The organism is Telmatobacter bradus (genome assembly GCF_048629425.1).
Taxonomy (GTDB): domain Bacteria; phylum Acidobacteriota; class Terriglobia; order Terriglobales; family Acidobacteriaceae; genus Telmatobacter; species Telmatobacter bradus.
On sequence record NZ_CP184532.1, the window covers coordinates 687,997 to 745,005 of the forward strand.

Sequence of the window (57,009 nt, forward strand, 5' to 3'; positions counted from 1 at the left end):
GGAACCGTTTCCATTCAACCGATACTGAATGGATTAGCTGGGGGTACGAGTTACACCCTCAGCAGTTCGAATCAATATGCTTTGCGCCTGCGCGTACATTGTCCGGAGTTTTATCGTGCGGAACAGATTTATCGGTCTTCCGGGGATGATGGAGCGATCAGTGTAGGCGGCACGTGGACGTTGAGCCCAGCCAGCGTGACGCTGGAGGTTCAGGAGTATGTGAATAGCGTCGGTGCGACTCCAGTTACGCTTTACGATGGGGCTTTTACAAACTTTCCGGGAGTTTGTTATGCAGTTGCGGCAAGCAGTATCAATCTGATTGGTAGCATGAGTTCGATTGAGCTGAAAAACATCGGATCGGCGTGGGTGGTAAGCACACCGTCCAGTGGCGGTGCCTATACAAGGCGGCTTGGGACGACTGCGGAAAGCGCCGAGTGCCATGTGGAGCGGACGGGCGAGTTAGTGTTTTATAGCGGCTATGCACCGGCGAGTGGCGAACATGTGGCGGTGAGTTATCGCACAATTGGCCGCGCCGTCGGACGGGCAGTGAATACGTCAAGCCAGACGGCGCTGGCAGCGGCTGGATACCCGTCCGAGTCTGCATGGATTGGAACGGTTACAACTCCTGCAGCACGCACTTCAGCAGACTGCAGAAATGCGGCACTGGTGATCGAGCAGGCAGCGGCCAGCGTGAGCGCACTGTGGAGTGGAAGATTTAAGGGCACGAATTTCTGTTTTGCTTCCGATGTCTGGCCTGGAGATGCGCTCGAATTAGTGGCGAGTTCGTTGAGCCTTGATGTGCAGGTGGTGGTGCGCAGCGTAAAGATTACCTATCAGTCGAGCATGCCGGATCTGATCGAGTATACCGTTGCATTTGCCAATGACTGGGCAGATGACTTGGCAGTGAAGACCAGCACGACGGTGCCAGACGATACGTGGCTGCCCGCGGTTGTTTCGCCAACGCTCCTGTCGAACCTGAATGCGCTGACGGTAACAATGCTGAGCAGCACGACAGTGACGATCAATACGGGAGTTACTCCCGTGACGGGCGGCGGATTTGAGATACGGCGGCGGGATTTCGTCTTCAGGGCAGGAGAGGATACAGACCTGGTGACGCGGACAAGCGCACAAAATATTACATTCGCTCGTGAATCCGCGAACGACCGTTTTTACATTCGCATGTACGATGCTTCTACGCCGCCGAATTACTCTGAATTTTCGACGGCATTATTGATCAACCTGCCGTTTTCGTCGTGAGGAATGTGCAGCGGGATGGGGATGGAGTCAGACTCATGCGAATGATGAATGAGTTCGAGGCGCAGGTTCTGAGCGACTTGAGTGTGTTGAAGAATCAAATGAATGGTCTGTTGGGAGATGGCAATGGCGGCCGCATTGCCGAACTGGAACGGCGTCTGGAAAGGCATGAACAAAACTGGCAGCGCGCCAAAGGGGTTTTGGCCGCAGCCAGTGTTGTTTTTGCCGTCATGGAGGTTGCATTCGAGGCTTGGCGCAGGCACTGAAAAATTCCAGATAGAAGTTTTTAAAAAGAGGAAAACAGAGCCTCGTATAATTAGAGTCATGAGCAATCAGCCGTTAGTTGGCGTCGTAATGGGCAGCAAGAGCGACTATGAAGTGCTCTCGGCTGCGGTAGATATTTTGAAGGCCCTTGAGATTCCGCATGAGGCCAAGGTCGTCAGTGCGCATCGCACGCCAGACTTGCTGTATCGCTATGCGGAAACGGCGCGGGAGCGTGGTTTGAGGGCGATTATTGCCGGTGCGGGCGGTGCGGCGCATTTGCCGGGCATGCTGGCAGCCAAGACGCTGGTTCCGGTGCTGGGTGTTCCGGTTCCGGCCACGCTTTTGAATGGCATGGATTCGTTGTTGTCGATTGTGCAGATGCCCAAGGGGGTTCCGGTGGGAACTTTGGCGATTGGCAAGCCTGGTGCTGCGAACGCCGCGTTGTTTGCTGCCGAAATTCTGGCTGGCACAGACGCCGCACTCTACGAACGGCTGGCCGCATGGCGCTTGGCCCGTACGCAGGAAGTGCTTGATCAGGAGCTGCCAGCGTGACGAACGATTCCTTTTCAAAAACTGAAAGCATTCAGCCCGGTGGCTTGATCGCCATTCTGGGCGGCGGCCAGTTAGGTCGCATGACGGCCATGGCGGCGCGCTCAATGGGTTATCGTGTGCGGGTGATGGATCCCGAGGCGAAGTGCCCGGCGAGCTTTGTGGTGGATGAAACCATGGTGGGGCGTTGGGACGAAACCGACGTTGCACGTCGCCTGGCGGAAGGTGCCGACGCGGTTACGCTGGAGATTGAACAGATTAGCGTGGATGCGCTGCGCAATGTGGCGCGACTGGCTCCGCTGCGTCCGGGCGTTGAGCCGATCCGCATTATCCAGGACAAAACTCTGCAGAAGGGGTGGCTTGCCGAGAACGGTTTTCCGGTGGGGCCTTTCCGCGTGGTGAAAGGCGAAGAAGAGTTGCAGGCCGCCGTGCCTGTGCTTGAGAATCGCGTCTTCCTGAAGATTGGCCGCGGTGGTTACGATGGCCGCGGACAGGCTCGCATTGGAATCGATGCTCCCGCCAGCGCGGAGAATATTACCGCAGCGTGGCAGTCGATTGGTGCCGCGCCCGCAGTGGCCGAACAGGCGCTCGATTTGGCCTGCGAGATCAGCGTGATGGCGGCGCGGAATCCTGCCGGCGAAGTGCGTTCCTATCCGGCGGCGCGCAATCATCATGAGAATCAGATTCTGGCCTGGAGTGTTTTGCCTGCGGGCGTTCCCGACGAACTGGAAACGCGAGCACAGGCTCTGGCAGCGGCGATTGTCGATAAGCTCGGGATCGAGGGCTTGCTCTGCTGCGAAATGTTTGTCACTAAGCAGGGCGAGTTATTCGTCAATGAGCTTGCGCCACGGCCCCACAACAGCTATCACCAGAGCGAGCGCGGCTGCGTAACCAGCCAGTTTGAGCAACTGGTGCGCACCACCTGCAATTTGCCTTTGGGTGATACGTCGCTGATTTCTCCTTGCGCCATCGTCAATCTGTTGGGCGAAGTGTGGATCGAGGCGAACGGCAAGCCGAACTTTGCAGCAGCCATGGCTGTGCCGGGTGTGCAGGTGCATCTTTACGAGAAGCTTTCAGCGCGCGTGGGCCGCAAGATGGGCCATCTTTCGGCGACGGGAGCAACGGCGGAAGAGGCGCTTGAGCGCGTGCTTGAGGCCAAGCGCAGACTGTAAAGGTCTATGCCTTGCAGGCTTCAAAACGACCCCGGAAATCACCTTTATAGCATTTCTCCAATTGCTGTAGAGCGAAAGCTGGATGCCGAGGGGCTTTTTCCTTAAGAAAAAGCCACCTTGCACGCAATTCGACACTGCACGTGTATTGGAGAAATGCTCTAAAAATATAGATAGAAACAACGAGGGCGACTCACTGTAGTGAGTCGCCCTCGTTGTTTCTTGGTTGTAACTTCCAGGTAAGGAGTTAGTCCTGCGACTTATCCCACGACTTGGGGCGGCGATTGGCCTGCAGAACCTTCTTGCGCAGGCGCAGTGACTTGGGAGTCACTTCCACGAGTTCGTCGTTGGCGATGAACTCGATGCCCTGCTCGAGGTTGAGCGTTTTGCAAGGGACCAGACGGACGGCATCGTCAGCGGACGAAGCGCGCATGTTGGTCAGCTTCTTTTCGCGTACTACGTTTACGTCCAGATCGTTGTCGCGCGAGTGCTCGCCGACGATCATGCCTTCGTAGACTTCAACGCCCGCGCCGATGAACAGAACACCGCGCTCCTGCAGTCCGTTGAGCGAGTAGGTGGTCGTTGTTCCCTGACGGTCGCTGATGAGTGCGCCGGTGGGGCGCTGCGGAATCTCGCCCTGGTAGGGGATGTAGCCATCAAAAAGGGCGTTCATCACGATGGTGCCGCGTGTTTCGGTCAGCATTTCGCTACGCAGGCCAATGATGCCACGGCTGGGTACGCGGAACTCCATGCGTACGCGGCCTGAACCATGATTGTGCATCTTGGTCATTTCGCCCTTGCGCGGGCCAAGCTTTTCGATCACCACGCCGGTATATGCTTCCGGCACGTCGATCGTGAGGTGCTCAACCGGCTCCAGACGTACGCCATCTACAACCTTGGTGACGATCTCGGGGCGGCCAACCATCAGCTCAAAGCCTTCGCGACGCATCATTTCGATCAGGATAGCCAGCTGCAGTTCGCCACGGCCCAGAACCTTGAAGGTGTCGGGCGATCCGGTTTCTTCCACGCGAATCGAGACGTTGGTCAGCAGTTCCTTGTCCAGGCGCTCACGCAGGTTGCGGCTGGTGACGTACTGGCCTTCGCGTCCGGCAAACGGCGAGTTGTTCACGCTGAACTGGATGGCGATGGTCGGCTCGTCGATGACGATCAGCGGCAGCGGAGCGGGGTTTTCAAGGCTGGTGATGGTTTCACCAATGGTGATGCCTTCCACGCCAGCTACGGCGATGATGTCGCCCATTTCGGTCACTTCACTGTCGACACGCTTCAGACCTTCAAAGGTGAACAGCTTGGTGATCTTGGTTTTCTGTAGCGAACCGTCGCGCTTGCTGATGTTGACTTCGTCGCCAGCGCGCAGGGTGCCCTGGAAGACGCGGCAGACGGCGATGCGGCCGAAGTACTCGGAGTAGTCGAGGTTGGTGACCAGAACCTGCAGCGGAGCGGCTTCGTCGCCGGTGGCTGCGGGGATGGTCTTCAGGATTGCCTCGAAGAGCGGCTTCAGATCCTCACCCGGAACGGCTGGGTCAAGCGTGGCAAGGCCGTTCTTGGCTACGGCGTAGATCACGGGGAAGTCGAGCTGTTCTTCGGTCGCGTCCAGATCGATGAACAGGTCATAGATCTCGTTGAGCACTTCCTGCGGGCGGGCATCGGGGCGATCAATCTTGTTGATGACCACGATGGGCGGCAGCTTGGCTTCGAGTGCCTTGGCCAGCACGTAGCGGGTCTGGGGCAGCGGGCCTTCGGCAGCGTCCACCAGCAGCATGACGCCGTCCACCATCTTGAGGGCGCGTTCCACTTCGCCGCCGAAGTCAGCGTGACCGGGCGTGTCGCAGATGTTGATCTTGGTGCCGCCGTAGTGGACGGCGGTGTTTTTGGCCAGAATCGTGATGCCGCGCTCGCGCTCCAGCTCGTTGGAATCCATCACGCGGTCGGCCACCTGCTCGTTGGCACGGAAGGTTCCGGCCTGCTTCAGCAGGGCGTCGACAAGAGTGGTCTTGCCATGGTCAACATGGGCGATGATGGCGATGTTTCGAATCGTCTGGCTCACAGGTATTCGGGTCCTTTTCTCTGGTTCGGCTGTCAGCTTCGTTGCAGCCATGAGTGAGCGTGCGCCGCGCAGAGCAATCCGCTCCGGTTTTTGGCAGCCGGCCGGTGCGTGCTGGCGGTTTCGCTCAGATTCAATCCATGCCGTCGGGCGATTGGGAAGCTGCGTAGACGGCGGAAGCCACTCGATGCGGCAACTTTATTTTATCAGCAGGCTGGCGTTGAGCGTCTCACTGGAGTGCGCGATTCCTGCCCATTTCCGTGACGAATTTCCTGAATTTTCAATCTTTGGTGATCTTGATCCCGCCAATGTGCGGTTAACCGTGCCGTGCTTTGGGGCGGAAACCTTCTGTTCACACGGTTTACTTATCTGGCCTTATGCCACTCTGGCGTAGCATCGTGCTATGCGTAACTGTTTCACAAAGTTTTTTGCCGCAGCGCTAGTTGGCGTGGCAATGCTTCCTCTTGCTGCTGCCCAAAGCAGCGCTTCTTCCCATGTGGAAGAGCTGCTGCAGAGCCTGAACCGGGGGCAGTCGATCAGCCGGGTGGCCATTTCTCCCGATGGAAAACGTCTGGCCTGGATGCAGGGCGGGCACAACGGCTCTGAGATTCACGTGGCCGGAGTGGGCGATCTGGCCAAAAGTCAGCGCATTACGGCCGCTGCTGGCGCCGAAAGCCACTGCCATGAGGGCCAGATCCTCTGGTCACCCGATTCCAGTGCACTGGCCTTTGCCTCGGATTGTGGCGACTCTGGCGGACAGATGGAACTATATCTGACGCATTTGGATCTGACGCATCTGGATGGCACTGCGCCTCGTCGCCTGACCCATTTGCATGGCGAACTGGACCAGCCGGCCTTTTCGCCGGACGGCCGCTCGATTGCCTTCCTTTATGTGGAGGGAGCAACCCGTCGGGCGGGAGCGCTGGCGGCCATGAATGCCCCTTCGGGCGTGATTGGCGAGGACGGAATTGAGGTACAGCGGCTGGCCGTAGTGCCCGCCACGGCGCAGAATAACGCTGCGCCCACCCTGCTTTCGCCCGCCACACTGCATCTATACGAATTCAGTTGGGCTCCCGACTCCAAATCCGTTGCCTACATTGCCGCCAACCCTCCAGGCGAAAACAACTGGTGGGTGGCCAAGCTCTATACGCAGCCGATCGGCATGCCGCAGGTAGGCGGCGAACCCCTTGCGATTCTTGATCCTACGACCGTGAGTGGCCCGCTGCACGGCATGCAGATGGCTCTGCCTCGCTGGTCGCCCAATGGCAAGTGGATTGCCTTTATCGGTGGCTTGATGAGCGATCAGGGCGCTACCGGTGGAGACGTTTGGGCGGTTCCAGCCACTGGCGGCCGGCCTCTCAATCTGACGCCGGGCCGGGCCGCTACGCCGGAGTGGATCACCTGGGCGAGCCCGGACCATCTATGGGTTACCGAGTTGGCAGCCGGAAAAAGCCGTCTGGCCAGCCTCAAACTCAGCCCCGGTGCCGAGGGCAATTCGTTGCGGGTCATGGAAGACCGTGCGCCTTTCGTCCTGCCCGGTTCCGTAGGTGCCGATGACGCAGTGTTGAGCCTTTCGCCCACCGCTGACCATACGCGTTTCGTCTTTCGTGCCTCCAGCTACGAGCACGCCTCGGAAATCTATATGGTTGAGCCTGCAGCCGCAGCTCAGGGCAACGTACGCCTGAGCCAGCTCTCCCACCTGAATGACGGTATTCAGCCGGCCTGGGGCAGCTCTGAGTCGCTGGAGTGGACCAACGAGGGCTTTCATGTGCAGGGCTGGCTGATTCTGCCCAAGGATTACGATCCGGCCAAAAAATATCCCATGATTGTGGAAGTGCACGGCGGTCCGGCCTGGGCGGAGAGCTCGCACTGGGGAGGAAGCGGCGGGCTGAGCCCGGCTGCCTTCTCTGCGCTGGGCTATTTTGTTCTGTTGCCCAATCCGCGGGGCTCCTTTGGGCAGGGCGAAGCCTTTTTGCAGGCCAATCGCAAGGACTTTGGCCATGGCGATCTGCGGGATATTCTGGCGGGCGTGGATGCGGTGCTGGCCAAATACCCCGTCGACGCCAAACGCGTGGGTCTCACCGGCTGGAGCTACGGCGGCTTCATGAGCATGTTCGCCGTCACCCAGACCGACCGCTTCCGCGCCTCGGTGGCTGGAGCCGGTATTTCTGACTGGCAGAGCTACTACGGAGAAAACTCCATCGACCAGTGGATGTTGCCCTATTTTGGCGCTTCGGTCTACGACGATCCGGAGATTTACGCGAAAAGTTCGGCCATCAGCTACATCAAGCAGGCCCGGACGCCCACATTAATTATTGTGGGCGATCGCGATGGCGAGTGCCCTGCGCCGCAGTCCTTCGAACTATGGCATGCGTTGCGCGCGCAGGGCGTTCCCACGCAGCTTGTGGTCTATCCTAATGAAGGGCATGGGTTTACAGATCCTGTCCATCGCCGGGACGTGCTTGTGCGGGCCATTGATTGGTTCGCTCGTCAAATGCCTCCCACTCCGTAGTCTGTTTTTGCTCTCCATCGACGACGGCGGGCGTCTATCACTGCATGGACCCCGCCTTCTGTCGGCTGCTGTCAGACAGAGGCTCGTCCTGTTACACTTTTCCCTTGGAGCCTCTGCGGAAAGCCGTCTCGTACTGTAGCAAAAGAGCGAGACGCTCTGCCTGGTGTGTTCCAGCGGTATAGTTCCCTTCCACAAGTCTGCGAATGGCTGTGGGATGGGGTGTCCTAACCCGATTCTTTCAAGAGCTTTGCAAAGACCGTTCTGCGGATCGAAACAGCGGGGCGGGGAGGATTCATGCGGCGGTTTTTGACGCTTGTTTGTTTGTTGTGCCTGGCCCTTCCTGCCGGCATCACTCTCACCGGCTGCACACGCAACCCGGGTGCTAACACCTGCAATGGACTTGGTTACGGTGCCGGGATTGACGATGTGTACTCCATCACGCTGCAACCGCAGACGGCTGGAATTTCGCTGTCGTTCGGGCAGACCCAGCAGGTTTCTACGCCTACCGCGTACACCTGCAAGGGCGCCAGTGCCAGCGTAAGCTCGTATACCTACGGCACGACCAACAACAGCCTGGTGGATATTTCGCCGGCCGGCTACATCTGCGCCGGTACCTGGAATCGCAATTCCGGCGGCGGCATTGCCGACTATACGATCTGCAGCAAGCCGACCAGCACGCCTTCGACCAATGGCCTGCCCTACGGCATTGCCTACATCACGGCGTCGGCCAATTCGGTCACTTCCAATGCTGTAGAGGTCTATGTCCATCAGCAGGTGACCTCGGTGACACTGGATACGAATATCCAGGACAAATGCTATTCGCAGAATACGACGGCGTCGCTGGATGCTGAGGCCTGCTATACGGATAGCAGCGGCAATAAGTATGAGTTCTGTGCGCCTTCAGGAACGACCAGCTACGCTTGTACCGTGGCATCTGGTGCGACTATTCCCACCTGCGCTTCGTCGCTGGGCACCTTCACCTATTCGGTGAGCGATTCCGCGGTGGCCTCCATCAACTCCACCTCCAACGTGATTACCGCGCTGTTGCCTGGTACCACAGTGATCACGGCCTCGGTTGCAGGTTCGGCCTCGTCGGCAGGTGATTTTTCCACCTGCCCACCCAAATCGATCGCGCTCACCACCGCTAGTGGAAAAACGACCGCTTCCATTACCCAGGGCGCGACGCAGTCGCTGACTACCACGATCACCGATACCACTGGTGCCACTATCACCGGCCTCAGCCTCGACTATCAGTCGACCAATCCGGCGGACATCAGCGTCAGCAGCGGAAGTGTCAGCACCACCTATCCTGGCGCGGCCTCCGTCTATGCCGTCTGCCAGCCCTCTACCTGTAATCCGACTCCGGACACCGAAATCGGTTTGTACGGTACGGGTCTGTCGTTGGCCTCGAATGCGGTCAACATTACGGTACCCGGCACGGCCAGCGAGTATGTCTGGTTTGGTGCTCCCGGTCAGTCGCAGGACTTTGTCTCCATCGATATGACCACGGGCAATGCCGGTTCCACGGTGCGCCTGCCCTATGTGCCCAATTCGATGTTGATGGATCAGGATGGTTCGAGCCTTTACTTCGGCTCCTACTATGAGCTGATGATCTACAGCACATCCACCAACGGCATCACCAAGCAGGACGCCAACGTTCCCGGTGTGGTGTTGTCAGTTTCGCCCAGCAGCAGCTATGCGCTGATCAACGATCAGACCAAGGGGTATCTCTACCTCTATAACGTCTCTGCTGCCAGTTACCAATCCCAGAGTGGCTACGCAGTGGCCTCTGCCTGGACGCCGGACTCCAAAACCATGTACGCGGTGGACTATGCCACGGCAGGCACCAACCACGGCGACAAGCTTTACGTTTACAACGTGGCAACAGGCTGGAGCACCTACGACCTGACCGACATTGGCGGTGCCAAGAACCTAGCCATCACCGTGCCTGGCCTAGGCGCATTCCTGGCTGGTACCAGCGGTACTTCGGCCCACTCCTGGTGCCCCAGCGGAACTGTCGCCTCCACGATGCAGCTCTATCCCGAGGCCTACATCAACAACACGGTCGAGAACGATGTGCTGGCTGCCACCAACGACGGCAATCACATCCTCGGCGCTTACTACAGCTCCTCCGATATTGTGCTGAGCGACTTCGGCTTCACGCTGCCTGTGCAGACGGCCAGCAGCATTAGCGTTCCCACCGCCTGCACTTACAGCAGCACTACGCTTACGGGCAATAGCTGGAGCAGCGCGGTCACTACGCCTGCGCAGACGACGCTGTCGTCTTCCGGCCTTGGCGTGACGCCTACGGCTGTGAATCAGGTGGTTGCTTCGCCGAACTCCGCCATTGCCTTTGCCACCTACTCGGCCAGCTCGTCGAGCACCGGCGCAACCTTGCCCTACTACATTCCGTCCTCCACCAAGGGATCGCTGGGTACGCTTGGCTATGTGACGCTGACCGGCAGCAGCTCGATTTCGGCTCCGATTGCCGGTGCCTTCAGCCCCGACAACAACTACTTCTTCGTCTCCACGGCGGGCGACAATCTGGTGCACTACATCACGATTCCGTCCACCATCAGCAGCACCAGCCTGCCCACCGACAGCAAGCAGCTTACCCCTGCTCTGCCAGCTTGCAGCACTTCCAGCGATGGATGCTCATACACGGGCACTTCCACCGTGGTACCGGCGTCGGTGATTGTGGTCAAGCCGCGCGCTACCGAATAATCTGCAACACCGCTTCAAATTCACCGGAGGCCGACCTTGTGTCGGCCTCTTTTCTTTGCTCCAGAAGCGCTTTCCCGGTCAGGAGTGGCGTCTGAATCTGGAATCCTGGCCCCCATCCGGAAATTCCTGTTCCCTTGGTGCTGTCTTCTCTCGGAGCTTCCGAGCCCGGCACGATAAAATCAAAGCATGATTAAGGGCATTTCGTTTTTACGTCCCGCCGACAGCCCTCAGAGCTATGAGCGCCTGGCAAGCTTCTTTGCCGCGCTGGGTTTTGAGAGTGGCAAGGGATGGCAGCAGGAAACCAGCCGTGGCGCTGCCTTTCTTGCTCCCCTCGGCAATCTTGAGTTTGTCGACGGGCAATTTCCCCCCACCGCCGATGTGCTGGTTGAAGTGACCGCGCTCGACGCCGTCCATCAGGCTGCCGCCGCATGGTTGCGCGCCGAGGGCGGCGATCAGGCTGCTGCACGCCTTACCGTCATTGCTGAAACCGACTGGAAGTCGCAGATTTTTACCGTTGAGCCGATCAAAGGCTTCTCCTTCTCGTTCTGGTCGTGGCTGGATCCGATCAAGGGTAAGCCTGTGGCCGTCGAAGGCGACCTTTCTGCCGAAGGCATGAAGTTTGCCATCGTTGTGGCCCGCTGGAACGCCGTGATCACAGACCGGCTTCTGGATGGCGCGCTCGACGTACTGCTGCGCTCCGGCGCAAAGCGTGAAAATATTCAGGTCGTCCGCGTCCCCGGCGCATGGGAAGTTCCCGCTGCCGCTCGCACCATCGCCAATCTGGGACAGGTGGACGCCATCATCACGCTTGGCTGCCTTTTGCGCGGCGAAACCGCTCACTATGAGGCCATCTACAACGAGGTCTCGCGGGGCATTGGCCAGTCGCAGCAGGAAACCGGTATTCCACACAGTTTTGGCGTGCTCACCTGCGAGACCCTGGAGCAGGCTCTCAACCGTGCCGGCATCAAGGCCGGAAACAAGGGCTTTGAAGCCGGCGCTGCCGCCATTGAAATGGTCAGCCTGAGCCGTAAGTTGAAGCAGGGGGATCTCGCTTGAGCGCTGGAAATCGTCGCAAATCCCGTGAACTGGCCATGCAGATGCTCTTTCAGGCAGACATGGCCCACCAGAGCCCGGAAGACGTGCGTGCTACCTTCTGGCGCGCCGCCGATCCCGTGGAAGCCGATGTGCGTGGCTTCGCCGAAGATCTCTTCCGCGTGGCCATTGACCGGCAGGAGAAGATCGACGAGCTGATCGCCGCCAACAGCCGCCACTGGAAGCTGGAGCGCATGCCCGCCGTGGACCGCAACCTGTTGCGCATGGCCGTGGGCGAAATGCTGGCCTACCGCTCCACGCCTTTCCCTATCGTCATCAATGAGGCGCTGGAGATTGCCCGCCGCTATGCCGCGCCCGAGTCGATCAACTTTCTGAACGGCATGCTGGACTCCATCGCCCGCAGCCTGATCGAAAAGTAGTCGCTGCCCCGGCGCTGCTCTAAAACTCCACAAACTGGAGCATGACTTGAAAGTGCCTGCCCCAGGCCTGCCGCATCGCTGTTGTAGCGGCAGGCGGGCAGGCGTACAACTGAATTGCAGACTCTGCCCATGTTTGTCAGCATGGGCAGAAGCTTTTTTGAATCTGATCTGTCCTTTTCTTGGCAGGAATGGACCCGGGAGCAGCGCCATGAGTACGTGGGACGAACCCCAACCCGCATCAAGCTCGCTGGACGTGCTGGCACAGGCCTTCAGCGACCAGCTTGTAGCATGCCTGGAAGAGTGTGTGCGTGGCCGTCAGGGCCTGTTTGGAGCATCGGTTCAGCTTGAGGCTGGCGATGAGGGCTGGCCAGAAGCAGCCCGCCTGCGTGAGTTGGCCATGGCGCTGCAGGGCGTCTATGCGCAAAATGAAGAACGCTGCGCCTTGGCCGAGGAGTTCCTTGACCTGTGCTCGATGCACGGCGAATACAATCCCGGTGAGCGCAGGCTGGCGCGTTCCTTCCTGGAGCGCATTGCGGGCGGCAAGGTCGGCACACCCACGCAGGAGGAGCATTCATGGTAATTCTGCACGCATTTCTGGCGCTGATTTCAGGATTTCTGGTGACGGCCGTGCTGCTGGGGCTGCTGAACGCCCTGTTGAGCAGGCCTGTGCCTGACTGGAGCAAAAGCGGCGTAAGCATTGCTCCGGGCTACGCCTTTGTGAATCTGGCTACTACGTTTCTTTCCACCGCTGCCGGTGGATGCGTCACGGCCTGGATCGGATCCGCCAGCCCGGCGCAGCATGTGATGATTCTGGGCATTGTCTTTTTGGTGCTGGCAGCTATTAGCGTGCTGCAGGAGCGCGGCAAACAGCCGGTCTGGTTTCTGCTGGCACAGGTGGTCATTCCGCCGCTGGGAGCTTTGGCTGGCGGGCTGTTGTGGCTGCGATTTACGGGAGTGCTCTAAAAAGCTCGCTGCACTCTCTGCCAAACCTCGTCCGGCATGGTGCTCTTCCAGGTTTTGCAGAGCACTTTGGCAAAGCGGGGATCAGAGGACGCTGTAACTTCCACGCGGTCAATGAACTCCGTGCCATGCTTTTCCAGCAGATCTTCCAGCAGGTCAGTCGCCAGCAGGGACTGCAAGGATGCGGGCTTGACGCTCGAACACATCAACTGAATCAGCAGCCAGTGGGTTTCCGGATTGCTCCAGGCCAGATCGGCTTCCGTGTCTGTTAGCTTTGCGAGGGCCTCTCGCTGTTCGAATGTAGTTTTGGGTTTATTGTAGGCAAGCCAAGCCACTGCAGCACGTTTTAAATCGCCATCGTTCATGACGTTTTCCTCGTGCACAAAACAATAGCACGATTTCCTCAGGATGGTCATCGTCACTTTTGCTCTGTTGCGCAAGAGGGTCGCGCTTTTTTGCCGCAGCTCATGGTCGCATCCCCGATGGAACACTTTTTGCTTCAATCCGCACAACGGCTTGCGTCCGTTATCCTCAAAGTATGGCGTTGGTTGAGGTGGAATCGGTATCAAAAACGTATCCGCGGCGTGTGGGCTTGCGCACGGCGGAGCAGGCCGTGGTGGATCGCGTCTCGCTCACAATTGCCGAGGGGGAAACGCTGGGACTGGTGGGCGAATCCGGCTCGGGAAAAACCACCGTCGCCCGCATGATTCTGGGGCTGGTCAAACCCAGCGCTGGCGCGGTGCGCGTGGACGGCATAGACCTGGCCCACGCCACGCCCGCCGCCATGAAAAAGCTGCGCCGCACCATGCAGCCCGTCTTTCAGGACCCCTATGGCGCGTTGAACTCCCGGATGAGCGTGCTGGAACTGGTGAGCGAGCCCTTCGCCATTCACGGCCAGGATCTGGGACTATCGCTCAGCCGCGCAAGCCTGCGGGAAAAATCAGCGGAGCTGCTCAAGGAGGTCGGGCTGGATGGCTCAGCGCTTGATCGTTACCCGCATGAATTTAGCGGCGGCCAGCGGCAGCGCATCAACATCGCCCGCGCGCTGGCTCTGCGGCCTCGTCTGCTGATCCTCGACGAACCTGTTTCGGCGCTTGACGTTAGCGTGGGCGCGCAGGTCGTCAATCTGCTGCGTGACCTGCAGCGCACGCTGGGACTCACCTATTTGTTCATCTCGCACTCTATGCCGTTGGTGCGTTACCTGAGCACGCGCATTGCCGTCATGGAGCATGGCCGCATGGTGGAAACCGGCGAGGCCGAAGCCCTCTGCGCCCACCCTTGCGAAGCTTACACACAGCGCCTGCTGGCCGCTACGCCAGAGATGGGGACGAGCTTCTAGAGCATCTCTCCTGATGCTGTGAAGTGGCAAAAGTCCTGCCAGATTGCCGCTCCCTGAGGGTCGCGTCAACGAAGCTGCATCGACTCGCTCTATACCTTCAGGAGAGATGCTCTAGGTTCCAGGACCTTGACCGCGTAAAGTTGTTCCTTGGTTCGTGCTTTCCCAGCTCCCAAAAGCGGGACCTGGGGCACCCAGCGTGGGCACAAATTCAAACGGTCATAGACCTAGGTGCTAGAGGTTGGAAGCTAGGGGCCGGTGAATCAATTCAGCCGCCCACTCTTCGGTGCTGTTGGGTACGCTGCACTGCCGTCGTTCAACTCCAGGCGCACATAATCCCACACCACGCCCGTCGTCACATCGCCCTCAGGCACGGTAAACGTCACGGAGTTTTCGCCTGTCTTGAGCAGGTCCGCCGCGAATGTTTGCGCATACTGATTCCAGACGCCCTGGTTGGTGTTGTAGCGAATCGCGTTCGTTGCCACCGGGTATAACGTGCCCACCTGCTGCCCATTCACGCCAATCTGCAGACCGCCGCCGCCATCTGCGCCAGCCAGGGCAACGCGCAATACGGCCGTGCCTTTGCTCTGCGCTGGTAGCGTGAATTTTACGGTCCATGTGGTGGCGCGGCCATGGCCCCATTCCTTCCACATGTCCTTGTCGCCATCGGGCAGATGAACCCAACCGAAGCGCTGGTTCAGCGGATCTTTGGCGGCAGGATTTTTCCAGGCTTCCGTGGTTGAGTGCGGAACCTCTTCGAAGAACCAGTCGCGATGGTAATCGCTTTTGCCAATGGTATAAGTCACATCATTGGGGAAGAGATCGCCATAGCGCAGAGGCCATCCCCACAGCCAATAGTTGGCGCCGTCGCCCTTGTAAAACTTGTCGCCCGCGCGATCCGGATAGCCGATCTCCCATACTTGTTTGCCATAGCGAACGGGTTTCCAATCAAGTTTTCCAAGGTTGATCGTTCTGCCTGCAACAACCGTGATGTTGGCCTGCGCGTACTCGCCCAAAACTCCATCCGCGAAGGCGTGCAGCGTATAACTTCCGGGGCGAACATTGGGGATGGTGAAGCTGCCATCTTCTTTGCCGTCGGCCCAGAACTGGTAGTAATTGCCATCGTGCGGCCAGGTGATGGTTGTTCCATTGCCAGCACGCAACTGAAAGGGATTGCCGCTTCCAGGATAGTCCGGGTGAGCCAGTCCGACGGTCAGGTGGGGAAGCTTTTTGCTCTCGGCCTGCGCATCGTCCAGAATGAACTGCCCGGAGACTGTAGCGCGACCATCTTTATGCGGGTAGTCAACGCCGCGCACCCAGTCAAAGGGCCATGCGGCCTTCATCTCTTTGGATTTTTCAACGGCATCTTCCCACAAGGTAGTCGCATTGTCATGCCATGCCACGGGAACGTCCGGCTGGCCACTTCCATAACTTGCGGTAAAGTCTTTCAGCGCGTTTTTGCTGGGTTCTTTTGCCTTGTCCAGCTTATTGAAATAGATAAAGAGCGGCCCAACCACATGCTTCCAGTCTTCTCCCTGAGGAATGTAGACGTTGTCGCCTCCGGCGTAGTGGCCGCTGGTCCAGTAATCCAGCACTGTTCCGCCCATGTGGTCGATCAGGTCCAGCTTCTCAGCGCCGCCGCCAATGTACTCAGTGGAGGGATTCATGAAGTAGACGCCGATGTGGTCCTTGGTGCTGGACCAACCCCATGCCTGCAGTTTGTACATCAGAGCGTTGTAGTTATATTTGTGTTCCACGGAATTTTTGTAGAGGCCCGAAGTTAGAATCCTCTGCTCTTTGGCGTGGATCACAACGCCCCGTTCAAGATCATCGCGTGGCACCATGAACAGGTTGCGATCCTCGTCCACCGAGAGCCAGTCAAAGACCGGACTCATGGCTTCGAGGGTGAATCGCCCTTCCCCTACGTCGGAAGTCGGATAGCTGGCAGGATGCGAGAACTCTGTATAGGTATAGAATCCGCTGACGCCGCGCTCCATCGTGTAGTGGGTTTCGATGTTGAAGGCGCTGTGCCCATCCCCTTTGCCGGGATTCACGCCACGTACCGCAATATCCGCGCGTTCGCCGCCGTTGTCCTTGGGGTTGATGGCGATGCCTACCGCGATCGTGCCGGAGGGCAACTGCTCCCAGGATTGTCCATGCGTAAGAATCTCAACCCCGTTGTAGAGGATCGATTGTGGATTGCCATTGGATTTGTGCACGGTCAGCCGGACGATGCCATTGTCCAGCGTCCAGGCGTCTCCGTTGTCAGAGACCTTGACGGGTGCGTTGGTTGTGACCTTGGCAACATGGGGCTGTTCCTCTGCGGAACTGGCTGGGGAGTCGCCCAAAAGAACGACAAGAAAGAAAACTCCGCAGCCAAGAATAAGATTTCTGATGCTTCGCATGACGCAACCTTTCCTGAGAACTCGAAGCTTTGGGCAGAGCATGCGTCGGAAGATGGCCGAATCCAGCTCGATCCACTTTGCGGTCGGCCAGAGTCGTACCCTGCAGCTCTATCCCCGAAAAGACAATGCAGGAATCATAAATCAGTGCCCAAACACGAAACAGGAGCCGAGGCTCCTGTTTCGTGTAGATCAATTGCAGGCAAGCTTATTCTTCGTCCCCTGACGCTACGCACCGTTCTTCTTCAGGTTGCGAGCCAGCACTTTTTCTACTACTTGCTCGACGTCCGAAAGAAAGAAGCCGCTGGAAGGCTGCTGCATAGCTACTTTGGTGTTGGCATGCCCCAAAGCCATGGCAATCTCGTTCCAGCGGTAGATGGGAGAGGCCGCCGACAGAACCACCGGTTTGCGGACAGTCTGCGGCAGCGTCGCATAGTAGTTCCACATCCCCCAGCCAACCAGAGTGGCGATTTCGTAGATAAACTCACTTGCGGCTGTTAGCGACATATCTCTAAGGGGAAGCGTTGACTGCACCAAGTCATTTGCCGCTAAAAAAGCCAGACATAGGGAGGAGCCAAAGGCAAAGTCTCGTGTTGAAATTTGTAGCGTGTTCATACATATGCATAGAAATGCAAGCAAACATAACTCCAGAATGCTGATGGAACGCATCAGTCCGGAGGTGATATTCGGAAGGGAAGCCCAGTTGTGAATGGATATGCTGGAGATTGCTAAAATGACGGAGACAATCGCAAACCAACGAAACAAAGTTGTGCCGTACTTCATCAAGCCAACGAATGGAAGCAGCGCCCAGCGGAAGATTTCCAGGCAGACAAAAAACAACATAGTCGCGCAGACAAGATAAATTCCCCACGAGGAAAAGAAATATCCGCAGCACCAGGAGGTGGCATGAGTCCTCATGCTGCCCTCTAGTAGGACCAAGATGACGGGCAAGCTCAGAACGCGCAAGGCCAAGTAAATGGAGAGCGCCTTGAACTCGCGATATAAATTCCGTTTCCATACCTGAAGGGCAAGTGCGGCGGCCAGGAGAAACTCCACCCCACAGAGCATCATCATGGCAAGGTTTGAAGACATAAAAGGGCATACCCTCCCAAGGGTGCTCTCAGCATAGCTCCAAACCTTTGATGGAACAACAGAAAAGCGATAAAGATGTACCGCTGGATTTACTCTGCCGATGCGAGACAGGTGGGAACGCAACGGGCAATGGGAATTGCGCCATTGGCGATCTGATGGCTGATGTGTTTAGGTGTGGCGGAGGACATGGAAGCGGCGGCAAAACCTACGATCACAATGCAGAAGGCGAAGATGCGGACAGTGAGTTTCATAAGTAGTAACCCTTTTCCAAAAGATTTGCGAAAAATCGGGAACTTCGCTGAACTGGAATATAAGATTAGTTTTTTCTTAAGTCAAGTATTTTTTTAGTGTTACATTACTTGGTAAGGTTTGAATTACTGTTGTCACGCTCTTCTCCTTGGTAACTTAAAGGTAATCATCCTTGCCCCGTGTAATCCCTCCATCCTCCTTCGTCGGCGCATGATAAAATAAAGCCAGCAAAAAGTCTTCCAAGACCCTCGTTTTTGAAGCACTTACTCCTCGTCTGACTCGACCGGTGACGATCCCCGGTAATGCCTCGTACGACGGGGGCCCCGGCACACAACAGCGAATGGAATCCTATGGCGACTGAACCTCTGAGCACGACTCCCCACGGCGACAACGATAGCTATACGAGTGACAACATCAAGGTCCTCGAAGGTCTTGAGGCGGTTCGTCTGCGTCCGGCCATGTACATTGGCTCGACCGGCGAGATGGGCCTGCATCACCTGGTCTACGAGGTGGTGGACAACTCGGTCGATGAGGCCTTGGCTGGCTATGCCACTCGTATTGACGTGATTGTTCACGTCGACAACTCGATCACCGTCATCGACGATGGCCGTGGCATTCCCGTCGACATGAAGACGCTTGCCAATGGCGAGCAGATGCCCGCGGTTCAGGTTGTGCTGACGATTCTGCATGCCGGCGGCAAGTTCGACGCTTCTACCTACAAGGTTTCCGGCGGTCTGCACGGCGTGGGCGTAAGCTGCGTCAATGCGCTATCGCAGGAGTTCAACGTTGAGATCTGTCGCGACGGCTTTACCTGGGAGATGGACTTCAGCTGTGGCGACCCAGTGAGTACGTTGCGCCAGACCGGCACCACCAAGAAGCGCGGCACGAAGGTGCACTTCCTGCCCGATAAAACCATCTTTACCGTCGTCGAGTACAACTACGACACGCTGGCCCAGCGCCTTCGTGAGATGGCCTTCCTGAACAAGGGCCTTGCCATCACACTCACCGACGAGCGCACCGCCGACCCCAAGACGGGCGAGCCGCGCCACGCCGAGTTCCGGTACGCCGGTGGCATTGCCGAGTTTGTGAAGCATCTGAACCGAGGCAAGAGCGTGCTGCACGAAAAACCCATCGTGATGGAAGCTATGCGCGACGGCGTCAAGATCGAAATTGCGCTGCAGTACAACGATAGCTACTCCGAGACGGTCTTCAGCTTTGCCAACAACATCAACACGGTGGACGGCGGCACGCATCTGTCCGGCTTCCGCACCTCGCTCACTCGCACCATCAACGCCATTGGCCAGCAGTTGGGTCTTTTCAAGGATCTGAAAGAGAACCTCTCTGGCGACGATGTGCGTGAAGGGCTGGTGGCCGTGGTCAGCGTCAAGCTGCCCCAGCCGCAGTTTGAAGGCCAGACCAAGGGCAAGCTGAATAGCGATATTGCTGGTAACGTACAGGCATTTGTGAACGAGCGCCTGGGCGCATTCCTGGAGCAGAATCCTCCGGTTGCCAAGCGCATCATCAACAAGGCCATCGATGCTTCGCGTGCTCGTGAAGCAGCCCGCAAGGCCCGCGATCTGACGCGCCGCAAGGGCGCGCTGGATTCCGGTGGTTTGCCCGGCAAGCTGGCCGACTGCTCCGAGCGCAACCCCGACCGCTGCGAAATCTACCTCGTCGAGGGTGAGAGCGCAGGCGGCACCGCCAAGCAGGGCCGTGACCGTAAGTTCCAGGCCATTCTGCCGCTGAAGGGCAAAATTCTCAACGTTGAGAAGGCCCGTTACGACAAGATGCTGGGCCACGAAGAAATCCGCGCCATGATCACCGCTTTTGGCTGTGGCATTGGCAAGGAAGATTTTGACCCGACCAAGATTCGCTACGGCAAGATCATCCTCATGACCGATGCCGACGTTGACGGTTCGCACATTCGCACCCTGTTGCTGACCTTCTTCTTCCGGCACATGACGGAGCTGATCCGCCGCGGTAACATCTACATTGCCCAGCCGCCGCTCTTCAAGATCAAGAAGGGCCGTCGCGAAGAGTACATCAAGAACGAGCTGGAGTTCGTCAAGGTGATGGTCAGCCGCGCCAGTGAAGGCATGCTCGTGCGCCATGGCGCTGAGCAGACGCCCATCGAGGGCACGGACCTGACTCGCTTCATGGGCACGCTCAATGATTACCTGGGCTTTGTCGAGAAGGTTGACAAGCACATGCGTAACGAGTCGCTGGTTGAGTTCCTGGCCCTGACAGAGCTGACACATCGCGCCGACTTTGAATCGTCCGCAGAGGGCGTTGTGCCGGAGAAGATCAAGGCTGTGCACGACAAGCTCCTCTCCATGGCAGACGCTTGCGAGTTCAAGGTCAACGATCCTGCCTTCGACGAAGAGCTGAAGCTCTGGTCGGTCAGCTTTGTGGATTCGCAGGGCGCAACCCGCAGCATCGATCGCGCTTTGGCTACCAGCCCCGAGTTCCGCCAGATGATGGCCAAGTTCTCGCTCATCAAGCAGTATCTTGAGCCGCCTTTCATCATCGACTACGCCGCCAAGACTGCAGCCGCGGTTGCCGCCAGCGAACCGGAAGAGGCTGAGGAAGGCGAAACGGCAGCCGATCTGTTCGCGCAGGCCGAGCAGAAGCAGACGCGCCGTACCAACAGCCGCGCACCGCAGGAAGCTGTCACGCAGAAGACTGCGCGCGATCTGTTCAACTACATCGTCGAGCAGGGCAAGAAGGGCTACGACGTGCAGCGCTATAAAGGACTGGGCGAAATGACCAGCACCCAGCTCTGGGAAACCACCATGGATCCTGAGCGCCGCACCTTGCTGAGCGTCAAGCTCGAAGATATGGTGGAGACCGACGAGATCTTTACCACTCTGATGGGCGAAGACGTGGAAAAGCGTCGCCGGTTCATCGAAGACAATGCGCTGGATGTGAAGAACCTGGACATCTAGGCTGTAATCGGTCAGAAGTTGCTCTAGAACTCCACGTGGGCGCGGAAGCTGCCCACCCAGGCCGGGCCGCGATCATGGTTATAGCCGGGGTTGTGAATGTTCTGCACATCTACCGAGTAGAACAGTCCGCGCCAGGCATGACGCGTGTAATAGCCTTCCACAATGTTTTCGCGGCCGTAGTTCAGGTTGCCATCGCCTAGCAGAAAACCCAGACCGCCATTCTTCAGGTAGTTCTGGTGGTCGCGCTTGATGGCGTTGGAAACCACGGCCAGGCCGATCTTGTCCTGGGGACGATGCCAGCGGGTGGTCGCATAGTCGGCGGCCACCTCCACCGTCTGATCGATCTCGGTGTAGGCATACGACTCATGCTGGCCTTCGTTCCAGCCAAAGCGCGCTGCCATGTGCAGGTTTGTGGTCAGTTCCTGCTCGGTATTCAGTCCAAAGCCATACTTGAGCGCGCCGTCGCGCTCGTGCAGGGTAATGCTCGGGCGCGTCACGCCGTAGTTGGCCGTGTCGGCTCCGCTCAAAAACGCCAGCACAGCCTCGCGATAATCGCCCATGTGGGCGCGGTTGGCGTAGAACAGTACGCGTTCCGTGCCCTTTTGCTTGGGAACAATGCCGCGGCGCAGTTCGAACTCGCCATTCTGCCCGTGGGCTCGACTGAAGGCCCAGTCGATGTCCATACCGTTGGCTGTGGTGGGCATGCCGAAGATGCCGTAGCGCAGGCTCCATTGGCGGTCATCGTATTCGGCCATGCCGCCCACGGTGTAGCCGCGCGTGTCGGCAGCGTAGTCCCATGCGCCATTATTGTCGACACTCCAGTTCATGAACTGGAGGTGGCTGTCGGAGCCCACTTCATTTACGTCGAAAAAATCGGGCAGAGTCATTTTGCCGCCGCGCAATTCAATGCGGCGCACCGGAACCGAACTGGCCAAGGAAAAAAAGTTTCGCTGCTGTGTGGTGGTTTCGCTCGTGAGGCCAATGGTCTGGTGAACCTGATACCGCGCCAGATAGGGTTTGGAGCTGAGGGTGGGGTTACGCACCACATCCAGATTGGTGAAGCCGGCCAGACCCAGAGCCTGACTCAGACCACGGCCTCCTGCGGACTCAAAATCAAGCAACAGGTCGGTGTTATAGCGCACGCTCTGGTCCAGGCGCATGCCGGAGTAGAGCGTGCCCACCAGCGAGGTCTTATACTCTGCCGGCCCCTGAAAGCTGTTGGGACCATCATAAGGCGAGTGGAAGGACAACTGTCCCTGATAGATGATGTTGGCCTGACCGCTGAGCCAGTAACGGTCGCTGCGAAAGTGCGGCAACATGGTCGTTGGCGTGTCTTTGTCGTCGCTCTGTGGCTGGGGTGCGTCCAGCTGAGCGGTCTGCGCCGTCTGAGAAGCAGGAGCGGCGACGGGCGGCTGCAGGGCAAAGGCGGGCGCGGCCAGCAGCAGGCAGCCAAGGGCGGAGAGCATCGGAATGAGTCGACAAAAGCGCATGGAAGTGTCTCGGGGGTTAGATCGGGGAGCTATACCCCCCCATGGGTATAAGGTATACCCCGGGAGGGTATAATGGCAACAGGGAGATTGTTACCATGTCCACCCACGAACGGGAAAAAGTGAAACTTCTGCAGCGTCTGCGCCGGGTGCGCGGCCAACTGGATGCGGTCGAGCGCTCGCTGGAGGCCAACGAGGAATGCGGCGGGCAACTGATGCTGCTGGCTGCGGTGCGGGGCGGCGTGAATGGTCTGATGGCCGAGGTTCTGGAAACGCACATCCGCTTTCATCTGGCGGATGGCGCCAAGGAGCAGATTGCGCCTGATCTGGCCGAGGATCTGATTGATCTGGTGCATGCGTATCTAAAGTAGCGCTGACGCCAGTCAGGTTTGTGTCCAAAAGTGAGCGCTACCGCTGACTTCAGCATAGCGCCACAGTGGATGTGCAACGATGAACGTCTGTTGAATCAGCAGAAGCGGGTGATGCGCGCAAAGGATTGCTCCGCTCCGGATGCAGAACGCCAGCGGTCTTCAAAGTCGGCCAGGGGAAGTGGATGGCTGAAGAAGTAGCCCTGGAAGGAGCTGCATCCGAGGTCGATCAGCAGGTCGCGCTGCTCGCAACTTTCCACGCCCTCGGCAATGACGTTGAGCCCCAGCGCGCGGCCCAGTGAGATGATGGAGCGGGCAATGGCCTGGCTGCCGATGTCGTCCAGCAGATCGCGCACAAACGAGCGGTCGATCTTGAGCTGATCGAAGGGCAGGCGCTTCAGGTAGGAGAGCGAGCTGTAGCCTGTTCCGAAGTCGTCCAGCGAGAAGTGTACGCCGTGCTGCTTAAGCTCGTTCATCTTGGCGATGGCGTCATCGATGTTGTCGAGCAGCATGCTTTCGGTCAGTTCCAGATCAAGGCAGGCGGGGTTGGCGTCGTTGCGGCGCAACACGTCGAGCACATGTTCCACAAAGCCGGGTTGGCGGAACTGACGGGCGCTGATGTTCACCGAAAGTGGGATCGGAAACGGCGGGTCGGCATTGTTCCAAAGATGAATCTGCTGGCAGGCAGCTTCCAGAACCCAATCGCCCAACGGCACAATCAGTCCACTTTCTTCAGCGAGTGAGATGAACTGGCCCGGTTGCAGAAGACCGCGGTAGGGATGCTGCCAGCGCAGCAGAGCCTCCACGCCCGTCAGGTGGTTGCGGTCAAGCTGGGGTTGATAGTAAAGCAGGAAATGGTTGTTGCGCAGGGCCGAGCGGATCTCGTCTTCCATGGCGGCGCGGGTTTGCACGGCAGCCTGCAGGGCGGGCGCAAAAAAACGCATGGTGTTGCGGCCAGCGGCTTTGGCTTGATACATGGCGATGTCGGCCTGTTGCAGAATCTCGTCTACGCTTTCGTTTTTTCCGCTGAAGACCGTGATGCCGATGCTCGACGAGGAGAAGTACTCGCGTTTGTCGAGCCAGTAGGACTTTTCAATCGCGTCCAGAATCTTTTGCACAATGTTTTCCGCCAGCGCGGCGGCTTTTTCGTATTGTGCGCCCAGGCCGTTGAGCAGCACTACAAACTCATCGCCGCCCAGACGGGCCACGGTATCCGATTCACGCACGCAGTTGGAAAGCCGACGTGCCACCTCGCACAGCAGCGTGTCGCCATTCTGGTGGCCAAGCGTGTCGTTCAGATTCTTGAAGTTGTCCAGATCAATGAACAGCAGGGCGCGCATGTCATGGGAACGCGTAGCGCTGGCCAGCGATTGGCGCAGGCGATCCATGAGCAGGCGGCGGTTGGGCAGCCGGGTCAAGGGATCGTAGAAGGCCAGATTCCAGATCTTGTCTTCTGCGGCCTTGGCGTCGCTGACGTCGCGGATGATGTTCAGAACGCAGGCCGTGCCCTCGATTTCGATCAGCGAAGAGCTGATCATCACCCAGATGAGTTCGCCGTTTTTCTTGCGGAAGCGGGTACGGGCATCGCGGAACGAGCCCTGTTCGCGCATTACCTGATACATCTTTTCGCGCGCGCTGGGTTCGGCCCACAGATCCAGATTGAGGCTGGTATTGCCCAGAACTTCCTGGCTTTCGTAGCCGAACATATCCAGGAAGGCGGAGTTGACGTCGATCAGGATGTTGTCTTTGAGGCGATGGATCGAGATGCAGTCCAGCGTTGCCTGGAAGACCGTGCGGTAGCGCTCTTCGCTGATGCGCAGCGCCTTTTGCGCCTCGGCCAGCCGCTGCTCGGCCAGCTTGGCCTGGGTGATGTCGCGGGTGATGGACAGAGCGCAGGGTTCGCCATCGATTTCAACAATGGAAACCGACATCAGACCCCAGAGCAGCCCGCCGTCCTTTTTGACAAACTGGGCCTGGTAGTTGTGGCATACGCCGTGCTCCAGCAGTTCGCGGCGCACATTCTGATAATCGCTTTCCTCGGCCCAGAAGCCGAGTTCCATGCTGGTCTTGCCCACCACCTCAGCGCGGGTGTAACCCATCACGTCCTTGATAGCCCTGCTTGCATCCAGAAAAACGCCGTCGCGGATGCGGCTGACGAGCACGGTATCAATGTTCATCTGGAAGGTGGTGCGGTAGCGCTGTTCGCTGGCCCGCAGACGCAATTCCGCCTGCTTGACCTCGGTAATGTCTTTGATGACGCCGCGCAGTTGCACGGGCTGGTCAGCTTCGTCGTAGTCCAGATGGCCCAGAGCATGCACCCAGCGCTCCACGCCGTCGCTTGGGCGAACGATGCGGTATTCGCGATTGAGCGGAGTGTGTTTCTCCATGATCTCCACGGCAAAATACGCTTGCATGGCTTCGTGATCCTCGGGATGCATCATGGCGAACCAGCATTCAAGGGTCCGCGGATCTTCTGGCAGAAGACCGAAGATCTCATCAAGCACCGTTGAGGTTGTGCATTGGCCGGAGAGAAGATCGACGGTGTAGCTGCCCAGACCACCGATCTTCTGCGCCTGGGCCAGTGAATCGGCGGTTTCGCGCAGCACCTGTTCGGCGCGAACCTTTTCGGTGACGTCGAAGATGTTGGTCAGCAGAACAATCTTGTCGCCATAGTCGATTGGCGAACTGTAGACCTGCACATCGCGAACTTCGCCCGAGGCCAGCCAGTGTTTGAAGTTGAAGAAAGTCCTATTCTGCAGCACGGCATTCTGGCGTTCCTGGCGAATCTTTTCCTGCGGCATATGATTCAGCAGGGCAATGTTGTTGCCCACCAGTTTTTCAATCGGGTATCCGTAGAACTCCGCCGCCGCATGGTTGGCGTTCAGAATTTCTTCCGTGAGCGGATCAACGAGCAACTGCGCGATCTTGGAGTCTTCGAAAAGATTGCGGAAACGGTTTTCACTGGCTGTGAGCGCCTGCATGGACTGCACGTGGACAGTAATGTCTTCAAAGAATCCCTCGTGATAGCGCGGCTCATTCTGCGCGTCACGCACCAGGCGACTGTTGAGCGAGACCCAGATGACGGAGCCGTCGCGACGGTGGAAGCGGCAGGCGAAGCCCATCACCGGATCGGTGGAAGAGTGAACCGCCTCCAGATAACGTGTCCGGTCCGTCTGCTCCACCCAGAGTTCTGTGCCAACTTCGCCGATAGAGGTCTTCAATTCCTCCACTGAGTCGTAGCCGAGCAGCCGCGCACACGACAGGTTGGCAGTCAGGAACTTACCTTCCATGGAGATTTGATAAATGCCTTCGAGCGCACTGTCGAACAGGGCGCGATACTTGCGTTCGGCTTCGATCAGCGTTCGTTCCAGACGTTTGCGCTCACGTGCGTCGCGCACAAAGCTTAGAAATCCCGTCACGGCTCCAGCCGAATCGCAAATGCTGGAGACAGAGACGGAAACATCAATCTCTTCGCCACTTTTGTGGCACATGACGGTGTCATAGTCGGGATAAACTTCGCCTTTTTGGCGGCTCTCCAGTTTCTTGCTGACCATTGGCCGCTGGTGATCGCTGATCAGCTCCAGAACACGCCGGCCGATGATCTCTGCAGGCGTATAGCCCAGCAGCCGCTCCGTGCCGCGATTCCAACGCGTGATATAACCCTGCGCATCGGTGGTAAAGACAGCGTCCACGGAGTTCTCCACGATGGAGGCCAGCAACGCTTTGGCTTGTTCCGCTTCCAGGCGGTCGTACATGTCGCGGGCTACTACCGAGATGGCTGTAACCTCGCCGGCCGGGTTGCGCACCGGCCAGGCATTGACGATCAGTTGTTTGCGCTGCCCGTCGTTCCGCACCACGGTGTAAAGCTGATGCTGGATGGGCTCGCTGCTGGTCACGCTTTCTATTTGTTTGGCAAGCAGGCCCCAATCCTCCTCAGACACCACCATGCGCACCGGCTTGTTGATCGCCTCTTCGCTTTTGTAGCCAAAGATATTTTCTGCGGCCTGATTCCAGCTGAAGATGACGCCGTTGCGGGTCAAAGAAAGGTAGGCGTCCGCGGAGCTTTCCACCACAGCCGCCAGATGGCGGTGCATCTCTTCGTCGACTTTCCGGCAGGTCACATCGCGTGAAAAGACAGAAACGCCACAGGCCGTGCCCTCCACCTGAATGGGATGAAAGGAGAGTTCAACCGTTGCGCCGGTGATCAGCGTCTGTTCGGTTTGAAAGGGACCTTCTTGCAGGGCGCGTTCGTAATCTTGGCGCCACGGTGCGGCCTGTTCCGGAGTGATCAGGTCCAGTAACGCCATGCCGGGCTCAGGCTCAAGGTGGTAGGTAAGAAAAATATAGCGTTTGAAGGCACTGTTGAAGGCAAGCAGCCGGAACTCCTGGTCGACCGACCAGATCAGTTCGTTGGTGCTTTCGATCAATGCCTCGAAATTGGCTTCAGCCTGAAAACGCATGTGGAACGAATCTAGCCCCCGTAACGTAATTCATACCTGGAATGGATCGGAAATGCTGGAAGGGAATCGATGGATACTGGGCCCGTATTTCCAGTTGGACTCACCATGGAGTATCCGAGCCCGGAACTGCTGAGTCGTTCATCGGTCAAATCTCAGCTATCTTTATTGCAAACCGGGCTTTCCTGCCACCCGCGGCCAGGCCGGGGAACCCAGGAAAAACCCTTTCCGTACGATGGGATGCGTCCGCTACACTGACCCAAACAGGAGGAACCTGACTGCCATGCAGACCCGGATTCTGGGCACCACAATGCCCGTGCTCGAAGTTGAACTTGAACCCAACGAAAGCGTCTTCAGCGAGAGTGGCGAGCTGTCCTGGATGACGGGCTCGATCCAGATGGCCACCCATACCCAGATGGGCGGGGGCGGGGGCATCTTTGGCGCGCTCAAGCGCATGGCCGGGGGCGGTAGCCTCTTCATGACTGAGTACCGCGCCTGGCAGACGTCCGGCGTGGTAGCCTTTGCCACCAAGGTTCCAGGCCATATTGTGCCAGTCGAACTGGACGGTGGCAACGACTATCTGGTGCATCGTCATGGCTTTTTGTGCGCCACGCCGCAGGTTGCGCTTAGCGTGGGCTTTCAGCAGTCGCTGGGGGCGGGCATCTTTGGCGGCGATGGCTTTCTGCTGCAGCGGGTGGGCGGCCACGGCACCGCCTGGTTGGAGCTGAGCGGCGAACTGGTCCGGCGCGATCTGCAGCCGGGTGAGGTGCTGCGTGTGCATCCCGGCCACGTGGGCGCATTCCACACTTCGGTCAGCTTTCAGATCACCATGGTGCCCGGCATCAAGAACGTGATCTTTGGTGGCGACGGCATCTTTCTGGCCGAACTGGTCGGCCCCGGCTCGGTCTGGCTGCAGACGCTGCCCATCAGCCGTCTGGCCCACAAGATCAGCGAATATCTGCCCCACGGAGAGTCGCGCCCAAGTGGCGGCGCAGCCCTCGGCGGCGGCCTGCTGGGTGGCATCGTGGGCTCCATTCTGAATGGAGACGAGTAAGACTGTCTTTCGTTTGTAGCTTTGTGGGGAGTGAGCCGCCGACCTCAGGCTGCTTCTCCCCCGGAAGTTATTGCCAATCCTGGTGGCCGGAAAGCCGCAGAAATCCCCTTTTCTGAAAATTGAATGCAACGGTGCAGAGGAAAGCGCTGCTGCAAGCGTGTGCCTTTGGGAATCCTGTTTCAGGTTTTGTCATAAGGGTAGAAGAGTTCAGACAGATATGTATAAGAATTGAAAAGTGTTTTTTTTCTAAGTAAAAAATCGTCCAGACTGAGTCATTTTATTGAATGTTCGGGGCGAGGAGCCGATCAGGAAAACGGAGGGGCGCCGATCCACGTTCTATTTTCTAAATCGTATGCTTGGCTCATGCTCCGGCGTGAGAGAGGACGGTTGTGTCCGTACACGTTTTCTCTGTCTCTCCTGTTTTTCCTCTGCCTCGTCGTTGTTCCCGCCGTTCATGCGCAGTACATCACGCTGCAGCATTTCTCAGAAGACCAGGGCCTCGACAATCTTGCCATCGTTAATGCCGCCAAAGACTCCCAAGGCATGCTTTGGGTGGCTACCAATGGTGGGCTTTTCCGCTACGACGGCCTGCGTTTTCACTTTGTCGGCGCTGAGTCCGGCGTGCCTGAAGGCGATGTTGCCCCCTTGTTTGTCAGCTCCAACGGAACCATCTGGGCCGGGTACCGGCAGGGGTTGTTCTATAGCAACGGCAAGGAGTTTCATAAGGTCAGAGGCATTCCTCTGCACCTTGGTTTTGGGGGGTCCACCCAACTGCACGAAGGCCAGAATGGCGAGCTGATCGTTCTAGTTTCAGGGAAACTTGTCAGCGTTACCCGGCAGCAATCCGCCGACGGTGAGGACTGGGTGGCCAGCGATTATGCCACCCTGCATTCTGGTTTTCCGCATTTGCAGAGTATTCACTCCGCGCGGAGCACGGCCGAGGGGTTGTGGCTCGGCTGCGATCAGGCTCTCTGCCGCTGGAGCGATGGAAAAATGCAGACCTGGGGCGTGGCGGAAGGCGTTCCTGCGGATGAGTACATCTCCATTCGTCAGTTGCGCAATGGCGAGGTCTGGGTCCGCAGCCAGTCGCATCTGCTGCGCCTCGAGCCCGGCGGGCGCTGGAAGGATGTGGCCTCCGAGATCGCGCTGCCTTCCTTGCAGACCCGCTTCTGTCCGCTGGCCGAAGACCCTGAAGGCCACCTGCTGGCCACCGTCGGAGACACGCTGCTGTTGCACGATGCGCGCGGCTGGACAATCTTCAACTCTGCGCACGGCATGCCGGAAAACGATCTGTCCTCGCTGTTTGTTGACCACAACGAAAGCATCTGGATCGGCACACAGGGCGGAGGCCTTCTGCGCTGGAAGGGCTACGGGCGATGGGAGAGTTTTACCCTGCATGAAGGCCTGCCCAGCAACAGCGTCTGGCAGATTGCCTCCGGAGCCAATGGTTCCCTGATTGCCGCCACCAGTGCCGGTCTTGCCCTGAAGCCGCAGGGCCAACAGGAGTGGCGGCCTATGCCGGGCATTCCCCGACGCTGTGCGATTTACGCCGTGCAGCGCACGGAAGATGGAGCGGTCTGGTACGCCTGCGAAAATGCGTTTTACCGCTACGAGGAGGGCACCGGAAAAACGCAGAATTATGCTCTTCCGGATATGGCGGCCAATATTCTGGTGCTGAACAATACCGTGTGGGTTTCCACGCTCAAAGGTTTGTTCCATGTTGACCTGCACGCCCGCGATCGCTCTCTGCACCGCGTCGATGAGCTGGGCGATCAGCGCATAGGGCAGCTTGCCGCCGGTCTGCACAACGACCTCTGGATCTCAGCCCGCAAAGGCATTTATCACATGGACCCGGCGCCTGGTGGCCTGCATCTGGTGATTCCCGCCAGCATGAAGATGAACGGTTTTCCACTCATCGTGGACAAGCAGGGAAATCTCTGGTTTGGCTCTATGGGTGAGGGTGTGAACCGTGCCCTTCTGCAGGGGGAGCAACTGCTGGGCATTGATTCCTTTGTGCGTCCGGTTGTGCATTCCCGTCAGTTCTACAGCATGATGATGGATCGTCGCGGCTGGATCTGGTGTGGTGGCGATGCCGGCATGGACGTCTACCACGATGGCGCATGGGGTTTTCTGAACTCCAACAACGGTCTCATCGTCAACGACCCCAACGAGGGATCGCTGCTGGAAGACCGCGATGGTTCCATCTGGATCGGCACCAGTGGCGGCCTATCACACCTGTTTCATCCCGCTACCGCACTGCGCATCGAGCCGGGCACCATCCGCATTTTGTCGGTGCGTCTGAACGGCAAGGATCTGCCCATCACTCCGCTTGTTACCGTGCCAGCTGGTACGGGCATGCTCGAAGTCAAAGTGGGTGCCAGTGAGCACGAAGAGATGCCGGGCGTACAACTCATGTATCGCTCTCCGGGCAGCATGGAAAACTGGACTCCGCTTGGCGAAAGCACGCTGCGCATCTCTCAGGGCACGCCCCGCAAGCTGCAACTGCAGTTTCAGCTGATGCAGCAGGATGGAACTGAGGTCTCGCCCATGGTGGAAATGACCGTGGTCGTTCTGCCGGCCTGGTGGCGGAGTTCCATTGCTTTGACGCTGTATGCGCTGGCTGGTCTGGCGATGCTGTATACGGCCTGGTACATGCGCACCCACAAAATGCGCATCATGCAGCGCCGTCTGAAGGAACTGGTGGCCATCCGCACGGCTGAACTCATGGAAAAGAACCGCGCGCTGGAAGCGGCCCGTAAGGAACTGGAATACAAGGCCTCGCATGATCCACTTACCGGCCTGCTGAACCGTGGCGCGCTACTCGAATTACTGGTGCGCGAAATGGATCGTTGTGAGCGTAAGAATTCCAGTCTGGTGGTTGTCATTCTCGATCTTGATTACTTCAAGCGCGTCAATGATACCTACGGTCATGCTGTTGGCGATGCCGTGTTGGTTGAAGTCAGCTTTCGTCTGCGCTCCGCACTGCGCCCCTATGACGCCATTGGCCGTTACGGCGGCGAAGAGTTCGTTCTGGTGCTGCCCGAACTGGACGAGAGCACGGCGCTCAATCGGCTGGATGCGTTGCGTACAGTCATCGCCGCGCAGCCCGTTCTTTCTGCCGGAAACATCGTGCAGGTTACGGCCAGTTTTGGCTATACACTCTTCAAGCCGCATGACCACGCGGCCTCGTTGCTGCAGCGCGCCGACGCCGCTCTCTATCTGGCCAAAGCCGCTGGTCGCAATCGCGTTCGCTTCATCGGGGAACTTAAAGATCCCTCCGAATTAAACGATGACCCTGTAATTTAGTACTATTGACTACTGCATAAATAATGCAATAATACTTTCAGAGGTACGGTACCCCTATGCCCAGACTGAAGGCAAGTGCCGAGCTTTTGGAAGACCGTCGCCGTCGTGCTTTAGCGCTGTTGGATGAAGGCTGCTCGCTCAACGAAGTCGGACGACAGATAGGATGTAACGCGAGTTCAGTGATGCGCTGGCGCGATGCTCGACGGCAGCGCGGAGACGATGCTTTGCAGGTCCGTTTTTCTCCTGGACGCCCCCTGAAGTTGGGTGCTACTGAGCGCAAGAAGCTTGTTCGGCTGTTGCTCAAGGGGCCGATGGCTCAGGGTTATCGCACCAATCTGTGGACCACCGCACGCATTGCCGCGTTGATCGAGAGCGAGTTCGGCGTGAGCTACCACCCGGATCACATAGGCCGGTTGATGCACGATCTCGGTTGGACTCCGCAGAAGCCGGAACGACGCGCTCTGGAGCGCAACGAAGAAGAGATCGAGCGTTGGAAACAAAAAGAGTGGCCGCGTATAAAAAAAACGCCACAAGGCTGGGCGCCCACATCGTCTTTGCCGATGAATCGGGCTTCTTGATGATTCCCAACGTGGTCAGAACCTGGGCGCCACAAGGGGAAACACCTATCCACCGCCATCGCCAAGGACAGCGCGACAAGATCTCGGTGATCTCGGGAATTTCCGTCAGCCCTGGACGACATCATCTCGGTCTCTACTATCTTCTTTTTTACGACAACATCGGGCAGGAGGAGGTCTGTCTGTATTTGCGCGAACTGACGCGCCTCCTGCGCGGCCCGATCATTCTGCTCCTCGACAACTCATCGACGCACAAGGGAAAGCCTATCGAGCAATTTCTCGAAAAGCATCCCCGGCTGCGCATCGAGCACTTTCCGTCCTATGCCCCGCAACTGAATCCAGACGAAGGCGTCTGGTCATTGGCCAAGCGGGAACTGGCCAACAGCTGCCCAAAGGATGTGGACGAACTGATGGAAGACATACTTGGCTCCATTGACGGAATTCGGAACTCGCAGGCAAAACTGCGCGGCTGCATCGCCCAATCCGAGTTGTCCATTTCTTTGCGCTGAATCATTGCATTATTTATGCAGGAATCAATAGCTTCCAGCTTCCAGCTTCCAGCACCTAGCACCTGTTACCAGCAAAAAGACCGGGGCACACTTTGCGCGTGCTGGAGGCAGTGCTTTGGCATGCCCCGGTTGCTGAAGATTGAGGCTTAATCGGCGGGTGTGCCCTCTAGAATTTCCTCTGCATCGGCCGAGGTCTTGTGCTTTTGTCCCTTGTAGTCGGCGTAGTGAATCACGCCGTCGTAGGCGTCCTTGATCAGATCCTGCAGGGGAATCACGCTGCCGTTCACGCGCTGCTCGTCCAGCAGGTCCAGGTCCACGTCGGCGACGATCATCTGCTCCTGATTGATGGTGCCTTCGGCGGCGATGCCGTCGCGGGCAAAGAAGTAATCGGAGGGCGTCAGAATTGCAGCCTGCCCGTAGTTGGCGGCCATGTTCGGCACCAGTGGCAGATTGCCCACCGTGCCGGTCACGGCCACATACACCTGATTCTCGATGGCGCGGGCCTGGGCGCAGTAGCGCACGCGGAAGAAGCCTTCGCGGCCATCGGTGCAGGAGGGTACGAAGAGAATTTCGGCGCCCGCTTCGCAGACCACCCGCGCCGCTTCGGGAAACTCCACGTCATAGCAGATCAGAATCGCGATGTTGCCAAAGTCGGTGTGGTACACATACAGCCGATTGCCGCGGCTCAGTTGATACGGCCCGCTCTCCCACGGCGTCAGGTGAACCTTCTTCTGGCGGAAGACCTGTCCGTTGGGCGTGAACAGATGCGCCGCGTTGAAGACCTTGCCCTTTTGGATGATGGGGTGCGTGCCGCCCACAATGTACATGCCGGTTTCTTCGGCCAGTCGCTGGAAGAGCTCTTCGTACTGGTGCACCATGCTGGCCAGCCGCCGCACGGCCATTGCAGGAGCTGACTCGTTGATGTAGCTGAGCAACTGCATGGTGAAGAACTCGGGAAAGAGCACAAAGTGTGCCTTGTACTCCTTGGCGCTGCGCACAAAGAACTCCACCTGGCTGACGAAGTCTTCAAAGCTGGTGATGGGCCGCATCAGATACTGAATGGCCGCAATGCGCACTCTGCGGGGCCGCCGCGAGCCGCGCATGGAGTCGGCCACTTCCTTTTCAAGCGCCGCATGGCTCACGCTGGCCTTCAGCAGCACCGACGAAGCGTACTCCGGATTCAGCCACTCCAGCACCGTCGCATAGCCGCAGGATTCCGTATCGGTCATGTAGCCCGGAACCACGTCCAGCACCGCCAGACGGTTGGCCAGCTGAAAGCTCAGGGCCGGATCGTGCCGCCTGCTAGCTACCACTTCCGCCACATATTCCTTGGCCGTCATTTCGCCAGCCACCCGGCAGTAGCCGGGAATGCGCCCGCCGGTCAGCATGCGCTTCAGCCCGCGCTCGCCCACCAGTGTTTTGCGCGCCTCATACATGGCTGAACCCACGCCCATGCGCCGCGCCTCGGGGGCCACGCCCATGTCGGCTCCGTAGAGCGTTTTGCCCTGCGGATTGTGCGTTTCAAAGGTTCCATGCGCAGTGATCGAAGACCAGTTGGCTTCTTCCGCGTAATCGTCCCAGTCGATCAGCAGCGAACTGGAGGAGCCGAGTACGCTGCCATTCATGTCGACCACCACCAACTGGCCTTCGGGAAAGATCTCCAGGTGGCGCTGCAGCTGTTCGGCCCGCCAGGGCGTCTGCCCGGGAAAGGCGCGTTTCTGCAAATCGATGACGGCGGGAATATCGTCGGCAGTCATCTGCCGGACGCCGAAGGCGGGCAAGGTGTCGTCGTAGATCTCCATCATGATGTGCTCCATGCAAGAAACAATGCCGTGCAGCGCAAGTATGATCCAGATTCGAAGAATGGGAGATGAGAGATAAGTCAAAAAGGATGGATTTGTTTATAAAAATGCATTCCAGGAATGCGGAAGTGGAAGCAAAGCTTTAATCCTGTGCCTTCAGCGCAAAGAGCAGGGCTATCATTCCGCCTGCCAGTGGCGCAATCAGCAGGAAGCAACTGGCCATGTTCAGGCCATGTACCAGCGCTTGCAGTGCCGGATTGCCGATCGCCAGTGCCTGGTATTGCCGCCAGGGATCATTCGTGAGCGGCCGCGGGTGGCTCAGATCAATGCGGGCCAGAATCACCGCCACCGCCATCAGTGCGCTGATCATGGCGCTCCATGTGCCGGTGGCAATGCCCACGTTCGGACTTTTGGAAAAGCGCTGGCCCTTGTAGCCGGCAATGCCCGCAAAGATGCTGGCCGCCGCCAGAATGCCTATCTGTGCGTAGAGTTTGTGTGCGAACTGCGGAACGTCCAGAAAAACGAATCCGATGCACAGCAGGCCTGCCGGAATCGCCAGCGCCAGCCCGGACTTCAGCGACTTCTGCACCTCCGGATTATGGCGACCGCCGATCCAGTACAGCAGGTACAGATAGGCCAGCAGGCAGATCACGGGATCGTAGCCGGTGGTTCCCTGGCCGGGCAGAAGAGGAATATCCCTCCAGGGCCACAGCTTGAGTCCAAGCAGAACCAGATCGCCAAGGGCGAGCAGCATCAGGGGAATGCGAAGAAAGTAACGGGTTCGCGAGGACATGGACCTTGGACTACCCTTTCAGCGTCGGGTGCGCTCATATTCTGCTTATAGCATTTTCGGAATTGCTGTAGACCGAAAGCAGGATGCTAAGTGCCTTTTTCCTCAAGAAAAAGGCACCTTGCAAGCCCCTTAAAAAGTCTATATGTATTCCGAAAATGCTCTAATGAAGCGGCATGGTCGCACTGTGCGTCAACAGGCAAAAGCATCTGTGTAATCGTATTTCAAAATACACGAAAAGCTGTTTTGAATGGGCGTGGCTTCATTGGCTGCGAAAAAATCCTTGCTGGGTGCTTTGTGTCAGGGCTCGACTTCAGCTGGGCCGGCACGCCAGGAAAAAGGCGTGGGCTTCAGCCCCAGAGGGATGCTTCTGCCTCTCAGGCTCCGGCCAAGATCGGTTGTGCCGACGCCGTGTTTTTTTCTTCTGTTCTGTCCACTTCGCTGCGGAGCGGAACCCGCGTCAGCTCCCACGCCGAACGGTCCTTCATCAGCCGCGAAACCAGCGCGGTGTGCATGGCGTGCCCGGCGCGCTCGGCCACCACATGGCCTTCGATACGTCGTCCGGCCAGGGCCAGATCGCCGATCAGATCCAGCACCTTGTGCTTTACGTATTCGTCGTCAAAGCGCAGAGGGCCATTTTCCGGGCCATTCGGACCCAGCACAATGGCATTTTCCGGCCCCGCGCCACGGATCAGGCCCATGTCGCGCAGTGCCTTTTCGTCCTTCTTGTAGCCGAAGGTGCGGGCCGGGGCAATCCAGGTGCTGTAGCAGGTGCTGGCCAGATCGATTTTGGCGTGTTGTTTGCCAATCGGGGCAGGGAAGTCAATGTCGTAGGTGACGTGGTAGCCCTCGCCCGGATAAACGCCGATGAACTTGTTGCCCTCGCGCACTTCCAGCGGCTTCAGGATGCGGATCACCTCGCGTCGCCGGCGCTGGGTGCGAATCCCTACGGTTTGAATGGCTTCCACGTAGGGCAGGGCGCTGCCGTCCAGAATGGGCAGCTCCAGATTGTCCAGTGCCACGATGACGTTGTCGATGCCCATGCCCACCAGAGCCGAAAGCAGGTGCTCGGTGGTTGAAATCAGCACGCCTTGCCGCATCAGACTGGTGGCGTAGCTGACCTTGGCTACGTTGCGGCCGTTGGCAGCAATCTCGAAGTTATCCAGATCCGTGCGGCGAAAGACAATGCCTGATCCGGCCGGGGCTGGCAGCAGGCGCAATTGAACCGGCGCACCGGAATGCAGTCCTACTCCGGCCAGTTCAACCGAGTCAGTGATGGTCTGTTCTAACTGTTCATTTTGGGCCATACGCATTCCTGGGTAAAGTGCTGTATCCCGGATAGATTAGACCCGAATGTCAAAACCTGTCTGTGTATTTTTTGCCACACTGTGAAAATTTGTGACCAATTCAAAACTTGCAATTTTTCCTGTCCCTGTCCTATAACCGGCGTAGAATCAGAACGGCCGCCGCCCGAACCCTTTCGGAGCCCGCGGGAAAGGAACCTCATGTTGAACCCCGAAATCGCCGCGACGGAGCTGGCATCTGTTCCTCTGCGGGCCCTTTTGGCTGGCGCACGCCGCAAGCAGCCCGAACTGCTCAAGCTCATCGAGGAACTGGTCCGCACCGAATCGCCCTCAGGCGACAAAACCGCCGTGGATGCCTGTGCCGCCATCGCCGTCGAAGAGGCTCGCCGCCTGGGAGGCCGCGTCAAGTTCCATCGCCAGAAGCAGTACGGCGATGTGCTCGAACTGCGCTTTGGTCCCCGCCGCAAGCTGCCTGCCGAGCGCATTCTTCTGCTTGGCCATCTGGATACAGTCTGGCCCGTTGGTACCCTGGCCACCATGCCCTACCGCAAGTCCGGTGGGAAGCTCTACGGCCCCGGTGTGCTGGATATGAAAGCGGGCGTGGCCATGGCCTTTACCGCCCTTGGCATGCTGCTGGAGGCCGAACTGCTCCAGCGCGAGGTTGTTCTGCTGCTTAACTCCGAGGAAGAGCTGGGCAGCCCCGTTTCCCGGCCCATCACCGAGCAACTGGCCAAAGAGGCGGTCGGAGTGTACGTGCTGGAAGCCGCTCAGGGGCTGGCCTGCAAAACCGCTCGCAAGGGTACGGGTAACTTCCGCATTGAGGTGCAGGGCGTGGCCGCGCATGCTGGGGTTGATTTTGAAAAAGGCGCCAACGCACTGGTCGAACTCAGTCGCGTCATCCAGACCGTCAGCGGCTGGAGCAACCTGAAGAGCGGCCTGACGGTGAGTGTGGGCTGCGCCGGGGGCGGCACCAAAACCAACGTTGTGCCCGCCCATGCCTGGGCTGAGGTGGATGTGCGCTTTGCCCGCAAGGGCGACGCCGCCCGCATCGAAAAGAAGTTCCACTCGCTGCGCCCGGCCGACGCCCGCTGCGCCCTCGCTCTGGAGGGCGGCATCAACCGTCCGCCCATGGAGCGAACTGCGGCCACTGTGCGTCAATACAAAAAAGCTCGTCTTCTGGCCGCGGGGCTTGGCTTTGTCCTGGACGAAGCCTCGACCGGTGGTGCATCGGACGGCAACTTTACCGCAGCTTTGGGCGTGGCTACGCTCGATGGACTGGGCGCCGTGGGTGAAGGTGCGCACGCTGACCACGAACACCTGCTGCTGGAGCATCTGGCCCCCCGCACCGCGTTGTTGGCGGCGCTGCTGGCTCGTTGAAAACAGCTTCCAGCCTCCAGCTTCCAGCTTTTAGCTGGCAGCTAGAGGCTAGAAGCTCTGGCGTTACCGATTCATAGGGGTGCGCCTGCTACACTCCCAACAAGAAAACGAAGACTCTCCATGGAGAATAGATCCACAATGAAATACGTTTCGCTCCTCCTGCTGATGGCTTCCGGTACGTTGCTGGTCGCACAGACCACGGCCAAGCCGGCCACCTCGACCACGGCCAAGACGGCTACGCATACCGTGACGCACACAGCCGTCAAGTCCACGCTGCCCCCCGGTGTGCCCCCGGTCAAAGGGCTGCTCAAGACGGCTTTTTCGCTCCGCTATCAGGACGTTATCGTTGGCTCCGGCCCCCTGGCTGAGAGCAACAAGCTCTACAAGGTGGCCTATACCGGATGGCTGGCGGCGGATGGAACGAAGTTCGATGCTTCGGCTGACCACCCGGCCTCGCCCGTGTACGACAACACCATGCAGGTCATCAAGGGCGACGACGGCAAGCCCAAGACCGAAGCCGGGCAGCCGATCGTCTTTCCGCAAGGTTTTGGCCGCGTGATTCCGGGTTGGGATCAGGGCTTTGAGGGGATGCACATCGGTGGCAAGCGCCGCCTGTTTGTTCCCTATCAGTTGGCGTATGGCGCAAAGGGCAAGCCTTCCAACGATCCCAAGCACCCTGGCATTCCGGCCAAGGCCGACCTGATCTTCGACATCGAACTGGTTGACGTGATGGATATGCCTGCGCCGCCCGCTCACCCGGCTCCTGTCAGCCGTCCTGGTAGTATGCCCATGGGGCACCCTGGTGCTCTGCCTATGGGGCATGCGCCAGTCGGAATGACCCCGGCTCCTGCCGCTGCTGCCGGTACGACTGCGGCAACTCCAGTTGCCACTCCAGCCAAACCTGCCGCCAGCGCGACGCCTGCAACCACGGCTCCTGCGACAGCAGCCCCGGCAGCAGCCGTTCCTGCTACCCCGGCCCAGAGCAAGTAAAGCAGTACGGCAAAACGCCCGCCGCGGATCGCTCTCCGCGGCGGGCGTTTTTGTGCCACGCATTTTTCGCTAGCTTCCAGCCTCTAGCTTCTAGCACCAATTGATCCGGCATCTAAATACCAGTACACGCTGGGTGCCCTACCCTCGCCACGTACTTGTTTTTGTGGCTAGGGTGGGAAAGCACGGACCAAGGTATAGCTTTATGCGGTCAAAGACCTGGAACCACAAAAAATACCGCAGCCCGAAGGCTGCGGTATTTTTGTTTTCTGCGGAAAGCTTACTCAGCAGCGATCGGTTCGATGGCTGCAAAGCGGCCGCGGTTGCCGTGGTCGCTGAACTTCACGTGCCCCGAAACCTTGGCGAAGAGTGTATCGTCGGAACCGATGCCGACGTTGAGGCCCGGCTTGATGCGCGTGCCGCGCTGACGGACGATGATGGTTCCACCGGTGACGAGCTCGCCGCCGAAGGCCTTCACACCCAGACGCTGCGCATTGGAATCACGACCATTTGTGGAGCTACCTCCACCTTTTTTGTGTGCCATAACTGGTTTCCCTTCTCAGACTGGTCTGCGCAGCCTTACTTGGCGGCGGTGTAGGTCACGCCGTCGGCCTCGATGGCCTGGATGCGCACCTCGGTAAAGTTTTGACGGTGACCCTGCATCTTCTTGTACTGCTTCTTGCGCTTGTAGTGGAAGACGAGAATCTTATCGCCACGGCCCTCGCCGAGAACTTCGGCGGTAACCTTGGCGCTACCCGGCTTGGCAACCGTACCAGGCTCGCCGCTGACGGCCAGAACGTCGCTGAACTCGACCGTCTGGGTTTCCGACGGGATCGTTTCGATCTTGACCACATCGCCGGGCGCGACGCGATACTGCTTGCCACCGGTGCGAATCACTGCGTACATGACAAATCCTCCAGCACGCTGGGTTCGGGCCAGGTGCATCAAACTCGATTCGTGTGCATTGTTGGGGCGGATACAGATACTGCATCGGGAGGGGCTGCACACACGCCGCTGGGCGGTCAACCCGCTTGTGTCCCGCACACCCTTGTTAGGGTGCATCGCCAAACTCTACGATTCTATCGTTAAATGAGAGTCCGGGTCAATCACCCGCAGTTTCTGTGAGACTTCAAACGGATTTTCCCCTTATTTGCACATCATGTAGTGCAAATTAAATGAATTACGGACGCGTTTTCCACAGCTATCAGCCCTCAGCTGTCAGCTCGTTTGTGGCAGGGAAGAAGCTGTGTCTGCACGATGGCAGTACTTACCTGACCAAAGCCGATCCAGCTTGGGTTAGCACGAACAGCTGAGAGCTGACAGCTGAGGGCTGAAAGCTGCTCTAGCTATACTCAACGTATGCAGCCTGTCAGCGTGATTGTTACGGAACTGAACGAGGTAGGGGAGATCGCCCGGGTCGTCGAGGCTTTGCTCGGACAGCAGCCTCCGGCGGCCGAAGTGGTGATTGTGGACGGCGGCTCGACCGACGGCACATGGGAGTGGCTGGAATCTGCCGCCCAGCGCGAACCTCGTCTGAAGGCCATCCGTGACGAAAGCTGCAGCCTGAAGCACTGCGATGGTCCGGTTGCGCGAGGCCGCAACGTTGCCATTCAGGCCGCCAATTCGTGGATTCTGGCCTGTGCCGACGCTGGTTGCACCTACGCACCTGACTGGCTGGCCAATTTGACTGCGCCCATTCAGGCGGGTGAGGCAGAATACACGCTGGGCGGATCGGTGCTGGACATGACCGACCCCACCCTCTGGGATCTGGCCTCGGCTCCGTTCTTCAGCATCAAGCTGGATCCCACCGAACCCACCCGCTCCTGTACGGCCCGCTCCATGGCCTTCACCCGTGCCCTCTGGGAGCGCGTGGAAGGTTTTCCCGAGGAAGTACTGGTGGGCGAAGATACGATCTTCGACTTTGCTGCCCGCAGCAAGGGCAGCACTGCCTATGTGGACAACGCCAAGGCTCTCTATCGCCCGCAGAACAGCTACCGCTCGGCCTGCCACCAGATGGCCCGCTACGCCCGCGCCGATGGCCAGGCTCGCATCCGTTTTGCCCGCCTGGGCCGCAATGCCAGCCGCTGCCTGCTGGAGTTGGCCGCACTCTTCAGCCTGCAGTGGGCCATCGCTCCGCTGCTGGTGGTTCTGGCCATCGAGGGCTGGTACGCCTTCCATCGCGATGGTCACCAGATCCTCGGCTTCGGACGCAAGGCCGTACTGGCCCGCGTTGCCTTCTCGCTCTCTGTGCCGTGGGTGGTGGCTTGTAACCACTTCATGGGACTGATCCGCCCCGAGCGGCAGACGAACTGGCAGAACAAGGGACAGTGAACAGAGAGCAGAGAACTATTCTTCGTTTACCGTACCCTGTTCACTATCTTTCTAAGCAGCGACGTGTACGTGGACAGGTGGAGAAGGTCTGAAGCGGTGGAGTCGCTTTCAGCCCACTGGAACTGAATCTGGCGGAAGAGCCAGCGTTGATCGTGGCGTTCCAGTACGGCGGTCAGCAGCAGGGGGCGCGTGTGGCCGTGAAAGCCCACTGTGCCGAAGACCGTAAGCCATGCCACGGAATCCTTGCTGTTGACGATTGCGGAGGGAATCTTCAGTTGCAGATCGCCCCAGTTGAGCCAATCAAAGTAAATAAAGCGCTCCACATCCTGTGGACCACGTGCCCAGTCGTTGCTGGAGCCTTCGATGCCCCAAAGGAGAAGATCGCCTTGGGGGGCAAAGTTGGCTTGCACAAAGTTGTGGGCCGCGGCAGGGTTGCGCCGCGTATAGGCCAGCTGCAGGTTGCTGAGCGTGCTCAGTACGCCAGCGCGGACCTCGGCCGGAGCGTCGCCTCCGCCGTGCAGTTGGGCGTTGGCTTCGGCTGGCATGGTGGTGTGGCGGGTATGAATACTGGCCACAAAGCCTAGTACAAATCCCAAAAGGAGCAGCAGTAGCGCCGCGCCAGTGAGCAAAAACATACGGCGGATGGTGCGGGTCATCGTGTGCCTCCACGCGGCGGGAATGCTGTTGAAGATACACGATGCGGGGAAAAACAGGAAAGGCGGCGATGAACTCGCCGCCTTTTTTTTCTGATTCCTGCCGCCGGTCTTCAGGACCGACTTTCTGGTTTTGCTCTAGCGAACGATCTCGAACTTTTCCCAGGCCAGATTGCAGACCGGGCAGCGCTCGTGTTCTTCCTCGTTCTCGCTGGTGTAGCCGCAGACGGTGCAGACGTAAAAGTCGCGGACTGAGCCGATCCAGCTATCGAGCTTGCCGCCTGCCAGCAGTGCGATGGCCTCGCCGTAGAGGCGGGCGTGGGTCTTTTCGGCTTCCAGCGCATAGGTGAAGGTGCGGATGGCGGCCTTGTTGTCGCGCTCCGTGGCTTCCGACAGAAACTCGGGGTACATGGTGTCGATCTCGTAGTTCTCACCGCCGAGCGCGGCCTTGAGGTTTTCGAGAGAGCTTTTGACCTCAACCGGATGGAGGTTGCAAGTGGCCTCGCCCCCCAACTGCTTGATCACACGCGCGTGGTTGGCGGCGTGGATCTGCTCAGCGCGGGCGGCGGCGCGGAAGAGGCTGGCTGCGCCGTGCAGACCATCCTCGTCGGCCTTGACGGCAAACGCGGTGTACTTGGCATGGGCGTTGGACTCACCTTCAAAGGCGGCCAAAAGATTCTTCACCGTCACAGCGTTTTCAGCAGCAACAGACATCGGAAATTCCTCCAGACTAGCTACAAACTAAGTGGACTGAAGCTGTCGCGCTGTGATGGCGACTACAGGGATCAGCTTCATCCGATTCCTACCGTCCGTCCAGCCATTTTTTCGTGTTCAGTAGCTGGCGATTGTCGAGCGACCAGACCTTGCCGGTCAGCTCTTCTGGACTTTTGCCTTCACGCTCGCACTTGTCGAACTCGCTCTGCATGGCCTGCATCTTGGCATCCAGATCGTCCACAAAATTCAGCACCAGCGCCTCGGGAATCATGGGCAGCTTGGGCGAGCCGAACTCCAGCTTGCCGTGATGGGCCAGAATCATGTGAATCACCAGGGTGCGCAGCCGCTCCGGGAAGTTCGGCAGCTTCTCGACGGCCTTGTCCACCATCTCGGTGCCAAACTGGATGTGCCCAAGCAGGGTGCCCTCGATGGTGTAGTCAAAGCCGACGGTCCAGCTAAGTTCGCGAGTCTTGCCAATGTCGTGCAGAATCACGCCGGTCAGCAGCAGGTCGCGGTCCAGCAGGGGGTAGTGCGCGGCCACCTTGTCGGCCAGCGTCAGCAGGCTGACTACGTGCTCCAGCAGGCCACCCAGCCACGCATGATGCAGTTGCCGTGCTGCCGGAGCCTCACGGTAGGCCGTAGCCACCGCCGGATCGGCCAGAATCGTCGTCAGCAGCCGCTGCAGGTCGGCGTTGGTAAAGCTGTCGATGGCCGCCTCCAGCTGCTGCCAGAGCGCTTTCACGTCATAGTGCGTGGCGGGCAGCAGATCCATCTTTTCCGCCTCGCCCTCCTGCGCCAGACGCAACTGGTCCACCTTCATCTGCACGCGTTCGTCAAAGCGCGAGGCGCTGCCTCGCACCTTCACAATGGAACCCTTTTCGAACTCGCGGGCGATGCGTGGATCGTTCGGTTCCCAGACGCGGGCTTCCAGTTGGCCGGTCTTGTCGCCCAGCATCAGGTTCAGATAGGGCTTGTTGGTTTTGGTCAAGCGTTGCTGTTTGGCCAGAACCAGAAAAAAACTGTCGAAGCTCCGGCCTTCGTCGAAGGCGGAAATATCGCTGATGTAGATGTCTTTCATACTGGGCAAAAGCTTAGCGCAAACAGCCGTATTTACCCAAACAAAGTCGGTAGACAAAAAGCAACAGGCCCGGAACTTTGCGTTCCGGGCCTGCCGTGTGTGCCTGAGTTGCGGTTATTTGCTCGTCGAATCCGACGGTGCGGTGGAGTGGTCCGACGGAGCCGGAGCGCCCGGAACCGCTGCCGCAGGGGTGAAGTCAAGAGCAGGTTTGGTGGCCTGATCCGGCTTCTTCTGCTGGCTCATGCGGGTTTTGTCGCCGGTGGCGGTGTTCTTCTTCTTTTTCTTCGACGTATCGCCAGCCAGGCCCAGCGGAGCGGCCTGCTGCTGACGGGCGGCTACTTCAGCTGCATCAGGAGCGGCAGGCGAAGTGTCGTCGTTCAGCGAAAGCGGCTTCTGCTTTGCCTTCTTCTCGCGGGCATGGACGCTGTAGCGAGTTTTGGCCGTAGGACCGGTAGCTTCCAGAGGATTGGCAGGCGCATTCGCGTCGGCGGCTTCTGGCTTGGGCAGTGCGCCAGCGTCTTCCACCGGGGCGGATGTGCCGGTAGGCAACGTCTCGCGCGGCTTCTGGCCGTAGCGAATCTTTTCCTTTTTGCCCGGCTTTTCCACGCCCGTAGGCATGCTCTTGCCCTTTTTGCTCTTCTTGGCTACAGCAGGTGTTGCCACCGGAGCTGCTGCCTGATCGGTCGATGCCTGCTCCGTGCCGCTCTTCTGGCGGAAGGCGTGCGTATTCTCGCGGAAGCGGGTACGCTCGATCTTCTTTTTCTTCTTGGGGGCGGGCGGAATGTACGCGCTGTAGATCGGCTTGGTTTCCTTTGCGCTGGCACCGGTGTCGGTATAGCCCGGCTTGATGTCGAGGTACGACTCTTCGCGCAGCTTGGTCAGATAGCCCCGGATGGCCGGTTCCATGCGTTCCATGTAGAACGCTTCCTCAACCTGCGACTGCACTTCCTTGTACGGCTTGGGGCCGCCCGCGGCATGCTCGTTCACCTTCAGGATGACGTAGCCCTGGCGGGTGAGGATCGGCTCGGTCACCTGACCGGCCTTCAGCACAAAGGTCTTGTCTTCCAGCAGCTTGGGCAGAGCGCCGCGCTTGTACTGGCCCAGATCGCCGCCCGTGGCCGCAGTCGGTCCTTCGCTGAAGGACTTGGCCAGCTGGCTGAAGTCGCCGCCGGCATGCAGACGGCTTTCAATGTCGTCGGCCTTGGCCTTGGCAGCGGCCAGCTTGTCGGCATCGGTCGAGCCACCGGTCGAAACCAGAATCTCGCTCAGCTTCAGGCTTTCCGGCTGCGTGTACTCGTTCTTGTGCTTCTCGTAATAGCGTTCGGCCTCGCCCGGCGTAAAGCGAATCTGGGCGCCCACTTCCTGCTCCATCACCTGACGGGTGATGATGCTGTTGCGGATGTTGGCCTTGAAGTCCTCGAAGCTGACGCCCTGATCCTTGGCCGCCTTCTCCAGATCCTCGATGGTTTCCAGGTTGTACTGCTTGCGGATCTCATCCAGGCGCTTGATCAGTTCGGTGTCGCCGGTAATGCTCAGCTCTTTACCTTTGCTGAGCCACAGTTGCTGGTCGATCAGGTTGCGCAGCAGGTCCCTGTGACCGGCTGAGATCTCCTGCATCGTGGTGGCGCCACGCTGGCGGGCTTCGCGGTCAACGTCGGCCAGAGAGCGATCATAATCGGAACGCGTAATGATCTGGTCATTGACGCGGGCGACGATATCCTCGACCACCGTCCCACCGTAAGGGCTCTGCGGAGCTATATTCTGGGCACGCGCTACGAAGACGCCGGCCATTAAAGCCGTCGCTATCCCAAGCGCCGCGGAACTGCGAAGAAGTCTCAAAGTCATAGGGTCAGCACACGCGCAGACAGGCTCAATTTTTTCGCTGTCTGTAGCATAGACGTCATTGTAAATGGATGGGCAGCACGTAGGCGATCTTCCCCAGTCGATTCTTTTGCTTCATTTTGCATTGGAAGGCCTCGGCACCCCGGCCGATCTGCTGCTATCCATCGCCCCGGCCAGCCGTCCAACAGTGCGGTGCTATACTTTAGCCCAGAATGGCTCCGTGGAGCCCGCAGAACGTGTATTTCCGCCGTCTGCAGCCTTGCCGAGTCGGGCAAGGCTGATTTTGTACCGGAACAGTCCATGACAGACTGCCGGAACGGCGAAGATTTTCTTCAGCGGTACTTCCGTCAGCCGTTGGGAGGTTCGGTCCACCTATGACGCCTCGCGCCCGTCGCGCCATCTTCACTGTCGTCTTTTTCTTTGCCGTCTGCGCCCTCATGGGCAGTGTTCTGCAGCGCCGCGTAGGCGCTCAGTCGGCCGCCGATCAAAGCCAGTTCAACGACAATCTGAAGAACTTCTCCGATGTCTATGCGCTGGTGGAGAAGAACTACGCCGACCCGGTCAACGGTGACAAGGCCGATACAGCCATCTATGATGGCGCCATTCCGGGCATGCTGCATGTGCTCGATCCGCACTCCAACTTCTACGATCCAAAGGCCTATGCCAAGCTGCGCGAAGAGCAGCGCGGTCATTATTACGGCGTCGGCATGCTGATTCAGCAGCAGCGCGATCCGCAGGGCCATGACCACGTCATCGTGGTTACGCCTTACGAGGGAACGCCCTCCTTCCGCGCCGGCCTGCATCCGGGCGACACCTTCAGCACCATCGACGGGAAATCAGCCGATGGCTGGACCAGCGATCAGGTCGCCAAGGCGCTCAAGGGGCCCAAGGGAACCCACGTTCAGGTGGGCGTTACCCGCGTGGGCGAGGAAAAGCTCCTCAGCTTTGACTTGATCCGCGACGAGATTCCCCACCCCTCGGTCGACCTTAAGTACGAGATTCGCCCCGGCATTGGCTACGTCCATCTGACCCAGTTTCAGGAGACCTCCGGCCAGGAGATGCGTGAGGCCATCGATGGCTTCAGCAACCTGAAGGGATTGGTGATTGACCTGCGTGGCAATCCCGGCGGCCTGCTCAGCCAGGCAGTCGACATCTGCGATCACCTGCTGACCAAGGGCCAGCCCATCGTCAGCCAGCGCGGCCGCGCCTATCCCGATCAGAACTATGTGGCTACCCACGGCAACGGCGGCAAGAGCTTCCCGATCGTTGTCCTGGTGAACCGCAGCACCGCTTCGGCGGCCGAAATCGTCTCCGGCGCTCTGCAGGATCATGACCGTGCCCTGATCGTGGGTGAAACCACCTTCGGCAAGGGGCTGGTGCAGACCGTTTACGACATTTCCGACCACTCCATGGGGCTGGCGCTGACCACCTACCACTACTACACGCCCTCGGGTCGCCTGATTCAGCGCAACTACACCGGTGTTTCGCTCTACGACTACTACTACAACCACGCCGGAGCCCAGCCCGCCGACAACACCAACCGCGAGGTCAAGCTGACCGATGCCGGACGCACCGTCTATGGCGGCGGCGGCATCACCCCGGACGAGAAGATCGAGACGCCTACGGCCAATCACTTCCAGGATCAGCTGGCCTACCATGACGTCTTCTTCAAGTTCGCGCCTCTCTACCTGTCCAAGCACACCATCGACAAAAACTTCCAGGTGGACGACGCCGTACTGGCCGAGTTCAAGAAGTTCGTGATCGCCCAGAATGTGGACTGGAACGATGCCGAGGCCAAGGCCGTGAACGACTGGCTGCGGGTACGCATCAAGGACGACATCGTCAGCATCCCTTATGGACAACAGATGGGGTTGCGTCTGATGACCGACTGGGATCCCTCGATTCAGAAGGCGATCAGCTTCCTGCCCGAGGCTCAGGCCCTGCAGGAGAACGCCCACAAGGTAGCCACCGAAAAGGCCATGGCCCTGAACGGCGACTCCAAGAAGTAAGCAGGCTGCAAGTGAAAAAGAGAAAGGCCACCTTCGGGTGGCCTTTCTCTTTGCGATCAGCTTTCAGCTTATCCTGCCACAGACAGGATTTTGGCTGAACCAAAGCATTCTGTTCCCGCAAGATGAGCTGGAAGCTAGAAGCTGCTTTCCACTACACGGATTTTTCAAGCAGAGCAGCAAAGAAGCCGTCGCTGGGCAGTGTGCCAGGCAACAACTGCAGAGCGCCTTCCGGGGTAAGCGCGGCCTTGAGCTTCTCTGCAGCTTCCGGAAGCAGCCGATCCTCTTTTTGCAGCGTGTCCAGCGTCGCATCCAGCGAGAGCTGGCGGGCGTTGGACTGTGTGGCCAGCACCGCATCCACCACCTGTTGATTCTCTTCCGGCTCCAGTGAGCAGGTGGAGTAAATCAGCTTGCCGCTGGGCCGCAGGGCGTTGAGCGCAGCCGTCAGGATTACCTGCTGGCGTTCGGCCTGACGGGCAAGATCCGTGGGCTGCATGCGATAGCGAATCTCGGGATTGCGGCCGAGCGTTCCGGTACCGCTGCAGGGCGCGTCCACCAGAATCAGATGGAACTCTTCCGTTGCATCGAGCGTGGCGGCGTCCACTTGGCGGCATTGCACCCGCGGACTGAGCAACGCCAGCCGCTTTTCGATCGCCAAAAAACGCTGCGGGCTGGATTCGCAGGCTACGATTTTGGCCTTGGGCAAAAGCGCGGCCAGAGCGAGGGTTTTTCCGCCCGGCGCGGCGCACAGATCGCCCACTTTCTGCTTTTTGGAGTCCCGGTTGGAAGCATTGCAGGCGGTAAGTTCGGCAATCAGCTGTGAACCCTCGTCCTGCAGGCGGGCGTGCTCGCTTTTGAGGCTGGCCGCTGCCGTTACGTCACCAGCGGCAATGGTGCGGGCGGCGGTAAGCAGGTGGCCGGGCGTGAGCTCGATTCCGGCGGCTAGCAGTTCTTCTTCAGCTTGGGGCGTGTCGAGCCGCAGATTCAGCACGGCCTGCTGCTGGCCATGCGCACAGATCTTTCTGGTGGCCTCCAGGCCGAAGTGGCTGACCCAGCGCTCCACCAGCCATGCGGGATGCGCGTAGGTAAAGGCCAGCGCAGCGGGAGTTTCCGGGGCTGAAGCCCCGGAATCGTCAGGGCTGAGGCTCTCATGGGCCTGAAGGCCCATGCTCCCTCCGGACGGGCTAAGGCCCTGTTCCGAGGCTGTATCTGCACTGGATGGATCTGCAGATGGCGCGACCGAAGTGGCTGTGGAAACACTCGTTGCGGCGGGAGGCGGCGGCTTTAACCCCTGCGAAAGGTCTACAGGAGAGGGGAGGGCTTCAGCCCCGGGAGCCGACGCATTTTGGGCCAGCTTGCGCAACACGGCGTTCACCATGCGGGCGGCAAAGTGGTGGCCGCTATGTTTGACCATTTCCACGCTCTCGTCGATGGCGGCGCGGGCCGGAATGCGCTCCATCTGCGTGATCTGGAATGCTCCCAGGCGCAGCGAAAGCAGCACTTCGCGGTCAAGTTTGGCGTTGGGTTTGGCCAGCAGCGGGCGGAATTGCTGATCCAGGCGGATTTGCCAGCGTAGAACGCCGAGCACCAGCGCTGTGGTCAGGTTGCGGTCGATGGGGCTCATGCGACTGACGCGGTGGGTGCGCAGCAGATCGTCGGCGTGGGCGCGGCCCTCTTCCACTTCACGAAGAATGGAAAAGGCGGCGGCGCGGGCAGGGGAGATTTTCGTCATGATGCTCCGAGTTTTGCTGTGGCAATGTGCTGAAAGCCGCGCAGAAAGTCGGCGGCGGCCATGCGTTTTTTGCCTTCCAGTTGCAGTTCAATTACTTCCAGCCAGGTGTTCTGGGCGCAGCAGACGTAAAGCCGCTGCTGGTCCACATGGAGCTGACCGGCTTCGGCAGCGCAGTGCACTTCGGCCGGGCGCATCTGGTGAACGATAAACTTTTTGCCGTCGAGCGTGGTAAAGGCTCCGGGCCAGGGCTGGAAGCCCCGGAACCGGTCGTAGTTCTGCTGCGCGGTGCGGCCAGCCAGATCCATGCGGCCGTCTTCACGGTCGAGGATGGGTGCAAGCGTGGCCAGAGCATGATCCTGCGGGGTGGGCTGGAGTGTGCCCGCAGCGAGGCCAGCCAGCGTTTCAATCACCAGCGGCGCGCCTTCAAGAGCCAGCAGTTCAAAAAGATCAGCTGCGGTCATGGTGGACTCAATGGGGCGGCGTTGCTGCAGCAGAATCGGGCCGGTATCCAGACCTTCTTCCAGCAGCATGGTGGTGTTGCCGGTTTCGCCGTCGCCCATGGCCACTGACCACTGAATCGGCGCTGCGCCGCGATACTTGGGCAGCAGGGAAGCATGCAGGTTGATGCAGCCTAGGCGCGGAAGATCCAGCATCCAGCGGGGAATGATGCGGCCGTAGGCCACCACCACGATGGCATCGGGGGCAATCGCTTCCAGCTTCTGGCGGAAATCTTCGTTGGTCTTGATCTTTTCCGGCTGGGTAACTTCAATGCCGTGGGCCAGCGCGGCCTGCTTGACGGGCGGCGCGGTCAAAACGCGGTCACGACCCACCGGGCGGTCGGGCTGCGAGACGACCAGCGGAATCTGATGGCCAGCGGCCAGCAGCGCCTCCAGCGTGGAAACGGCGAATAGCGGTGTGCCGCAGAACACGATCTTCATGGTTTTCTCCAACACTGCGCAGAAAAATTCCCGGCGCGAACCGGGAAGTGTGTTTTTTAGAGCAAATCCAGAGTTTCCGTTGGGGGCGCGAAGAAGGTGCCAGGTGCAGTTTTCTTGAGGAAAACTGCACTGGAAAGCATTGACTCTCACTATACCAACTCTGAATTTGCTATAGCTTTCAGCCGTCAGCTATCAGCTTTCAGTAATCAACCATCCGCTGAGAGTAGAGATTCCCAAGCGTAATCGGTTTTGAAAGGGCACGGCTAAAGCCGTGCCCTTTCAAAACACAACTCTCTCAGAAACCTGATTTCTCAACCATCCCCAGAAAGCAGATAGCTGACAGCTGTTCTACCAGTTGCCTTCCTTCTGCATCTTGCGGATGGTGCGCAGGTTCAGGCTACGCTTGAGCGCGCTCATGTGCTGCAGAAAGAGAATGCCGTTGACGTGGTCGATCTCATGCTGGAAGCAGCGCGCTAGAAGGTCTTCGCCATCCATCTCAAACCACTCGCCGTTCTCGTTCTGGGCCCGCACGCGCACAAAGGCAGCGCGAACCACTTTCTCGTGAATCTCCGGGAAGCTCAGGCAGCCTTCTTCTTCGTAGACGCGGCCCTGGCTCTGGATGATCTCCGGGTTGATGAGGACGATCTTTTCGTCGGGGTTCTTGCCGCTGCTCAAATCAATGACGAGCAGGCGTTTGGACTCGCCCACCTGGGGCGCTGCTAGGCCGATGCCGTGACCGTCATACATGGTTTCAAACATGTCGGCCACAAGCTTCTTGAGTTCGGCGTTGAACTCAGTGATCGGTTCGCCGGGCTTCGAAAGCACCGGATCGGGATACTTGACGATGGTCAAAATCATGTTCGGCTAATAACTCCGTATCTGTTCGATGTAGCCGCGAAAATTTCGTTGCATTTCTACAACCGAGTCGCCGCCAAATTTCTGCTGCACAACCTGGGCAATCGTGAGTGCCACCATGGCCTCGCCCACCACGCCAGCGGCCGGAACCACGCTCACGTCAGAGCGCTCATAGCTGGCGCTGGTGCTCTCGCGATTGTCGAAACGCACGCTTTCCAAGGGCTTACGCAGGGTGGAGATGGGCTTCAGGTAGCCCCGCACCATAATGTCTTCGCCGTTCGAAATGCCGCCCTCAATGCCGCCCGCGTTGTTGGTGGGGCGGGTAAAGCGGGTGGGCTGGCCTTGGTCTTGCGTCGCGTAGTGGATGGGATCATGTACAGCTGAGCCGAAGCTGGCGGCAGCGACCACACCACGGCCAATCTCTACTGCCTTCACCGCCTGAATGCTCATCACCGACTGGGCCAGCAAGCCATCGAGCTTCTCGTCCCAGTTCACATGCGTACCTAGTCCGGCAGGAGCGCCGTGGACCACAACTTCGAAGATGCCGTTGACGGTGTCGCCGGTGCGGGCAGCTTCTTCTACTTCTTCCTTCATGCGGGCTTCCACTGCGGGGTCAGCGCAGCCCAGAACAACCACGTTCTTTTCCGCCAGGGCGACGATCTCTTCCCAGCGGACGGGGCGATCCAACTCCACGCGGCCCACGCGGACCACATGGCTAAGCACTTCAATGCCGAGGGTGCGCAGATAGAGCTTGGCCAGAGCGCCGGCAGCCACGCGGCTGGTGGTCTCACGGGCGCTGGCCCGCTCCAGAATGTAACGCGCATCGGGGAAGTTGTACTTGAGGGCTCCCGCCAAGTCCGCATGGCCGGGCCGGGGCGAGGCTACGGTCTGATGCTTGGCCGGGTCGCCTGCCTCTACTGGGAGTTTTTCTTCCCAGTTCTTCCAGTCCCGATTCACAATCTCCATGGCCACCGGAGAGCCGATGGTCTGGCCGTGGCGTATGCCACTGAGCACATGCACCTTATCGGTTTCAATCTTCATGCGACCGCCGCGGCCATAGCCCTGCTGCCGCCGCCACAGTTCGCGGTTCATGAAATCCAGGTCCACCGGAACGCCCGAGGGCAGTCCCGAGACCAGCGCCGTCAATGCTTCGCCGTGTGATTCGCCTGCGGTGGAAAAACGGATCATATGTATAGATTGTAAATGGAAAAAAGCAGACTTCAGCCCTTAGCTGTCAGCTCTCAGCGGTTCCTGCTGGCCACGGCTGGAGTGACTTTTTGTCAGCAGGATTTCGTCCCAGTCAGGCACAGCCTTCACACAGCCATAGAAAAGCTGGAGGCTAGAGGCTGACAGCTGTCTTACGACTCCTGCCTCTCGGGCTTGTAGGGATCGAACCAGTCGCGGTTGAGGCTGTTTTCGCGCTCCTGGTAGGTCTCCTGTTCGCGGCGTTTCTTCTGTTCTTCGCGTTCCTCTTCTCCGTCGGCCATGGCAGATTCCTTTCCGGCCGTTTTGTCGGCCTAAAGAAAAGAATAACGCCAGTGCGGCTCCTAGAGCGGTTCTCCAATAGATTTGGCCTTTGTGAGTCTGTGCGAGGTTGCTTTTTCTTGAGGAAAAAGCAACTTGGAAGCATGGGTTTCGGTGTACAGCAATTGGAGAACCGCTTGAGTCAGCAGCGCACACAGCGCCGTGCGCACGATAGGATGGAACGAGTGGCCTGCGGGCCGCAACTTCCCCTGCCGAGGTCCAGATGCCAGCCACCGGAGCTAAACCCGAAGGCGTAACCGACGAGGCCAGCGCGGCCCGGGCCGTGCAGCAGATGTTTGATTCGATTGCGCCCCGCTATGACCTTCTGAACCATGTGCTTTCGGCCAACATTGACCGCATCTGGTGGGCCCGGACGGCGCGGCGCTTCGATGCCGTGCTCAGCAACCCGGACGCGGCGGTGCTGGATATTTGCTGTGGCACGGGCGATATGACCATGGCCCTGCTCAAGCGGCGGCCAGTGGGCGCAAAGCCGATTCTGGCCGGAGATTTTTCCCGTGGCATGCTCAGCCGGGGCGTGCGCAAATTTGCACCACCTTCGCTCGGTGGAACCCGCTCTGAAAAACTGCCCTACGCCGTCCCCCTGGAGGCCGATGCGTTGCATCTGCCGCTGGAGGACGCCTCGCTCGACCTGATTGTGACGGCCTTCGGCTTCCGCAATCTGGCCAACTATGCCGCCGGACTGGCCGAGTTCCATCGCGTGCTCAAGCCGGGCGGCCAACTGGGCATTTTGGAGTTCAGTGAGCCGGGCGGTTTGCTGGGCAAGGGGTATGCCTTTTATTTTCATCACATTCTTCCTGCCATTGGCCGCATGATCTGCGGCAAAAATGGGCCATACAACTACCTTCCGGCTTCGGTGGGGCGTTTTCCGGCTCCGCCCCAAATGTTGGAGCTGATGGGCGCAGCTGGCTATGCCGATAGCACATGGAAGCCCTATACCTTTGGCATTGCCGGTCTGTATACGGGTCGGCGAGAGGCCTAGGCCGAGTTACGTATGAGTTCTCCTTTTCAGAATCGTGAAGGTAAGCGTGAAGTAATGACGGCTGCCGAGACGACTGCGATCAAGCAGCGCGTGGCCCGTGACTCCATGGTGGCGGCCGTGGGCATGACGGTGCTGAAGCTGGCGGCTGGCCTGATGTCGGGCTCGCTGGGCGTGCTCTCGGATGCGGCCCACTCGGGCCTCGATCTGGTCGGGGCGGCCATGACCTACTTCTCCGTCCGCGTCAGCGACAAGCCGGCCGACGAAGACCACACCTACGGCCACGGCAAGGTAGAGAACCTGTCAGCGCTGGGCGAGGCCATTCTGATGGCCATCAGCTGCGTGTGGATCATCTACGAAGCCTTTGGGCGCATCTTCAACCACCGTGTGCAACTGCGCCAGTCGCTGTGGCCGGTACTGGTGCTGCTGCTTTCGATTGCCGTTGACTTCTGGCGCTCACGGCAGCTGCTGGCCGTGGCCAAGCGCACCGGTAGTCCGGCGCTGGCCACCGACGCCTTTCACTTTGCCAGTGACATCTGGTCCACCGTGGCCGTGCTGGGCGGGCTGGGGGCAAGCTGGTTGGGCACGCACTACGGTATTGGCTGGCTCAAGTTTGCCGATCCCTTTGCCGCCGTGGTGGTTTCGCTGATGATTCTGCGCCTGACCGTGGTGCTGGGCAAAGAAACCCTGTCCGTGCTCTCCGATGCAATTCCCGCCGAGACGCGGGCCCGGTTGGTGCGGGAGGTGCAGCAGGTGGACGGCGTGCTGGCCATAGAAAAGGCTCGCGTGCGCCGGGCTGGAGCCAATTATTTTGTGGATCTGACGCTGGCCATGCCGCGCCGCTACACCTTTGAGCACACCAGTGATCTGGTAGACGCGGCTACCGAGGCGGTGCGCCGCGTGCTGCCCGAGGCCGACGTGGTGGTGCGCCCGGTTCCGCGCGTGGCCCGGGCGGAAAGCCTTTTTGACCGCGTCCGCGCCGCTGCCGCCCGCCACAACGTGAGCGTGCATGACCTAAGTGTGCAGCAGCAGAACGGCAAGCTGCGCGTGGAGCAGCATCTGGAACTGGATGAGACGCTTACGCTCAATCAGGCACATGAGTTCGTCTGCCAGCTGGAAGCCGAGATTCTGCGCGCCACGCCCGAGTTGGACTCGATTCTGACCCACATTGAGAGTGAGCCAGCCACCATTGAGCACCCCGAGGAGATCGTCCAGGAGAATCGTCGCATCGAGGAGAATTTGTGTGCGACGGCCCGCCAGATCGGCGAAATCATCGACGTGCACGAAATTCGCGTGGTGCGCTCCGGGGAGCAGGTTTCGCTCAGCTGCCACTGCACCCTGCCCGACGAAATGAGCATGGCGCGGGTGCATGTTCTGATTACGGAACTCGAGGACCGTTTCAAGCTGGATTGCCCGGAAGTGCAGCGCGTCACCATCCATCCCGAACCGGTAACCGATAATCTTCGATAAAGGTTTATTTTCTGGAGTAGCGCGGAACGTGACGATGAACGTCCGATCGATTGCAAATTTCTTTCAGGTGGCCTTTCTGCTGCTGTTGTTGGCGGTGGTGGGCCTGCTTGCGGCCATTACCACCATGCACTTTGCCATTCATGGAGCTGAGGTGCAGGTGCCTTCGCTCAAGGGCATGACGGTGGCCGATGCGCGTACGCAGACGGCGGGTCTGGGATTGAACCTGAACGTGGACAATCGCTACTATTCGGGCGACGTGGCAGCAGGGCATATTCTGACGCAATCGCCCGATCCAGGCACCGTGGTGCGCCGCGAGTGGCAGGTGCGGGTGAGCGAAAGTCTGGGACCGCAGAAGGTGGACGTGCCCGATACGGTGGGCCGCGACGAGCGCGTGGCTGAACTGGAGATTCGTCAGGCTGGATTGCAGGTGGGCAACAGTGTGCGCATGCCAACCAGCAGAGCCCTGCCCGGCACGATTCTGGCGCAGGACCCGCCCGCCCACGCACAGGACATTGCCAATCCCACGGTGAATCTGCTGGTGGCCGCCGCCAACGACGAAGCCGCCGATGGTTACGTAATGCCTGATCTGGTGGGAAGCTACGGCCCCAGTGCCGTGGCCGCGCTGCAGAAGCTGGGCATCAAGAGCACAACAGCATCTGCGGGTGTTTCCGTGGGCCATGTGGGCACGGGCAACGACCCGATCCGGCCTCCAGTGCCGCCCGGCGCAGTCATGGCGCAATCGCCTCTGGCGGGCCTGCGCATTGATCAGAGTACGCAGGTCAGGCTGACCATTGCGCGGTAAAAAAATCGCTATATATTTTGAGCGGGACAGAGAATGACCAGTTCCGAATACTGAGCCAGACGGGCGTCGGCCGTCAGCAGACGCATCGGTTCGGAAATTGCCTGGGCAATGAGCAAGGGGTCGAAAGGATCGCGGTGGTGCAGGTTCTGCACGGCCGCTGCATGATTATTTCTTACCGGCAATTCCTGAAAGCCAAGAGATTGCAGCTGGTTTGCCACTTTTGTCGCATCGGCTTGTAGTTTGCCCAGTCCAGCCTTGATGGCAATTTCCCAGATGCTTGCCGTTGAAACGTAGATTTCATCCGCCTGCATGATCCAGTGGCGGGCATCCTGCCCAAGGCGCGGGCTATCTTTCAGCAACCAGAGCAGGATGTGTGTATCCAGCAGCAGCCTCACAGATCAGCCCCAAAGTCGGCAAGAAGCTCTTCTGGAAGTGGCGCATCGAAGTCATCCGCTATCCAGATTTCGTTTTTCATCGTGCCAAACTGAATAAGTTTTTTCTTTGGCTCAAGGCGGGTAAGCTGCACTACGGGATTTCCGGCGCGGGCAATAATGACTTCTTCCCCGCGCTCGGCCATCTCGAGCAGCTTGGAAAGCTGGGTTTTTGCCTCAAAGATATTGACCGTGGCCATGGCAGACTCCTTTGCCGGGCTCAATCTAGCTAAGCTTAGCTAAGCATGCCACGATCTGGGATATTTATTCCACCACAGTAAAGCTGTTTTCCGTGCGTTCCACGCTGCGATAGAGCGTGTCGCGCTCGACCGGGGTGCGGCCAGCTTCGGTAATCAGGCGGCAGAGCTCCGCACGGGTCATGCCCTGCGGCGTCTCCGCTCCGGCGTCGTGGTAAATCTTCTCTTCCACCACGGTGCCGTCCATGTCGTTGGCGCCAAAGCGCAGGGCGATCTGGGCGATCTTGGGGGTGAGCATCTGCCAGTAGGCCTTGATGTGCGGGAAGTTGTCGAGCATCAGGCGGCTGACGGCAATCTGGCGAATGTCGCCGAGGCCGGTGGTCTGCGGCAGGTGGTCCAACTGGGTGTTTTCAGGATGGAAGGCGAGGCCGAT

At 59.0% G+C, this 57,009-nt stretch carries 49 protein-coding genes (2 of these 49 cut by a window edge); 25 read left to right on the top strand and 24 right to left on the bottom strand.

Features of this window, described 5'->3' with window-relative positions:
* The 4 genes in view from ACOBR2_RS02920 to purK are tightly spaced (at most 58 nt apart) and all read left to right on the top strand, a layout consistent with a single transcriptional unit that may run on beyond the window.
* A protein-coding gene (locus tag ACOBR2_RS02920; protein WP_420238574.1) for a hypothetical protein crosses the window boundary here: on the top strand, positions 1–1,257 show its 3' portion. 1,056 nt of this gene lie to the left of the window's left edge; the window shows 1,257 of its 2,313 coding nt (coding positions 1,057–2,313); its start codon lies off the left edge, out of view; the stop codon is at positions 1,255–1,257.
* Between the two features lie 35 nt (positions 1,258–1,292).
* Positions 1,293–1,520, top strand: coding sequence for a hypothetical protein (locus tag ACOBR2_RS02925; RefSeq protein ID WP_420238575.1), 228 nt, complete (start codon positions 1,293–1,295; stop codon positions 1,518–1,520).
* A gap of 58 nt (positions 1,521–1,578) precedes the next feature.
* Entirely contained in the window at positions 1,579–2,070 is a 492-nt protein-coding gene (gene purE / locus ACOBR2_RS02930; protein WP_420238576.1) for a 5-(carboxyamino)imidazole ribonucleotide mutase, read from the top strand.
* Positions 2,067–3,239, top strand: a complete 1,173-nt coding sequence (gene purK, locus ACOBR2_RS02935) for a 5-(carboxyamino)imidazole ribonucleotide synthase (protein ID WP_420238577.1) — start codon at positions 2,067–2,069, stop codon at positions 3,237–3,239. Before purE ends, purK begins: the two co-directional genes overlap by 4 nt.
* Before the next feature lie 244 nt (positions 3,240–3,483).
* On the opposite strand, the gene typA is transcribed toward purK, so the two are convergent.
* Positions 3,484–5,352: a translational GTPase TypA gene (gene typA, locus ACOBR2_RS02940; RefSeq protein WP_420238578.1), complete on the bottom strand. Its 1,869-nt coding sequence runs from the start codon at positions 5,350–5,352 to the stop codon at positions 3,484–3,486.
* A 133-nt stretch (positions 5,353–5,485) separates the two neighbouring features.
* Here typA and ACOBR2_RS02945 point away from each other — a divergent pair, with 133 nt between their 5' ends.
* From ACOBR2_RS02945 to ACOBR2_RS02975, 7 genes are all read left to right on the top strand, one after another.
* The gene (locus ACOBR2_RS02945) at positions 5,486–5,692 is read left to right on the top strand and encodes a hypothetical protein (protein WP_420238579.1); all 207 of its coding nucleotides are present in this window, start codon (positions 5,486–5,488) and stop codon (positions 5,690–5,692) included.
* Positions 5,693–5,701: 9 nt separating this feature from the next.
* Complete coding sequence (locus ACOBR2_RS02950; RefSeq protein ID WP_420238580.1) at positions 5,702–7,810, top strand: prolyl oligopeptidase family serine peptidase; 2,109 nt, start codon at positions 5,702–5,704, stop codon at positions 7,808–7,810.
* Between the two features lie 294 nt (positions 7,811–8,104).
* Positions 8,105–10,534, top strand: coding sequence for a hypothetical protein (locus ACOBR2_RS02955; RefSeq protein ID WP_420238581.1), 2,430 nt, complete (start codon positions 8,105–8,107; stop codon positions 10,532–10,534).
* A 186-nt stretch (positions 10,535–10,720) separates the two neighbouring features.
* Positions 10,721–11,590: a 6,7-dimethyl-8-ribityllumazine synthase gene (gene ribH / locus ACOBR2_RS02960; RefSeq protein WP_420238582.1), complete on the top strand. Its 870-nt coding sequence runs from the start codon at positions 10,721–10,723 to the stop codon at positions 11,588–11,590.
* The gene (nusB, locus tag ACOBR2_RS02965; RefSeq protein ID WP_420238583.1) at positions 11,587–12,006 is read left to right on the top strand and encodes a transcription antitermination factor NusB; all 420 of its coding nucleotides are present in this window, start codon (positions 11,587–11,589) and stop codon (positions 12,004–12,006) included. The genes ribH and nusB overlap by 4 nt, the downstream gene beginning before the upstream one ends.
* A 208-nt stretch (positions 12,007–12,214) precedes the next feature.
* The gene (locus ACOBR2_RS02970; protein WP_420238584.1) at positions 12,215–12,586 is read left to right on the top strand and encodes a hypothetical protein; all 372 of its coding nucleotides are present in this window, start codon (positions 12,215–12,217) and stop codon (positions 12,584–12,586) included.
* Complete coding sequence (locus tag ACOBR2_RS02975; RefSeq protein WP_420238585.1) at positions 12,580–12,969, top strand: hypothetical protein; 390 nt, start codon at positions 12,580–12,582, stop codon at positions 12,967–12,969. The genes ACOBR2_RS02970 and ACOBR2_RS02975 overlap by 7 nt, the downstream gene beginning before the upstream one ends.
* Here the strand turns inward: ACOBR2_RS02975 and ACOBR2_RS02980 are convergent.
* Positions 12,966–13,331 (bottom strand): DUF6869 domain-containing protein, encoded by a 366-nt coding sequence (locus ACOBR2_RS02980; protein ID WP_420238586.1) that lies wholly within the window; start codon positions 13,329–13,331, stop codon positions 12,966–12,968. The genes ACOBR2_RS02975 and ACOBR2_RS02980 overlap by 4 nt on opposite strands.
* 173 nt (positions 13,332–13,504) lie before the next feature.
* Between ACOBR2_RS02980 and ACOBR2_RS02985 the strand changes: the two genes are divergently transcribed.
* Positions 13,505–14,305, top strand: coding sequence for an ATP-binding cassette domain-containing protein (locus ACOBR2_RS02985; RefSeq protein WP_420238587.1), 801 nt, complete (start codon positions 13,505–13,507; stop codon positions 14,303–14,305).
* A gap of 260 nt (positions 14,306–14,565) precedes the next feature.
* On the opposite strand, the gene ACOBR2_RS02990 is transcribed toward ACOBR2_RS02985, so the two are convergent.
* The 3 genes from ACOBR2_RS02990 to ACOBR2_RS03000 all read right to left on the bottom strand — a co-directional run bounded on the left by ACOBR2_RS02990 (position 14,566) and on the right by ACOBR2_RS03000 (position 18,047).
* Positions 14,566–16,707 (bottom strand): polysaccharide lyase family protein, encoded by a 2,142-nt coding sequence (locus ACOBR2_RS02990; protein WP_420238588.1) that lies wholly within the window; start codon positions 16,705–16,707, stop codon positions 14,566–14,568.
* A 225-nt stretch (positions 16,708–16,932) separates the two neighbouring features.
* Complete coding sequence (locus ACOBR2_RS02995) at positions 16,933–17,796, bottom strand: hypothetical protein (RefSeq protein ID WP_420238589.1); 864 nt, start codon at positions 17,794–17,796, stop codon at positions 16,933–16,935.
* An 89-nt stretch (positions 17,797–17,885) separates the two neighbouring features.
* A complete protein-coding gene (locus ACOBR2_RS03000) occupies positions 17,886–18,047 on the bottom strand; it encodes a hypothetical protein (protein ID WP_420238590.1) in 162 nt (53 codons plus the stop codon).
* Positions 18,048–18,395: 348 nt separating this feature from the next.
* Between ACOBR2_RS03000 and gyrB the strand changes: the two genes are divergently transcribed.
* A complete protein-coding gene (gene gyrB, locus ACOBR2_RS03005) occupies positions 18,396–20,990 on the top strand; it encodes a DNA topoisomerase (ATP-hydrolyzing) subunit B (RefSeq protein ID WP_420238591.1) in 2,595 nt (864 codons plus the stop codon).
* Between the two features lie 23 nt (positions 20,991–21,013).
* Here gyrB and ACOBR2_RS03010 read toward each other — a convergent pair whose 3' ends face one another.
* Positions 21,014–22,456 (bottom strand): carbohydrate porin, encoded by a 1,443-nt coding sequence (locus ACOBR2_RS03010; RefSeq protein ID WP_420238592.1) that lies wholly within the window; start codon positions 22,454–22,456, stop codon positions 21,014–21,016.
* A gap of 119 nt (positions 22,457–22,575) precedes the next feature.
* On the opposite strand from ACOBR2_RS03010, the gene ACOBR2_RS03015 reads away from it, so the two are divergent.
* Entirely contained in the window at positions 22,576–22,848 is a 273-nt protein-coding gene (locus tag ACOBR2_RS03015; RefSeq protein ID WP_420238593.1) for a metal/formaldehyde-sensitive transcriptional repressor, read from the top strand.
* A gap of 95 nt (positions 22,849–22,943) precedes the next feature.
* Here the strand turns inward: ACOBR2_RS03015 and ACOBR2_RS03020 are convergent, their stop codons facing one another.
* Positions 22,944–27,305 carry a PAS domain S-box protein gene (locus ACOBR2_RS03020; RefSeq protein WP_420238594.1) on the bottom strand — a complete coding sequence of 1,454 codons (4,362 nt, stop codon included), beginning with the start codon at positions 27,303–27,305 and terminating at the stop codon, positions 22,944–22,946.
* A 280-nt stretch (positions 27,306–27,585) separates the two neighbouring features.
* Between ACOBR2_RS03020 and ACOBR2_RS03025 the strand changes: the two genes are divergently transcribed.
* The 4 genes from ACOBR2_RS03025 to ACOBR2_RS03040 all read left to right on the top strand — a co-directional run bounded on the left by ACOBR2_RS03025 (position 27,586) and on the right by ACOBR2_RS03040 (position 32,746).
* Positions 27,586–28,356, top strand: coding sequence for a TIGR00266 family protein (locus ACOBR2_RS03025; protein ID WP_420238595.1), 771 nt, complete (start codon positions 27,586–27,588; stop codon positions 28,354–28,356).
* Between the two features lie 363 nt (positions 28,357–28,719).
* Positions 28,720–31,662, top strand: a complete 2,943-nt coding sequence (locus ACOBR2_RS03030; RefSeq protein WP_420238596.1) for a diguanylate cyclase — start codon at positions 28,720–28,722, stop codon at positions 31,660–31,662.
* Between the two features lie 56 nt (positions 31,663–31,718).
* A complete protein-coding gene (locus ACOBR2_RS03035) occupies positions 31,719–32,240 on the top strand; it encodes an IS630 family transposase (protein WP_420236105.1) in 522 nt (173 codons plus the stop codon).
* Complete coding sequence (locus tag ACOBR2_RS03040; RefSeq protein ID WP_420239962.1) at positions 32,240–32,746, top strand: IS630 family transposase; 507 nt, start codon at positions 32,240–32,242, stop codon at positions 32,744–32,746. Before ACOBR2_RS03035 ends, ACOBR2_RS03040 begins: the two co-directional genes overlap by 1 nt.
* 146 nt (positions 32,747–32,892) lie before the next feature.
* On the opposite strand, the gene ACOBR2_RS03045 is transcribed toward ACOBR2_RS03040, so the two are convergent.
* The 3 genes from ACOBR2_RS03045 to lpxC all read right to left on the bottom strand — a co-directional run bounded on the left by ACOBR2_RS03045 (position 32,893) and on the right by lpxC (position 36,645).
* Complete coding sequence (locus ACOBR2_RS03045) at positions 32,893–34,551, bottom strand: GNAT family N-acetyltransferase (RefSeq protein ID WP_420238597.1); 1,659 nt, start codon at positions 34,549–34,551, stop codon at positions 32,893–32,895.
* A gap of 139 nt (positions 34,552–34,690) precedes the next feature.
* Positions 34,691–35,341: a hypothetical protein gene (locus ACOBR2_RS03050; protein WP_420238598.1), complete on the bottom strand. Its 651-nt coding sequence runs from the start codon at positions 35,339–35,341 to the stop codon at positions 34,691–34,693.
* 374 nt (positions 35,342–35,715) lie between these two features.
* Complete coding sequence (gene lpxC / locus ACOBR2_RS03055) at positions 35,716–36,645, bottom strand: UDP-3-O-acyl-N-acetylglucosamine deacetylase (RefSeq protein ID WP_420238599.1); 930 nt, start codon at positions 36,643–36,645, stop codon at positions 35,716–35,718.
* Positions 36,646–36,843: 198 nt separating this feature from the next.
* Here lpxC and ACOBR2_RS03060 point away from each other — a divergent pair, with 198 nt between their 5' ends.
* Both ACOBR2_RS03060 and ACOBR2_RS03065 read left to right on the top strand, forming a co-directional pair.
* Positions 36,844–38,019, top strand: a complete 1,176-nt coding sequence (locus ACOBR2_RS03060) for a M20 family metallopeptidase (protein ID WP_420238600.1) — start codon at positions 36,844–36,846, stop codon at positions 38,017–38,019.
* 138 nt (positions 38,020–38,157) lie between these two features.
* Positions 38,158–39,009: an FKBP-type peptidyl-prolyl cis-trans isomerase gene (locus tag ACOBR2_RS03065; RefSeq protein ID WP_420238601.1), complete on the top strand. Its 852-nt coding sequence runs from the start codon at positions 38,158–38,160 to the stop codon at positions 39,007–39,009.
* Positions 39,010–39,286: 277 nt separating this feature from the next.
* Here the strand turns inward: ACOBR2_RS03065 and rpmA are convergent, their stop codons facing one another.
* Both rpmA and rplU read right to left on the bottom strand, forming a co-directional pair.
* Complete coding sequence (gene rpmA / locus ACOBR2_RS03070) at positions 39,287–39,550, bottom strand: 50S ribosomal protein L27 (protein ID WP_420238602.1); 264 nt, start codon at positions 39,548–39,550, stop codon at positions 39,287–39,289.
* A 35-nt stretch (positions 39,551–39,585) separates the two neighbouring features.
* Positions 39,586–39,912, bottom strand: coding sequence for a 50S ribosomal protein L21 (rplU, locus tag ACOBR2_RS03075; RefSeq protein ID WP_420238603.1), 327 nt, complete (start codon positions 39,910–39,912; stop codon positions 39,586–39,588).
* Positions 39,913–40,365: 453 nt separating this feature from the next.
* Here rplU and ACOBR2_RS03080 point away from each other — a divergent pair, with 453 nt between their 5' ends.
* On the top strand, positions 40,366–41,337 hold the full coding sequence (locus tag ACOBR2_RS03080; RefSeq protein WP_420238604.1) for a glycosyltransferase: 972 nt from the start codon (positions 40,366–40,368) through the stop codon (positions 41,335–41,337).
* A gap of 26 nt (positions 41,338–41,363) precedes the next feature.
* Here ACOBR2_RS03080 and ACOBR2_RS03085 read toward each other — a convergent pair whose 3' ends face one another.
* From ACOBR2_RS03085 to ACOBR2_RS03100, 4 genes are all read right to left on the bottom strand, one after another.
* A complete protein-coding gene (locus tag ACOBR2_RS03085) occupies positions 41,364–41,993 on the bottom strand; it encodes a nuclear transport factor 2 family protein (RefSeq protein WP_420238605.1) in 630 nt (209 codons plus the stop codon).
* A gap of 135 nt (positions 41,994–42,128) precedes the next feature.
* Positions 42,129–42,704, bottom strand: a complete 576-nt coding sequence (locus ACOBR2_RS03090) for a rubrerythrin family protein (protein ID WP_420238606.1) — start codon at positions 42,702–42,704, stop codon at positions 42,129–42,131.
* An 88-nt stretch (positions 42,705–42,792) separates the two neighbouring features.
* On the bottom strand, positions 42,793–43,782 hold the full coding sequence (locus ACOBR2_RS03095; RefSeq protein WP_420238607.1) for a 3'-5' exoribonuclease YhaM family protein: 990 nt from the start codon (positions 43,780–43,782) through the stop codon (positions 42,793–42,795).
* Positions 43,783–43,896: 114 nt separating this feature from the next.
* Positions 43,897–45,627, bottom strand: a complete 1,731-nt coding sequence (locus ACOBR2_RS03100) for a peptidylprolyl isomerase (protein ID WP_420238608.1) — start codon at positions 45,625–45,627, stop codon at positions 43,897–43,899.
* Positions 45,628–45,998: 371 nt separating this feature from the next.
* Between ACOBR2_RS03100 and ACOBR2_RS03105 the strand changes: the two genes are divergently transcribed.
* The gene (locus ACOBR2_RS03105) at positions 45,999–47,633 is read left to right on the top strand and encodes a S41 family peptidase (RefSeq protein ID WP_420238609.1); all 1,635 of its coding nucleotides are present in this window, start codon (positions 45,999–46,001) and stop codon (positions 47,631–47,633) included.
* A gap of 151 nt (positions 47,634–47,784) precedes the next feature.
* Here ACOBR2_RS03105 and ACOBR2_RS03110 read toward each other — a convergent pair whose 3' ends face one another.
* The 5 genes from ACOBR2_RS03110 to ACOBR2_RS03130 form a co-directional block, all read right to left on the bottom strand.
* Positions 47,785–49,362, bottom strand: a complete 1,578-nt coding sequence (locus ACOBR2_RS03110; RefSeq protein ID WP_420238610.1) for a transcription antitermination factor NusB — start codon at positions 49,360–49,362, stop codon at positions 47,785–47,787.
* The gene (fmt, locus tag ACOBR2_RS03115) at positions 49,359–50,300 is read right to left on the bottom strand and encodes a methionyl-tRNA formyltransferase (RefSeq protein WP_420238611.1); all 942 of its coding nucleotides are present in this window, start codon (positions 50,298–50,300) and stop codon (positions 49,359–49,361) included. The genes ACOBR2_RS03110 and fmt overlap by 4 nt, the downstream gene beginning before the upstream one ends.
* 348 nt (positions 50,301–50,648) lie before the next feature.
* Complete coding sequence (def, locus tag ACOBR2_RS03120) at positions 50,649–51,158, bottom strand: peptide deformylase (RefSeq protein WP_420238612.1); 510 nt, start codon at positions 51,156–51,158, stop codon at positions 50,649–50,651.
* 6 nt (positions 51,159–51,164) lie between these two features.
* Complete coding sequence (gene aroC / locus ACOBR2_RS03125; protein ID WP_420238613.1) at positions 51,165–52,343, bottom strand: chorismate synthase; 1,179 nt, start codon at positions 52,341–52,343, stop codon at positions 51,165–51,167.
* A 170-nt stretch (positions 52,344–52,513) separates the two neighbouring features.
* Positions 52,514–52,642 (bottom strand): hypothetical protein, encoded by a 129-nt coding sequence (locus ACOBR2_RS03130; RefSeq protein ID WP_420238614.1) that lies wholly within the window; start codon positions 52,640–52,642, stop codon positions 52,514–52,516.
* Positions 52,643–52,902: 260 nt separating this feature from the next.
* On the opposite strand from ACOBR2_RS03130, the gene ACOBR2_RS03135 reads away from it, so the two are divergent.
* The 3 genes from ACOBR2_RS03135 to ACOBR2_RS03145 are packed head-to-tail and all read left to right on the top strand — an operon-like array spanning position 52,903 to position 55,948.
* Complete coding sequence (locus tag ACOBR2_RS03135) at positions 52,903–53,679, top strand: ubiquinone/menaquinone biosynthesis methyltransferase (RefSeq protein WP_420238615.1); 777 nt, start codon at positions 52,903–52,905, stop codon at positions 53,677–53,679.
* 12 nt (positions 53,680–53,691) lie between these two features.
* Positions 53,692–55,146 carry a cation diffusion facilitator family transporter gene (locus ACOBR2_RS03140; RefSeq protein WP_420238616.1) on the top strand — a complete coding sequence of 485 codons (1,455 nt, stop codon included), beginning with the start codon at positions 53,692–53,694 and terminating at the stop codon, positions 55,144–55,146.
* A 34-nt stretch (positions 55,147–55,180) separates the two neighbouring features.
* Entirely contained in the window at positions 55,181–55,948 is a 768-nt protein-coding gene (locus ACOBR2_RS03145; protein WP_420239963.1) for a PASTA domain-containing protein, read from the top strand.
* A gap of 8 nt (positions 55,949–55,956) precedes the next feature.
* On the opposite strand, the gene ACOBR2_RS03150 is transcribed toward ACOBR2_RS03145, so the two are convergent.
* From ACOBR2_RS03150 to mqnE, 3 genes are all read right to left on the bottom strand, one after another.
* Positions 55,957–56,343 carry a type II toxin-antitoxin system VapC family toxin gene (locus tag ACOBR2_RS03150; protein WP_420238617.1) on the bottom strand — a complete coding sequence of 129 codons (387 nt, stop codon included), beginning with the start codon at positions 56,341–56,343 and terminating at the stop codon, positions 55,957–55,959.
* A complete protein-coding gene (locus ACOBR2_RS03155; RefSeq protein ID WP_420238618.1) occupies positions 56,340–56,579 on the bottom strand; it encodes a type II toxin-antitoxin system Phd/YefM family antitoxin in 240 nt (79 codons plus the stop codon). Before ACOBR2_RS03155 ends, ACOBR2_RS03150 begins: the two co-directional genes overlap by 4 nt.
* Positions 56,580–56,643: 64 nt before the next feature.
* On the bottom strand, positions 56,644–57,009 hold the end of the coding sequence (mqnE, locus tag ACOBR2_RS03160; RefSeq protein WP_420239964.1) for an aminofutalosine synthase MqnE. It continues 780 nt past the right edge of the window; 366 of the gene's 1,146 nt are visible here — the last part of the coding sequence; the start codon falls outside the window, past its right edge — the gene reads right to left on this strand; it ends in the stop codon at positions 56,644–56,646.

Bases quoted from the DNA above. Each gene is read 5' to 3' on its own strand.
- ACOBR2_RS03085 (WP_420238605.1), bottom strand. From the start codon at position 41,993: ATGACCCGCACCATCCGCCGTATGTTTTTGCTCACTGGCGCGGCGCTA.
- ACOBR2_RS03100 (WP_420238608.1), bottom strand. From the start codon at position 45,627: ATGACTTTGAGACTTCTTCGCAGTTCCGCGGCGCTTGGGATAGCGACG.
- ACOBR2_RS02975 (WP_420238585.1), top strand. From the start codon at position 12,580: ATGGTAATTCTGCACGCATTTCTGGCGCTGATTTCAGGATTTCTGGTG.
- ACOBR2_RS02995 (WP_420238589.1), bottom strand. From the start codon at position 17,796: ATGTCTTCAAACCTTGCCATGATGATGCTCTGTGGGGTGGAGTTTCTC.
- ACOBR2_RS02955 (WP_420238581.1), top strand. From the start codon at position 8,105: ATGCGGCGGTTTTTGACGCTTGTTTGTTTGTTGTGCCTGGCCCTTCCT.
- ACOBR2_RS03145 (WP_420239963.1), top strand. From the start codon at position 55,181: ATGAACGTCCGATCGATTGCAAATTTCTTTCAGGTGGCCTTTCTGCTG.
- ACOBR2_RS03080 (WP_420238604.1), top strand. From the start codon at position 40,366: ATGCAGCCTGTCAGCGTGATTGTTACGGAACTGAACGAGGTAGGGGAG.
- ACOBR2_RS03060 (WP_420238600.1), top strand. From the start codon at position 36,844: ATGTTGAACCCCGAAATCGCCGCGACGGAGCTGGCATCTGTTCCTCTG.
- ACOBR2_RS03135 (WP_420238615.1), top strand. From the start codon at position 52,903: ATGCCAGCCACCGGAGCTAAACCCGAAGGCGTAACCGACGAGGCCAGC.
- ACOBR2_RS03000 (WP_420238590.1), bottom strand. From the start codon at position 18,047: ATGAAACTCACTGTCCGCATCTTCGCCTTCTGCATTGTGATCGTAGGT.
- ACOBR2_RS02990 (WP_420238588.1), bottom strand. From the start codon at position 16,707: ATGCGAAGCATCAGAAATCTTATTCTTGGCTGCGGAGTTTTCTTTCTT.
- typA (WP_420238578.1), bottom strand. From the start codon at position 5,352: ATGGCTGCAACGAAGCTGACAGCCGAACCAGAGAAAAGGACCCGAATA.
- def (WP_420238612.1), bottom strand. From the start codon at position 51,158: ATGATTTTGACCATCGTCAAGTATCCCGATCCGGTGCTTTCGAAGCCC.
- ACOBR2_RS02950 (WP_420238580.1), top strand. From the start codon at position 5,702: ATGCGTAACTGTTTCACAAAGTTTTTTGCCGCAGCGCTAGTTGGCGTG.
- ACOBR2_RS03010 (WP_420238592.1), bottom strand. From the start codon at position 22,456: ATGCTCTCCGCCCTTGGCTGCCTGCTGCTGGCCGCGCCCGCCTTTGCC.
- ACOBR2_RS02985 (WP_420238587.1), top strand. From the start codon at position 13,505: ATGGCGTTGGTTGAGGTGGAATCGGTATCAAAAACGTATCCGCGGCGT.
- rpmA (WP_420238602.1), bottom strand. From the start codon at position 39,550: ATGGCACACAAAAAAGGTGGAGGTAGCTCCACAAATGGTCGTGATTCC.
- ACOBR2_RS03110 (WP_420238610.1), bottom strand. From the start codon at position 49,362: ATGACGAAAATCTCCCCTGCCCGCGCCGCCGCCTTTTCCATTCTTCGT.
- ACOBR2_RS03155 (WP_420238618.1), bottom strand. From the start codon at position 56,579: ATGGCCACGGTCAATATCTTTGAGGCAAAAACCCAGCTTTCCAAGCTG.
- ACOBR2_RS02945 (WP_420238579.1), top strand. From the start codon at position 5,486: ATGCGGCAACTTTATTTTATCAGCAGGCTGGCGTTGAGCGTCTCACTG.
- ACOBR2_RS03030 (WP_420238596.1), top strand. From the start codon at position 28,720: ATGCTCCGGCGTGAGAGAGGACGGTTGTGTCCGTACACGTTTTCTCTG.
- lpxC (WP_420238599.1), bottom strand. From the start codon at position 36,645: ATGGCCCAAAATGAACAGTTAGAACAGACCATCACTGACTCGGTTGAA.
- ribH (WP_420238582.1), top strand. From the start codon at position 10,721: ATGATTAAGGGCATTTCGTTTTTACGTCCCGCCGACAGCCCTCAGAGC.
- ACOBR2_RS03025 (WP_420238595.1), top strand. From the start codon at position 27,586: ATGCAGACCCGGATTCTGGGCACCACAATGCCCGTGCTCGAAGTTGAA.
- ACOBR2_RS03105 (WP_420238609.1), top strand. From the start codon at position 45,999: ATGACGCCTCGCGCCCGTCGCGCCATCTTCACTGTCGTCTTTTTCTTT.
- ACOBR2_RS03130 (WP_420238614.1), bottom strand. From the start codon at position 52,642: ATGGCCGACGGAGAAGAGGAACGCGAAGAACAGAAGAAACGCCGCGAA.
- rplU (WP_420238603.1), bottom strand. From the start codon at position 39,912: ATGTACGCAGTGATTCGCACCGGTGGCAAGCAGTATCGCGTCGCGCCC.
- ACOBR2_RS03015 (WP_420238593.1), top strand. From the start codon at position 22,576: ATGTCCACCCACGAACGGGAAAAAGTGAAACTTCTGCAGCGTCTGCGC.
- gyrB (WP_420238591.1), top strand. From the start codon at position 18,396: ATGGCGACTGAACCTCTGAGCACGACTCCCCACGGCGACAACGATAGC.
- aroC (WP_420238613.1), bottom strand. From the start codon at position 52,343: ATGATCCGTTTTTCCACCGCAGGCGAATCACACGGCGAAGCATTGACG.
- ACOBR2_RS03095 (WP_420238607.1), bottom strand. From the start codon at position 43,782: ATGAAAGACATCTACATCAGCGATATTTCCGCCTTCGACGAAGGCCGG.
- ACOBR2_RS03035 (WP_420236105.1), top strand. From the start codon at position 31,719: ATGCCCAGACTGAAGGCAAGTGCCGAGCTTTTGGAAGACCGTCGCCGT.
- ACOBR2_RS03140 (WP_420238616.1), top strand. From the start codon at position 53,692: ATGAGTTCTCCTTTTCAGAATCGTGAAGGTAAGCGTGAAGTAATGACG.
- ACOBR2_RS03045 (WP_420238597.1), bottom strand. From the start codon at position 34,551: ATGATGGAGATCTACGACGACACCTTGCCCGCCTTCGGCGTCCGGCAG.
- fmt (WP_420238611.1), bottom strand. From the start codon at position 50,300: ATGAAGATCGTGTTCTGCGGCACACCGCTATTCGCCGTTTCCACGCTG.
- ACOBR2_RS03050 (WP_420238598.1), bottom strand. From the start codon at position 35,341: ATGTCCTCGCGAACCCGTTACTTTCTTCGCATTCCCCTGATGCTGCTC.
- ACOBR2_RS02970 (WP_420238584.1), top strand. From the start codon at position 12,215: ATGAGTACGTGGGACGAACCCCAACCCGCATCAAGCTCGCTGGACGTG.
- ACOBR2_RS03065 (WP_420238601.1), top strand. From the start codon at position 38,158: ATGAAATACGTTTCGCTCCTCCTGCTGATGGCTTCCGGTACGTTGCTG.
- ACOBR2_RS03040 (WP_420239962.1), top strand. From the start codon at position 32,240: ATGATTCCCAACGTGGTCAGAACCTGGGCGCCACAAGGGGAAACACCT.
- ACOBR2_RS02925 (WP_420238575.1), top strand. From the start codon at position 1,293: ATGCGAATGATGAATGAGTTCGAGGCGCAGGTTCTGAGCGACTTGAGT.
- purE (WP_420238576.1), top strand. From the start codon at position 1,579: ATGAGCAATCAGCCGTTAGTTGGCGTCGTAATGGGCAGCAAGAGCGAC.
- ACOBR2_RS03090 (WP_420238606.1), bottom strand. From the start codon at position 42,704: ATGTCTGTTGCTGCTGAAAACGCTGTGACGGTGAAGAATCTTTTGGCC.
- ACOBR2_RS03020 (WP_420238594.1), bottom strand. From the start codon at position 27,305: ATGCGTTTTCAGGCTGAAGCCAATTTCGAGGCATTGATCGAAAGCACC.
- ACOBR2_RS02980 (WP_420238586.1), bottom strand. From the start codon at position 13,331: ATGAACGATGGCGATTTAAAACGTGCTGCAGTGGCTTGGCTTGCCTAC.